Genomic DNA, 57,671 nt, shown 5'->3' with positions numbered 1-57,671 from the left:
TAAGTAAAAGGCGAGCGAGCTTCAATATCGTGCCCCAAGGAACGCATCCATTACCGACCCATCCGCCCCCATCCTGATCTTCGATTCGGGCGTTGGCGGCCTCAGTGTGCTGGCCGAAGTGCGCAAGGCGCTGCCACGGGCAAGGATAATCTATGTCGCGGACAGGGCGGCGCTCCCCTATGGCGACAAGAGCGAGGCGGAAATTGCCGCGCGTGTCTGCGGCCTGCTGGGCCGACTGGCCGAACGGTATCACCCGCGCCTGATCTGCATTGCCTGCAACACCGCCAGCACGATTGCACTGGGCATGGTGCGCGATGTGCTGGAAGTGCCGGTGGTGGGCACCGTGCCCGCGATCAAGCCCGCCGCCGAAATGACGCAGACCGGCGTGATCGGCCTGCTGGGCACCGCGGCGACCATCCGGCAGGCCTATGTCGATCGGCTGGAGGCGGAATTTGCTGCGGGCAAGCTGCTGCTGCGTCATGCCGCGCCCGAACTGGTGAGCGCGGCGGAGCAGAAACTGCGCGGGCATACCCCCGATCCTGCTGTCTTTACCCGCGCCGCCCAAGGCCTGCTCAGCCAGCCGCGCGGGGAAGAAATCGACACCGTGGTCCTCGCCTGCACCCATTTCCCACTGCTCGAACCCGAACTCTCCGCCGCCTTCGGCCCGAAAGTGCGATTTATTGACGGAGCGCAAGGTATTGCCCGGCGCGTGGCTTATCTGACACAGGGCCAGCCGTGGAATGGTCCTGCGGCTGGGCAGGATCAGGATTTTGCCATTGTTACAGGCGACGCAAGCGATAACCCGGCTCTTCTCAAAGCGTTCGCGCCCTACGGAATCGGCCGAATCCTGCCGCTTTGATGCGAGCCATTCGCAAACACAGCGCTTTAATTCGGGCGCGGATTTGACTAAGTCCGCCCCCATCACCAGCTGCGAGTCTGACAGCAGCGCAATGCGGATGAAGACGCTGAACTACGATCACATCTTCGACCAGGCGATCGACCGGCTGCACGCCGAAGGCCGCTATCGCGTGTTCATCGACATTTTGCGCAACAAGGGTGCATTCCCCAATGCGCGCTGCTTTGCCGGGCATAACGGGCCCAAACCCATCACCGTGTGGTGCAGCAACGATTACCTCGCCATGGGCCAGCATCCCAAGGTTGTGGCCGCCATGGAAGAGGCGCTCCACGATGTCGGCGCAGGCAGCGGCGGCACGCGCAATATCGGTGGCAACACGCATTACCATGTCGAGCTGGAAGCCGAACTGGCTGACCTGCACGGCAAGGAAGCCGCGCTGCTGTTCACCAGCGGCTATGTCTCGAACGATGCGACGCTGTCGACGCTCGCCAAGCTGCTGCCGGGCTGCGTGATCTTCTCGGATGAATTGAACCATGCCAGCATGATTGCCGGCATCCGCAATTCGGGCTGCGAAAAGCGCATCTGGCGGCACAACGATGTGGCCCATCTGGAAGAGCTGCTGGCCGCCGAAGACCCCGATTGCCCCAAGCTGATCGCATTCGAAAGCGTGTATTCGATGGATGGCGATGTCGCGCCGATCCACGCGATCTGCGACCTGGCGGAAAAATATAACGCTCTCACCTATATCGACGAAGTGCACGCGGTGGGTATGTATGGCGCGCGCGGCGGCGGCATTTCCGAACGCGACGGTGCAGCACACCGCATCGACCTGATCGAAGGCACGCTGGGCAAGGCGTTTGGCGTGATGGGTGGCTATGTCGCGGCCAGCCGCAAGGTGATCGACTGCATCCGATCCTATGCCCCCGGCTTCATTTTCACCACCTCGCTCAGCCCCGTTCTGGTGGCGGGCGTGCTCGCCTCGGTGCGCCACCTCAAGGCCTCCAGCGTGGAGCGGGAGGGCCAGCAGGCCGCCGCCGCCTATCTGAAGCGCGCCTTTGCCGATGCCGGCCTGCCGGTAATGGAAAGCACCACGCATATCGTGCCGCTGATGGTGGGCGATCCGGTGCGCGCCAAGAAGATCAGCGATATCCTGCTGGCCGAATACGGCGTCTATGTGCAGCCGATCAATTTCCCCACCGTGCCGCGCGGAACGGAACGGCTGCGCTTCACGCCCGGCCCGTCGCACACGGTGGAGATGATGGACGAGCTCACCGCCGCCCTCGTCGAAATCTGGGAACGGATGGATCTGGAACTGCGCCGCGCGGCCTGATTGCTCCCCCTGCACCAAAGCCCCGCCAAACTGACCTGCGTCAATTGAAGCGGGCGGGACTGCGGTTATGCTTCCTCTTGCTGCACAGGGTGGGCCTCGATGCAGCGGGGGAGAAATCAGATGTCCATTTCCATTTCACGCCTTGCCGTCTTGCCTTTTGCGCTTGCCATTCTGGCGGGTTGCCAGCAGGCGTCCGAAGCACCAGCGGCCGATACGGCGCAAGCCGGCCTCACCAGCCTGCCGGTCAGCATCAATGCCGCCATGGTCGGCATGATCGACCAGTCTGCCGATTATATCTGGGCCGTAGGCAACGGCGATCTGCCCAAGGATGATCACGATTGGGATCAGGTGCGCGGCGCGGTCTACGACATGATCATTGGCGGGCAGGTGTCCAAGGTGCCGGGCAATGGTGAGTTCGATGCACAGTGGACGGCGGAGGCGGAATGGATTCGCCACTCGGATGAGCTGACCAGGATCGGTCAGGATGCGCTGCCGCTGGTGGAGGCGCGCTCCACCGATCAGGAAGCCTGGCGCGCGATCGGCGATCGGCTTGTCCAGAATTGCCTCGCCTGCCACGAATTGTTCAAGCCCGAAGTGCCGAGCCAGGGCATCCTGCACGAATCCACCGTGCGCGAATCGCTGGGGCAGAGCATTTTCGACTGACGCCGCACACGCGATCGAGGCGGGGCCGGACACGCCGTACGGCCCCGCTTTACGATGCGGCGCGCTACTTCTGCGCCGGCCGGATCACCATGGTGTCAATGGCAGAGGTGCGCAGCAATTCGATAGCCTGACTGCCCAGCGTGGCATGGCGGAACCCGCTTTCGCCGTGGGAACCGAGCACGAGCAGATCGATACCCTTCTCCGCAATCACCTGGCCGATCGCCTTGGGCAAGGCGCCATAAGCCATATGCGTGGTGAGGCGCGCGGTGACGGGCATGGGCAGATTGGCCAGAAACGCGTCCAAGACCTTTGCCTCGGCCTCATAGACCTGATCCTTCACCTGCTCGGCCTTCTGCCATCCGGCAAAGGGCACGCGGTAGGCGTGAATGAGATGCAGTTCGGCTTCCGGAAAAAGCGCGGCGGCCCGCAGCAGCGCATCGCGCGAAATATCGGAAAAATCGCTCGCCACGCCAATCTTGCGATAAGGGGAATGCGGCCGCTGCTTCACCACCAGCACCGGCGCATCGCCATTGCGCAGGACATGGTCCACCGCGGTGCCCAGCACATAATCGCCGATCGAATGGAAACGCGCCACGCCCATGACGATCATCGCCGCGCGCCTGTCCTGCGCCAATGCGGCCAGCGCCACGCCGACCTTGCTGCCGTGGCAAAAGGCGAAATCCACCGCCGCATCGGGATCGGGCAGGCAACCCCGCACCATGGCGTGGAGCGCCTGACCCTCCACCTCCTTGGCTTGACCGGCGATCACATGACCCAGCACCACCGGGCGGCCCAACTGATGGCCAAGTTGCAGCGCCCGGTCCACCGCGCGGTCGTTGCGTGCGCCAAAATCGGTCGCCACCAGGATCGGTTCACTCATCGGAAAACTCCTGCCTTCACCCCCGGCGTGAACCTAGGGGTCAGGCAGGCGGCACGTAAAGGCTTTCCGGCACCCAGAGGCACCGAAAAGCCCTGAAGCCAGTTTATCGCAGGCTCACCACATTATCGCTGGCCGGGCGCACCCGGTCGCCGCGATAGAGGCTGGCCATCGGCTCGTCCTCCACCACGAAAGCGCGCGTTGCGCCAAAGCCGTTGAAGCGCGTGCTCATCGCGGCCCCGTATGCGCCCAGCATACCGATTTCGATGTAATCGCCCGCCTGGATATCCGCCGGCAGCAGGAAGGGGCCCTTCATGTAATCGGCATCGTCGCAAGTGGGGCCGTAAAAGGCGAATTCGGCTTCGGGCTGCGACAAATCGTCTTCCAGCGCGCGCACCGGAAAGCGCCAGTCGACATGGGCAGCATCGAACAGCGCGCCATAGGCGCCGTCATTGATATACAGCTCGTCGCCGCGCCGCTTTTCCACCTTCACGACGATGGAGGAATATTCGGCGCACAATGCGCGGCCCGGTTCCGCCCACAGTTCCGCCGAATAGGAAATCGGCAGCATTTCGAAATGGCGGTGGATCTGCGCGAAGTAATCTTCCAGCGGCGGCGGCTCCATGCCCGGATAGGAGGACGGGAAGCCCCCGCCCACATCCACGATGTCCACCGTCACCGCTGCCTCGGCAATCGCCGCGCGCACGCGTTCCAGCGCTTGAACATAGGCAAAGGGCGTCATCGCCTGGCTGCCGACATGGAAACAGATGCCCAGCGCGTCGCAATGCTGGCGGGTCGCCTGCAAAAGCGGGGCAGCATCGGCCAGATCCACGCCAAACTTGGCAGCCAACGACAGCTCCGAATGTTCGGAGGAGACTCGCAGGCGCACCAGCAATTGCAGATCAGCCGCAGCCTCCCCCGCTTCGTTGGTGGTGGCTTCCACGATCTTCGCCAGCTCCTCAGGAGTGTCGAGGCTGAAGGTTTTCACGCCGTGCTGGAAATAGGCCTCGCGGATGGCACCGGCGGTCTTGACCGGGTGCATGAAGCACAGCTTCGCCTGCGGCAAAGTCTCGCGCACCATGCGCACCTCGCCAATCGAAGCGACGTCGTAATGCGTGATGCCATTGTCCCACAGGATGCGGATGAGATCGGGCGAAGGGTTGGCCTTCACCGCATACATCGCCGTGCCGGGAAACTTCTGGGCAAAGAAGTACGCTGCCCGCGCCGCTGCGTGCGGGCGGTTGAGGATGACAGCGTCGTCCGGCGAAAGGGTGCGCGCTAACGCCCGTGCGTCTGGGAAATTGTGCAACTCAAGGGACCCCCAATTGGCCGCGAGGCCGGTTAGACAACAAAGCTGCCTTGCGGTTTGGAAGTCCCCATGGGGCAGCAGGAGGGCGGCATATAAGGGGATAGATTAACGATGCAAGAACGAAACGTGTCACATCTGCAATTCGTTTCGCATCGCGTTGTTATCGCGTCAAAACTTTACAGCAGGAACCGCGTCGACCACGCCCTGTTCGCTATCGTCCAGCCGGTGGAAATCCGCCTTGGCAAAGCCCAGCATACCCGCAAACAGCACCGCCGGAAACGACTCGATGCCGGTGTTGTAACGCGAGACTGCTGCATTCAGCGCGCGGCGCGCGGCGGCCAGCTTGTCCTCCACATCGGCCAGTTCCAGCTGCAATTGCTGGAAATTGGCGCTGGCCTTGAGGTCGGGATAGGCTTCCCCCAGTGCCAGGAGCTTGTCCAGCGCCACGCGCAATTGCGCCTCGTTCGCGGAATTGGGCGAGCCGGATGCCGCTGCGTTGCGCGCCTCGATCACCGCTTGCAGCGTGCCTGCCTCATGCGCGGCATAACCCTGCACCGTGCTAACCAGATTGGGGATCAGATCGTGTCGCTGTCGCAACTGTGCGTCGATATCGGCCACGCCCTGATTCACGTTTTGCCTGAGCGCCACCAGCCGGTTGTAGATGCCGATCAGCACCCCGCCCAGCACGACCAGCACAGCAATGCCGATAACCAGTTCCATGTGACCCCCGCTCTTTCCCCGCAGGCCTGCATTGTGCCATCAATGTCGGCAAGGCGCAAAGGGGCATTGGGGGGCAAGTGAATGATCGAGCGGCCGGATATCGACGCGCTGATGTCTGGCGAGCTGGGCGAATGGCTCACCGCACAGGCACAGGTTCGCGCGGCCGCGCGCGAGGAGAGCAACGGACGGTTGGTCAAGGCGGCCTTTGTGGTGCTGCCGCTGGCGGCGTTCCTGCTGTTCGGGCCGGGTTGGGATATCGAGGTGAAGATCTGGCTGATCGCCCTGGCGGGGATTGCATCGGGCGTGTGGATCTATGCTCCGAAGGCAAAGGCGATCCGGCAGACCAAGGAAGGGATCAATTCCGCACTCGCCGCCGCACTGGGCCTCACCTATTCGCACGACTGCGAACCGGGTGCGGGCTTTGATCGCGCAAAGCTGTTCAGGATGCTGCCGGGCTATAGCCGCGCCAAATTCGAGGACAAATGGTGGGGGCAGATCGGCACCCGTGCCTTCACCCTGCACGAGGCGCATCTGGAACAGAAGCGGCAAAGCGGGAAGAACAGCCATTATGTCACCGTGTTTCGCGGGCCGGTGATGACGATTGCGGCAGGCCGGAGATTCCACGGGGTGACGCTGGTGGAACGATCGGGCAAGCACAAGAAATTCGGTTTATTTGGCGAGAAGGACCGGCTGGAAATCTCCGGCCTCATTCTCGACAAGGCCGATATGGTGCATCCCGGTTTCGAGGACCAGTTCACCGTCTATTCCACCGATCAGGTGGAGGCCCGTTATCTTGTCCATCCCGGCTATGTCGAAAAGATGATCGCGCTGGAGGCCGCCTTTTCCGGCAGCAAGATCCGCACCCTGTTTCACGAAGGTGAGGTGACCGTGGTGCTGGAGGTCAGGAATATGTTCGAAAGCGGCCAGATGGACGCAGGCCGCGACCGGGAAATGGTTGCGGCCTGCGTGGCACAATTCATGGCGATGGCCGATCTGGCGGCGTCAGTGAGCGAGGCCGACCGACGCTAGACCGCCTCAATCCGCAAACAGCTTGGCCCACCGGCGCGGGGTGCGGGTGCGATCCTTTTGGCGGTGCCAGGCATCCGATGCCAGCAGCGGCATCACCGAACCGGCCTCGGCAAACACCATCTGTTCGATGCCGGTATTCACCTTGCCCCAGCTCGCCGCTTCCTGCAGCGTGGAGGACGAACACGCCCCGTCGCGCACATCGGCCACGGTGATCTGCACCGCGTATTTGTGCACCGCCACATCTTCATGGCCCAGGATTTCCGCGCACACGACGGTGTCCTGAATGAAGTTCTTGGGCACGCCGCCACCCACCATCAGCAGGCCGGATTCGCCCGCCTTAATCTTGATGTCGGTCAGTTCGCGGAAATCCGCGATCGCGTCGATCATCATGTAAGGCTTGCCTTCCTTCATGCGGTCGACCTGATGCTTGACCAGACCGAACCCGGCCGAGCTGTCGACAAAAGCCGGGCAGAAGATCGGCACATCATGCTCGTAAGCCAGCTTGACGAGGCTGTTTTCCTTCTTGCCGTGCTGGGCCAGATACTTGCCCATTTCGCGGATGAAGGCGCGGCTGGAATATGCCTTGGGCTCCAGCTCGTTGGCGATCTTGTTGATCGTGAAGTCGCAGTCCTGCAACTGCTCTTCATCGATATAGGTGTCGTAGATGCGGTCGATATACAGGCTGCGCAGCGTGTCATCATCGGGCACTTCCAGCGCCTGATAATGCTTGTGGCCCAACCCTTCGAAGAAATCCATGTCGACGATGGTGGCCCCGGTGGCGACCACGCAATCCACCATGTTGGAACGGATCAGTTCGGCATACAGATCCATGCAGCCGCCCGCGCTGGTGGAACCGGCGATAACGAGGAAGATCGTGCAGTCCTTGTCTTCCAGCATCTGGTTGTAGATGCGCGTGGCGCGCGCCAGATCGCGGCTGGTGAAGCTCATCTTGCCCATCGCATCGATGATGGGGCGGGCATCGAAGCTGGTGATGTCGATATGCTCGACCGTGGTGGACAGCAGCTCTGCCTTGCGGTTGCTGTTGCCAGAGACGCTTTTCGCTGTGTCACTCATCGTCATTCTCCAGTGCTTCAGGGCCGGGCCGTCGCCCCCGCGACGCGAGGGTTCCCGATAGAAGGGCGCGCCCGATAAGGGATGGCGCACCTTGCGTAAACAGGTAATTCGTACAGGCTTATGACGGCACAAACTCCCATGCGAAACCCCGATGCGGCAGGCGTGGCCCGCGCTGCGGCGAAAATGGCGCAAATCCTGGCCCCGACCCCGCTCTTGCCGGTGGAGCATGAGGGGCGCAGCTTCTGGCTGAAGGCGGAATGTCTGCAACCCGTGGGTGCGTTCAAGATCAGGGGTGCGTGGCACCGCTTGACCGACCTTTCGGACGAGCAGCGCGCCCGCGGGGTGGTGGCGGTATCCAGCGGCAATCACGCGCAAGGGGTGGCTTGGGCCGCGCGCCGGTTGGGCATAAAGGCCGCCATCGTCATGCCCGCCGATGCGCCGCGCCTGAAGCTGGAACGGACGCGCGAATTGGGCGCAGAGGTCATCACTTACGACCGGATGCGCGAAAACCGCGAAGACATTGCGCAGGCCTTGGCCACCGAACAGGGCGCAGCCTATGTCCACGCCTTTGCCGATCCGTGGGTGATCGAAGGGCAAGGCAGCGCCGGGATCGAGATCGCCGCGCAACTGGGCCGCCAGCCTTCGCGCCTGATCGTGTGCTGCGGCGGTGGCGGGTTGACCGCTGGTCTGGCGCTGGCCTGCCCCGATGCCGAGATAATCCCGGTGGAACCGGAAGGCTGGGACGATGTGGGCCGGTCGCTGGCCAGCGGCACCATCGAGTCGGTCGGCCCCAACCCGCCACCGACTGCCTGCGACGCCTTGCAGACCTTCGCCACCGCCCCAATCAACTTCGCCGTGCTGAAGCGCCGCTGCGCCTTTGGCCTGAGTGTGACCGAGGCCGAAATCCGCGTTGCGCAGCGTTTTGCCTTCGCGCGCCTCAGACTGGTGCTGGAACCGGGCGGCGCGGTCGCGCTGGCCGCCGTGCTGGCACACAAGGCAGAGGCCGACAGCGATACGGTGATCATTGCCAGCGGCGGCAATACCGATCCGGCCGATTTTGCGGCCGTGCTGCGTCCAGATTAGGTTTCAATTGACAATCTAATTTATCAAGGTCAGCCTGCACCTCTCAATTGCGAGGGATACAATCATGGGACATCAAATGCTTGCACCGGCCGCCATGCTGGTCGTTTGGTCGCTTGTCATGCTGATCTGGATGGCGAGCACGCGTCTGCCTGCCCTCGCCAAGCTCAAGCTGCCGCCCGAACGCCAACGCGGCGGACGCGGGGCTGATCTGGACGGCGTTCTGCCCGCCGAAATCCAGTGGAAGGCGCATAATTACAACCATCTGATGGAACAGCCGACCATCTTCTATGCCACGGTGCTGATCCTGGCGCTGGCAGGTTTCACGCAGACTGATGTGTGGCTGGCCTGGGCCTATGTCGCGCTGCGCGTGGTGCATTCGCTGTGGCAGGCGCTGGTCAACACAATTCCGGTGCGCATCACGCTGTTCACCATCAGCAGTTTCGTGCTGCTGGCGCTGGCGATCCGCGCGCTTCTGGTCACAATTGGCTAGGCAGAAATCCCGAGGGAGCGGTTGAGGCCGCCGTTTCTGCGGCGCTGTTACATCGCAGCCCCCGAAACGGAGCTGCACAATGGCCCACATCCTTGTGGTTGATGACGACGATCTGGTGGCCGAACTGGCGAGCGAGATACTGATATCCGCCGGCCATGCCTGCGGCTTTGTCTCCACGGCAGAAGAAGCGCGCAAGCTGCTGCAATGGCGGCGACCCGACCTGCTCCTGCTCGACGAGAACCTGCCGGGCGAACGCGGTTCAGGTTTCCTGCGCGCGCTGCGCCATTCGCCCGATTTCTACGATCTGCCGGTAATCATGTTCACCAGCGTGGATGGCGAGGCGGACGAGCGGCGTTCCTATCACGCAGGCGCGCAGGATTATATCCGCAAGCCCGTTCACCCCAAGGTGCTGGTCTGGCGCGTCAACACTATCCTGCGGTCGCGCAGCGAGCGGCCCAAGCACCGGCAGTTGGAACAATGGGCCGAGTTCCAGTTGCACCACCACCGCGAAGGGCAGGTGCGCAAGGTCTATCTCTGACCTGCGAGGCGCCCTTGCGCCGGGTTTGATCCAGCGCAACGACTCCGTGCAAGGCTTGCGGCAATTCCACCCCATCGCAATCTGGATGGAGCAGGATGATGCCGCCCTTTTCCCGACTGGCCGCTGAAGGCAAGCGCGCCATTCCCGGCACGATGGTGTTCGATGGGGACGCCGCGCAGGATGGCTACGCTCTCAACGCCATGTGTTATTCCTTCAACAGCGCGCAGAACCGGCAGGCCTTCGCCGCGGATGAAGAAGCCTATATGGAGCATTTCCATCTGACGCCGCAGCAGCGCGAGGCGGTGCGCCGCCGCGATGTGTTGGCGATGCTGGATGCGGGCGGGAATGTCTATTACCTCGCCAAGTTGGCCGGAATCCTTGGCCTCAACGTGCAGGATCTGGGCGCGCTGCAAACGGGCATGACGCTCGACGATTTCAAGGCCGCATTGCTTTCCCACGCGGTCACCGAAACGCGCGTGTCCCCGGCCCTCGCCAAGCGGAGGATTGCGGCATGAGCCAGATTTGCGGCGGCATTTTTACAAGCCACGTCCCCGGCATCGGCAAGGCAATCGCGCAGAATCTGCAGGACGATCCGTATTGGAAGCCGTTTTTCGACGGGTTCAAGCCGGTGCATCAATGGCTTGCAGCCGAACAGCCTGAGGTGGCGGTGGTGTTCTACAACGACCACGGCCTCAACTTCTTCCTCGACAAGATGCCCACCTTTGCCATCGGGGCAGCGCCGCAATACCGGCACGAGGATGAAGGCTGGGGCATTGCCTTTGGTCGCCCCTATGAAGGCGCGCCCGATTTGTCGTGGCACATCATCGAACAGGTGGTGGCGTCCGAATTCGATCCCGTGACCTGCCAGTCGATGGCGGTGGATCACGCGGTGGCTGTGCCGTTCGAGCTGTGCTGGCCGGGAGATGACGCTTTCCCGGTGAAGCTGGTGCCCATCGCCATCAACACCGTACAGCATCCCCTGCCCAGCCCCAGGCGCTGCTATGAACTGGGCAAGGCTGTGGGCCGCGCGATCGAAAGCTGGGGCGGACCTGAAAAGATTGTCATTTTCGGGACGGGCGGCCTGTCGCACCAGCTGGAAGGCGAACGGGCGGGCCATATCAATGTGGATTACGACAAGTTCTGCCTGCGCAATCTGGCCCCCGATCCCGAAGCCCTGTTGCAGCACGATACGCTGGACATTGTGGAACTGGCGGGCAGCCAGGGCGTGGAGATCCTCAACTGGATTGCCGCACGCGGGGCGCTGCGCGGTTCGGTGCGCGAACTCGCCAGCAATTACCACGTGCCCATTTCCAACACGGCGGCGGCCACGGTGCTGCTGGAAAACAGCGACAAGGTTCTCGCCTGAACCCCGCATCGTGATGGCGAGACGGCCGGGCAGGTTTCGCAACCTGTCCGGCCTTTCTGGTTACGGGCTCAGACGGCGGAACTGAACCGGCGCGGGCTGTGCTGGCGATAGGGATCGAAAGCCGCCGCGATGCTGCGCGCATAGGGCAGTGCGTGATGCGCAATCACCAGAATATTGCCGCTCTCGATGCGCGCCAGGCCCGGCTCCAGATAGGGGCGAAGGCCTTCGGCCGCGCTGCCGAGCAGATCAGCGGCCACGCGCGCGCGACCCCGGCAAAGCAGTTCCTCGATCACCGCGCCCCGGCGACGATCATCCACGCTGCGTTCCTTGCCCGGCCCGGTGGGCAACACGCCCTGGCTGAGCATCATGCGGTAACGGCCGGCATTCTTCTCGTTCTGCACCAGCAGATCGGGAAAGGAGGAGATGGCCGATGCGCCAAGACCGATCAGCACCGGGGCCTGATCATCGGTAAAGCCCTGGAAATTGCGCCGCAGCGTGCCCGCTTCCATTGCCTGCGCCAGCGGATCGCCGGGCAGCGCGAAGTGGTCAAAACCGACCGATGTATAGCCAGCCTCCACCAATTGCTGATGCCCCTCGCTCGCCATGGCAAAACGCAATGCGGGGCCCGGCAGCGCGCTATCGTCAATGCGGCGCTGCCGCGGCAGCAGATGCGGCACATGAGCATAACCGAACAGCGCGATGCGGTTTGCGCCAAATCCCGCCGCCTCGTCCAGCGTGTCCGCCAGATCGGCAAGGCTTTGCCCCGGCAGGCCATACATAAGATCGAAATTGAGCGAGGTGATCCCGCAATCGCGCAGCAAGTCCACCGCATCGGCAATCATCTGGCGGGGCTGCACCCGCCCGATGGCTTCCTGAAGATGCGGGGCGAAGGTCTGCACGCCCAGACTGGCATGGCTGGCGCCGATCGCGCCGAACACGCTCGCCCATTCGCGGCCCAGCGTGCGCGGATCCAGCTCGACCGAGATCAGCGGATCGTGCAGCGGGAAATTGAGCATCAGTTCATCAAAAAGCCGCACGAAATCGATGGGGGAAATGGCATTGGGGCTGCCCCCGCCAAACGCCACGCGTCGCACCCGCGTGCCTGCCGGCAATAGCTTTGCCACCAGCTGAATTTCGCGGTGCAGCGCTTCAAGATAGCTCGCCAGCCTGCCTGCGCGGTTGGCGGCGGCGGTATTGCAGCCGCAATACCAGCAAATCTTCTCGCAAAAGGGAATGTGGACATACAGCGAGATATCGCCGGTCGCCGTGCTGATCGCCTCGGCATGGCGCGCTGCGCCGATGTCCGGTGCGAATTCAGCCGCCGTGGGAAAGCTGGTGTAACGCGGAACTGGCGTTGCAAGCAGATCGGGATGATAGGGCCACATGGGCATTTGATGCCGCGTCGGGATGTGCGATTCATTGCCTTGGATCAATTGTCGCCATTTGTCGCGCGGCGCTTTTCCGAATTGCGGCATCCCTTGGCACAGCAAGGGGTCATGGCCGGGCCGGGCATGGGCGCATCCCCTCCTGCAAGTTGAATCGCGACCGCACCGCCACCGCACAGCGCCAGCATTATGCGCCCCGCGCCTTGTTCGAGTGGCAGCGGGCCGACCATCGCCGGCAGCAGCGCGATCAGTGCAGGGAATGTGCCCATGCTCATGCGGCGGGCCTGTCGTCGTCATCCATCAGGATACGGCTGGCCGCGCCATCGGGATCTTCGAACTGCCCGCTGCGCACCGCCCAGAAGAACGCCGCCAGCCCCATCAGGCCCAGCCCCAGCGCGATGGGGATCAGGATCAGCACCCCCGTCATCGTGCTGCCCGCATCAGCCGCAGCGAATTGGCCACCACGATCAGCGAGGACAGCGACATCGCCAGCGCCGCGATCAGCGGGGTGACATAACCGGCAATCGCCAGCGGCACCGCCAGCACGTTGTAACCGATAGCCAGCGCGAAGTTCTGCCGCACCACCGCCATGGTGCGCCGCGCGGCGCGGATGGCGCGCGGCAGGCTGGCAAGCGAGGGCTGCACGAACACCATATCGGCCGCCTGCATCCCCACATCGCTGGCGCTGCCCGGCGCCATGCTGGCATCCGCCGCGGCCAGGGCGGGGCCATCGTTCAGCCCATCCCCCACCATCAGGACCTTGTGTCCGGCGCGTTGCAGGCGGGCAATCGCGGCCTGCTTTTCGGCGGGCGAAGCACCGGCCTGCCCGGTCAGGCCGGTCTCGCGCGCCACCTGCGCCACGGCATCGGCATTGTCGCCAGACAGGATCGAGGCAGAAATGCCCAGCCGATTGAGATCGGCCAAGGCTGCCAACGCATCATCCCGCAGCCGGTCGGCAAAGGGGATGAGGCGCGTGGGTTTTCCGGCAATCGCCAGCGCCACGCCCATGCTGCTGGCGCTTTCCGGGCGGCGCAAGGCCACCGCCTTGCCATCCAGCATCCCGCGCAGACCCACGCCCGCCTCCTCGCGCACCGCTGCCACCACGGCAGGTTTCACGCCGCGCTGCATCAGCGCATCGGCCAAGGCACGGCTGAGCGGATGCCGGCTGTGCGAGGCGAGCGCCAATGCGACAGCGGCTTCCTCCTCGCTCATCGCATCGAGCGCCGCGGCATCGGGAACCGGTCGCCCCAGCGTGAGCGTCCCGGTCTTGTCGAGCAGCGCGCGATCCACGCTCGCCAGCCGTTCGATTGCCGAGCCATCCTTCACCATGATGCCGGCCTTCAGCAGCGATCCGCTGGCGACCACCTGCGCCACCGGCACCGCGAGGCCCAGGGCACACGGGCAGGTGATGATCAGCACCGCCACGCCGATCACCAGCGCCTGATAGAGCGATGCGCCCGCGATCAGCCAGCCGAGCACCGACAGCGCGGCCAGCGTGTGCACGGCGGGCGCGTAAAGGCGGCTGGCGCGATCGGCAATGCGGACATAACGGCTGCGGTTCTGGCTGCTTGCTTCCATCAGCCGGGCGATTTCGGCCAGTGCCGTGTTCTGCCCGGCATGGCTGACTTCGACATCCACCGGCGCGTCGAGATTGAGCGTGCCCGCCAGCACCTTGTCCCCCTGCACGCAGGCAATTGGCCGCGTTTCGCCGGTCAGCAGCGACTGGTCGAAGCGGCTCGCCCCGGTGCGGATATACCCGTCTGCCGCCAGCCTTTCCCCGGCGGCGACACGCATCACCATGCCGGGCTGCAACGCTTCGGCGGCAACCCATTCCAGCGCCCCGCCCTCGTTCACCACCAGCGCGCCCTGCGCCGCCTGGCTGAGCAGGGCATCGACCCCGGCGCGCGCGCGGTCGCGCATCATCGCGTCCAGCACCCGGCCCGCCAGCAGGATCGCCAGCAGCATCAGCGCCCCGTCGAACCAGGCGTGGCGTCCGCCGGTCATCGTCTCGTAAACGCTCAAGGCGCAGGCAATGATGACGCCGATGGAGATCGGCACATCCATATTGGTGCGCCCATGCTTCAGCGCGCCCCATGCCGAGCGGAAGAAGGGCTGGCCGGCATAAGCCACCGCTGGCAAGGCAATCGCGGCGGAAATCCAGTGGAACAGCTCGCGGGTTGACCCGTCCGCGCCTGACCAGATGCTGACCGACAGCAGCATCACATTCATCATCGCAAAGCCGGCCACGGCCAGCGGGCCGAGCAGCGGCTTCACGGCGGAAAAGGGCTTGGCGACCTCGCGCGGGCGGCGCTGCGCTTCAAAGCCGATGCGCGCCAGTTCGGCCACGATCTGCCCCTCATCCAGCGCCGGATCGTGCACCACGGTGACCATGCGCGAAGTCAGGTTGACACGCGCGCTTATGACCTGAGGCAAAGCGGCAAGCCCGCGCTCGATCTTGCTCATGCAGCCGGCGCAATGCGCGCCGGGAACGGCCAGAATACTGGTTTCCAGTTCGCTGGCAAAGGCGGGCTGCTTGCTCACCGCAGTTCCTCTTCGCTGCGCCAGATATGCCCGTCGCCCATGATCTGCAAACGCACGACCCAGCGCCCTTCCGCCAGCGCACTGGTCGAGACATACTCGCCCGGCGCGATGCGGGTGAAGCTGAGTTGTTCGCCCGCCTGCCCGCCAAGGGGGGGACGGGCGCTGCCGGTGATCGAGAGCGTTGCCGGCGCCCCGGTGATCCGCAGCAGCACGCGCCGGTCCGCGGACAGCGATTTGTCCACCTGCCAGCCCAGCTCTTCTTGCGCGCGCGCCTGCTCCAGCCAATCGTTGAAATCCTGGCTGGCGACATAGGAGTTTTCCACCACTACCCCGCCAAAGCTGCCGATGGCGATGCGCGCCATGGTGAAATTGACCGCGATGATGACGCCGAAAAAGGCCCCCATCACCGCCAGCATATGCCAGCCGGTGAAGCGGCGGGCGGGCGGGATTGCTGCGCGCATATCTGTCATCGTCATTCTCCTGCTGATCCGACAGGCGATTCAAAGCGTGTATCGGCGGTGTCCATCTCGCCCTGTTCGTCCAGCGCCACCAGACGGAAGGCAAAGTCCTGCGAGGCGGTGCCTTGCGGCGAGACAACGTAGAAGCGGATGGTTTCGGTCGCATCGGCAGGCACGGTGAAGCGCAGGGTGCGCGCGGCGCGTTCGGCAGGCATGGTATCGGTCCACATCCGGCCGCCTTCCAGCCCTTGCAGAGAGACTTCCATCTCACGCGGGCGGGTTTCCATGTTGCGAAGCTTGACGGTGAAATTGTTGCGCACGCTGCCATCGCGCATCACGGTGAAGGCCGGGTTGCGGTCGGGCGCGGCGGAAATGTCGGTGTGGCTGCGCGTGCCGAGCAGGAACAGCAGCCCTGCCCCGATGCTGCCCCAGATCAGGAAATAGGCGATCGTGCGCGGGCGGGCGAGATTGCGCCACGGCACGCGCGGCGCCGCCCCGGCAGCCTCGGCCTTGGCATCTTCCAGCGTGATGTAATCGATCAGACCGCGCGGACGGCCCACTTCCTTCATCACCCGGTCACAGGCATCGATGCACAGGCCGCAGGTGATGCAGGAAATATCCGGCCCCTTGCGGATGTCCCAGCCGGTGGGGCACACTGCGGCGCACATATTGCAATCCACGCAGTCGCCAAACGCCCCCGGATTCTTCTCCGCCTTCTTCACGCTGCCGCGCGGTTCGCCGCGCCAGTCCTTGTAGGTGACCATGAGCGAATGCTCGTCCATCAGCGCGCTCTGGATGCGCGGCCAGGGGCACATATAGATGCACACCTGTTCACGCATGAAGCCGCCCAGCACGAAGGTGGTCAGCGTCAGCACCGCGACGGTGATATAGGCAACGGGCGCAGCCTCGCCCGCCCAGAAATCGCGCACCAATGTGGGCGCATCGGCAAAATACATGATCCACGCGCCGCCGGTCCAGAAGGCGATGGCAAGGTAGATCGTCCACTTCGACAGGCGGCGCGCCACCTTGCCCCATGTCCAGGGCGCAGCGTCGAGCCGCATACGGGCGTTGCGATCGCCGTCAAAGAAGCGGTCAATATGCTGAAACAGATCGGTCCAGACGGTCTGCGGGCAGGCATAGCCGCACCACGCGCGCCCCACCGCGCTCGTCACCAGAAACAGGCCAATGCCCGCCATGATGAGGAGGCCGGCGACGAAATAGAATTCGTGCGGCCAGATCTCGATATCGAACATATAGAACCGGCGATTGGCGACATCGATCAGCACCGCCTGATCGGGCGCGTAAGGCCCCCGGTCCCAGCGCAGCCACGGCGTTCCGTAATAGATCGCCAAGGTGACCGCCATGATCAGCCATTTGAAGCGGCGGAACGGGCCGTCGATCCGTTTGGGATGGACGGCCCGCCGCGCTTCGTAATCACCCAGCGGGCTGTGATGGATGAGGGGGTTATTCTGCGCCACTGACCGCAGCCACCGGTGCCGCAGCCGGATCGGCCGCAGCTTCCACGAAATCCTCACCCCCGCCCAGCGAATGGACATAGGCAGCCAGCATCCGGATAGTAGCCGGATCAAGCCGGTCGCCCCAGCTTGGCATCACGCCGTGGCGCGGAGCAAAGATCTGCTGGCGGATCGCCTCGCGGCTGTTGCCATAAAGCCAGACCGCATCGTTCAGGCTGGGCGTGCCGAATTGCCGCAGCCCGCCGCCATCCGCACCATGGCACACCGCGCAATTATTGGCGTAAATCTCCGCCCCGGCGGCACTGGGATTGGCCCGGCCTGTCAGCGACAGCACATGATCGGTGACCTGGCTGATCTGGCTGCTGTCCAGAATGCCCGTCTGCCCGAAAGCCGGCATGAGGCTGGTGCGTGTGGCCGGATCGCCGGGGTGGCGGATGCCATGCAGCAGCGTGGTTTCGATAGCGGGCATATCGCCCCCCCACAGCCATTCGTCATCGGTCAGGTTGGGGAAGCCTTCAAACCCTGCCGCATTGGCGCCATGGCATTGCACGCAATGCACGCGGAACGCGGCCGCGCCGCCCGCCACGGCCTGCATCATCAGCTCGCCGTTCTGGGGCAGTTGTTCAATCGGGGTGGCAGCAATCGCTTCCAGCAGCGGCGCGCGGCGCGCCTGCTCGGCGGCCAGTTCGTCCGCCAGTTGCCCGCGGCTGGTCCAGCCCAGCACCCCTTCGGTGCCTTTCTCGATCAACGGCCATGCCGGATAGGCGATGACATAGGCCAGCGCCCAGAAAATGGTCAGGTAGAAGGTCCACAGCCACCAGCGCGGCAGCGGGTTGTTCAACTCCTCGATCCCGTCCCATTCGTGACCCACGGTTTCCACGCCGGTCGGTTCATCAATGCGGCGGCCCGGATGGGGAGCGGGATGTCCCTCATGTTCATTTGCCATCGTTCTGGTCCTCGAAAATCATGTTGGCCGCGCGGTCGTTGTGGTGCTTTGCGCCGGGCCGGAAAGGCCACAGGGCAAAGGCGATCCACATCAGAACCATCGCCAGCAGGCCCCAGCTGTCCGCCATGTGGCGCAGGAAATCGTAAGTTGAGTGCCAACTCATCGTCCGCGCTCCCCTGCCAGAACTTCCTGCGCGGCCGCCGCGTTCACATCCACCATCGTGCCCAGCACCTGAAGATAGGCGACCAGCGCGTCCATCTCGGTCACTTCGTCGGGATTGCCGTCAAAATCGCGCACCTGCGCGCCGGGATAGCGTTCCACCAGATCGCCGGGGGCAACATCGGGATCGGCCTGGCCAAGAATATCCTGCCGGGCCTGTTCGATATCGGCATCGGTATAGGGCACGCCCACCCGGCGCAGCGCCACCAGATGATCGCCAATGTTGCGGAAATCGAGCGGCTGGCTGGCAAGGAAGCCGTATTGCGGCATCACGCTTTCGGGCACCACGCTTTGCGGATTGGTCAGGTGCTGGACGTGCCAGGCATCCGAGTAACGCCCGCCCACGCGCGCCAGATCCGGCCCGGTGCGCTTCGATCCCCACTGGAAGGGATGGTCGTACATACTTTCCGCAGCCAGCGAATAATGGCCATAGCGTTCCACTTCGTCGCGGAAAGGACGGATCATCTGGCTGTGGCAGGTGTAGCACCCCTCGCGCACATAGATGTCGCGCCCGGCCTGTTCCAGAGGGGTGTAGGGACGCATCCCTTCCACCGGCTCGATCGTGTTGTCGATCCAGAACAGCGGAGCAATTTCCACGATCCCGCCGATCGCCACCGTCACCAAGGCCACCGCGCCCAGCAGGGTGACATTGCGTTCCAGCTTCTTGTGGCCGGAAAGCGCCTCTTTGTGTGTTACATCAGTCATTGATCGTCCCCCTTACTCGGCCGGTTGCGCGGTGGGCGAGACCGGCAGCGGGCGGTCGGTTTCGGGATTGTAGCGGGCGGTTTCCAGCGGCGCTTCGACACGCAAGCGGCCGGCAATGGTCATCCAGATGTTGTAGACCATGATCACCGCGCCAGCGATGTAGAGCAGGCCGCCAAAGGCGCGCGCCACATACATCGGCCACATGGCGCTGACCGTTTCGGCAAAGCTGTTCACCAGGTAGCCATCGGCCCCGTATTCGCGCCACATATAGCCCTGCATCATGCCGGCCACCCACATACTGGCGGCGTAGAACACGATCCCCAGCGTCGCGAGCCAGAAGTGCCAGTTCACCATGCGAAGCGAGTAGAGCCGCTGGCGGCCCCACAGGCGCGGCGCGAGGAAATACATGGCGGCAAAGGTGATCATGCCGTTCCATCCCAGCGCGCCCGAATGGACATGGCCAATCGTCCAGTCGGTATAGTGCGACATCGAATTGACCGCCTTGATGCTCAGCAGCGGGCCTTCAAAAGTGCTCATGCCGTAGAAGGCGAGCGCCCATACCATCATGCGGATGATCGGATCGGTGCGGATCTTGTCCCACGCGCCGTTCAGCGTCAGCAGGCCGTTGATCATGCCGCCCCAGCTGGGCATCCACAGCATGATCGAGAACACCATGCCCAGCGTCTGCGCCCAATCGGGCAGCGCAGTGTAATGCAGATGGTGCGGCCCCGCCCAGATGTAGAGGAAGATCAGCGACCAGAAGTGGATGATCGACAGGCGGTAGCTGAAAATGGGCCGTTCCGCCTGCTTGGGCACGAAGTAATACATCATCGCCAGAAAGCCTGCGGTCAGGAAAAAGCCCACCGCGTTATGGCCATACCACCACTGCACCAGCGCGCCCTGCACGCCGGCAAACAGCGGATAGGAACGGCTGCCCAGCAAATGCACGGGCATATCCAGATTGTTGACGATGTGCAGCATCGCCACAGTCAGGATGAAGGCGAGATAGAACCAATTGGCGACATAGATATGCGGTTCACGGCGCTTGATGATCGTGCCGACGAACACGATCAGATAGGCGACCCACACCGCGGTCAGCCACCAGTCGACATACCATTCCGGCTCGGCATATTCCTTGGACTGGGTGACCCCCAGAAGGTAGCCCGTGGCCGCCAGCACGATGAAAAGCTGGTATCCCCAGAACACGAAACGGGCGAGGCCGGGAAAGGCCAGCCGCGCGCGGCAGGTGCGCTGCACGACATAAAAGCTGGTGCAGATCAGCGCGTTACCACCAAAGGCAAAGATCACCGCGCTCGTGTGCAGCGGGCGCACACGGCCAAAGTTCAGGTAAGGCTCGAAATTGAGCGCGGGGAACGCCAGTTGCAAGGCGATGAACAGCCCGGCGGCAAAGCCGGCAATGCCCCAGAACAGCGTGGCGATGACGCCCCAGCGGATGGGCTCGTCGTCATAGACGCCCTCATCATGTGGTGCGCGCAGCCATGTCCCGGCCGTGTCCACCTTCGTTTTTGCCAAAGTCCACCACAGCGCGATTGCCACTGCGAATGCAACGATGGACATATGAATACCGAAGGCGGCATCGCGCGAAAGCGCGGCCGCCATGATCGCCAGAACCAGCAGCGCAAACCACATACCGGCGCGAGTCGTCAGAGTTTCCATTGACCATTTCCCCTTCGAATGGTCGGCCAATGGACGCGCACCCGCCGGCGGACATTGACTGGCGTCAAATCTATGATTTCACGGATGCGAACGCTTCAAAAAGGCGATTTGCGTTCAATCAATGTTCGGTTGCGCGGGCAGGTTCATGGGGCGCCATGCCGCGCAGAAGTCTGGCTGCAAGGGGCAGCCGCCGGCGGCATGACGGAGAAGAACAATGCGCCATATCATGCGCAACCCGATTTCCCCCGCTCTCGTGCTTGCTCTGGCAGCCATGCTCGGCACCTCCCCCGCCGCAGCGCAGGAAGCCGGTGACATTCAGGTCAAAGTGCTTGCCACCGCAGTGCTGCCCGATGGCAAGATCACCGATGCCCCGCTGCTGGGGCCGCTTCCTGCCACCACGCAGACCGCGGCGAATGACAATGTGGTGCCCACGGTGGCGATCGAATATTTCTTCTCGCCCAATATCTCGCTGGAAACGATCTGCTGTGTCACGCAGCACGATGTGGATGTGGTTGCCGGGCCGCTGGCGGGCGCGGAGGCAGTGTCGAACTCGCGCGTGATCCCGGCCACCTTCACGCTGAAATACCACCTCAATCCGGGCGGCATTTCGCCCTATGTCGGCGCTGGCCCGACCTATTTCATCTGGATCAACGATGCGCCCGGCGCGCAGACCATTCCGCTGGGCGTCACGCGCCAATCACTGAGCAACGAACTGGGCTTGGCGTTGCAGGCCGGTGTGGACGTGCCGGTGGGCGAGAACCTGCTCGTCAGCCTCGATGCCAAACGCTATTTCGTGGATACCACGGCGCGCTGGTTTGCGGGCAATACCAAGGTCATCGAGACTGAGCACAAGCTGGATCCCTGGGTGCTGAGCGCGGGCGTCGGCTTCCGCTTCTGAGCGGCTAATCCAGGAAATTGCAGGGGCGGGTCGGTTGTGGCTGGCCCGCCCTTTTTGCGTGCCGATTAGCCCGCCATCGCTTCCAGAGCGAGCCGATCGAGGATGCGGACCGAACGGCGGGTCGGCAAATCGAGCACCCCGTCCCGCTTCAGCCGCGTCATCTGGCGGCTGACCGTTTCGATGGTGACACCCAGAATATCGCCAATCTGCTGGCGCGAAAACGGCAATTCGAACTCATCCAGCGGGCCGTGATGCGGCGTGGTGCAGGTCGAATCGACCAGCCGGGCGGACATATCGAGGAGGAAGGTGGCAACCTTCTCCTCCGCGCTCTTGCGCGCCAGCAGCAGCATCCAGCTGCGCGTGCGGTCCAGTTCGGTCAGCGTGCGCTCCAGCAATTTGTGCTCCAGCGCGGGGTGATCAGCGGCGAACCGGTCGAAATCGCTGCGCGCAAAAATGCATACGCGCGCATCGGTCAGCGCGGTCACCGAATGGTTTGCCCTGGCGCCAAAGGGGCGGCCGATAAAATCGGAGGGATAGACCACGCCCACGATCTGTTCGCGCCCGTCCTCGGTCGAATTGGTAAGCTTGAGCATCCCCTCGATCACATTCGCGACGAGGAGAGAATCATCCCCCTCCCAGATCAGCGGATCGCCCGCGGCGAGCGCTTTGCGGCGGCCAATCGCGTTAAGCAGTTGGACTTCTTCGCCATCAAGAGCCGAACAAATGGCCCGGTTGCGCACAAGGCAGGTGTCACACGATCCCATGCGCCTACGCTTACCATGCGCACAGGACCGCGGCAATCCGCGCAATTCTGCGGTTTCTTGAGCATCGCGCCTGCCGCAGGCACGGCCCCGGCGGGCAGTATCAACAAGGTTCGTAGATTGACATTGCAGATATAACAATATCCTTATATGTAACCAAGTCATGGAAACCGAAACACTTTTCCGTGCCCTTGCCGACCCTACCCGCCTGCGCATCATGCGGCTGCTCGCGCATCTCGATTTGGCGGTGGGCGAACTGGCGCAGGTGCTGGGCCAAAGCCAGCCGCGCGTGTCGCGCCACATCGCCATTCTGTGCGCCAGCGGCCTTGCTGAACGACGGCGCGAGGGAAGCTGGATCTTCCTGCGCCATGCGGTTTCTCCCACGTCTCCGCTCGGCACCCACGCCGCCGTTGCCCGCCTGCTGGAGGCGTGCGAGGCGCAGGATGATGATTTCGCCGCCCGCTGCGCGGAGGATCGCCGCCACCTCGCCGCCATCCGTTCCGCACGCGAAGAACGCGCCGCGCAATATTTTGCCCGCCATGCCGGCGAATGGGATGCGATGCGCGCCATGCTGTGCCCGCCGAACAAGGTGGAAAACGCCCTGAAAGCCGCGCTGGGCACGGCAAGCCTGGGCCAACTGCTCGATATCGGCACGGGCACGGGGCGCATTGCCGATCTGCTGGCAAAGCAGGCCGACCATGTGGTGGGTTTTGACCGCAGTCCGGAAATGCTCGGCCTTGCCCGCGCGCGGTTGCAGGATCAGCCGGTCGAGCGATGGGAACTGGTGCAGGGGGATTTCTCCTCGCTCCCCTTCCCTGCCGCCAGTTTCGACACCATCACGCTGCATCAGGTGCTGCATTACGCGGCCAATCCGGCGCTGCCGCTGGCAGAGGCAGGTCGCGTCTGCCGGCCCGGCGGGCGCATCGCGATTGTCGATCTTGCCGCGCATGAGCGCGAGGAACTGCGCGAACGCCACGCGCATACGCGGCTGGGCTTTTCCGACGAACAGATGCTCGACTGGCTCAGTGCCAGCGGCTTTGCCGCAGAGGTTCCGATCGTGCTCCCCGGCCGAGGGCTGACGACCAAGATCTGGATCGCCACGCGTCAGCCCGCGGCAACCTGCGCACGCCCGGCCAGGATCGCATATGCCGGCAAGGAAGCGGCCCGTGATTAGCTTCGACCTTGACCGGGGCGGCGCAGGCCTTTCCTCGATCTATGCCCGCCCGCTGGGCGATATTGCGGTGTCGTTTGAATTCTTTCCGGCGCGCAACGCCAAGGCGGCGGCGGATCTGCAGGCGGCCGTTGCCCGCCTGGTGCCAGCGGGGCCGTCCTTCATGTCGGTTACCTATGGCGCGGGCGGCACCACGCGCGATTGTTCGCTCGCCACGGTGGAAGCGCTGCTGCGCGGTTTCTCCGTGCCGGTAGCTGCGCATCTGACCTGTGCGGGTGCAAGCCGCGCGGAAGTGGATGCGCAAGCGCGCCAGTTTCACGCTGCCGGCGTGCGGCACATCGTGGCGCTGCGCGGCGATGGGGCGGAACCCGGTGCGCCCTTCACGCCGCATCCCGACGGGTATCGCAACGCGGCGGAGCTGGTAGCGGGCCTCACCCGCATTGCTCCGTTCGAAATCTCGGTCGCCGCCTATCCCGAAGTGCATCCCGATGCGCTGAGCGCCGAAGCCGATCTCGACAATCTGAAGCGCAAGCTGGATGCCGGGGCCACCCGCGCATTGACGCAGTTTTTCTTCACCGCCGACGCCTTTCTGCGGTTCCGCGACCGGGCAGCGGCGGCGGGCATTACAGCCCCCATCGTTCCCGGAATCCTGCCGGTGACCAATTTTGCGCAGACCTGCAAATTCGCCAGGCAGTGCGGTGCCGAAGTCCCCGGCTGGATGGCGGACCTGTTTGCCGGGCTCGACCAGATGCCCGAAACGCGTCAGCTCGTCGCTGCCACGCTGGCCGCCGAATTGTGCAGCCAGCTTTACGCGGGCGGCGTGCGCGAGTTTCATTTCTACACGCTCAACCGCGCGGACATGACGGCGGCGCTGTGCCATCTGCTGGGCCGCCGGGCCGGAGCCGTGCTGGAGCAGGCGGCATGACCCCCCGCGAGGCTCTGCTGGCCGAAGCCGCGCGCCGGGTCCTGATCTTCGACGGCGCGTTCGGCACCGAGATTCAGGCGCGGCGTTTGCAGGCGGGCGATTTCGCCGGCGATCTGGCGCTGGCGCACGACCAGACGGGCAATAACGACATCCTCGCCCTGACCCGCCCCGATGTGATCGAGGCCATTACCACCGCCTATTTTGCGGCCGGATCGGATATCGTGTCCACCAACACCTTCTCCGCCAACCGCATCAGCCAGGCCGATTACGGAGCCGAAGGGCTGGTGGGGGATATCAACCTTGCTTCCGCACGAATCGCGCGCGCCGCCGCCGATCGCTTTGCCGCCGCCGATGGCCGCCGCCGTTTCGTGGCGGGCGCCATGGGGCCGACCAACAAGACGCTTTCGCTTTCGCCCCGCGTGGAAGACCCCGGTTATCGCGAGATAAGTTTTGACTATTTGGCAGAGGTTTACCGCGAACAGGCCGCAGCATTGGCCCAAGGCGGTGTCGACTTCATTCTGGTGGAAACCGTCTTTGACACGCTGAACGCCAAGGCGGCGATCTATGCCGTGCGCCAGTTGGCGCGCGAACTGGGCCGCGACATTCCGCTGATGCTGTCCATGACGCTGACCGACCTGTCGGGCCGCAATTTGTCGGGCCATACGGTGGACGCATTCTGGCACAGCGTGCGCCATGCACAGCCCCTGACCGTGGGCCTCAATTGTTCGTTCGGCGCGGAACAATTGCGGCCCCATGTGCAGCAACTTTCGCGGATCGCGGATTGCCTGCTGCTCGCTTACCCGAATGCAGGCCTGCCCAACGAACTGGGCCAATATGACGAAGCGCCCGAAACCACCGCCGCGCATTTGCGTGGTTGGGCGGTGGACGGCGCGGTGAACATTATTGGCGGCTGCTGCGGCTCCACCCCGGCGCACATCGCTGCGATGGCGGCGGCGGTCGAAGGCCTTGCTCCCCGCCCTGTTCCGCCAGCCAGCCGCCAGACCGCTCTCGCCGGGCTGGAACCGCTGGTGCTGGCCGCCTGAGCATGACGCAAACCGCCCTTCTGGAACGCCAAGCCGCCCCTGCTGCAACGGGCGCCCGCTTCATCAATGTGGGCGAACGCACCAATGTCACCGGATCGGCCGCCTTCAAGAAGCTGATCCTGGCGGGCGATTATGTGGCCGCGGTGGAAGTGGCGCGCCAGCAGGTCGAAAACGGCGCGCAGATCATCGATGTGAACATGGATGAAGGCCTGCTGGACGCGGTGGAGGCGATGACCACCTTCCTGCGCCTGATCGCCACCGAACCCGATATTGCCCGCGTGCCGGTGATGGTCGATTCCTCCCGCTGGGAGGTTATCGAGGCAGGGCTGAAATGGGTATCGGGCAAGCCCATCGCCAATTCGATCAGCCTGAAGGAAGGCGAAGCACCCTTTCTGGCGCAGGCGCGCATCTGCATGGATCTGGGCGCGGCGGTGGTGGTCATGGCCTTTGACGAGGCGGGCCAGGCCGACACCCGCGCGCGCAAGGTGGAGATATGCCAGCGCGCCTACGCCCTGCTAACGGGCATCGGCTTTCCGCCGCAGGACATCATCTTTGATCCCAACATCTTCGCCGTGGCGACGGGGATGGAGGAGCACGATCGCTACGCCCTCGATTTCATCGAGGCGGTGCGGGAAATCCGCGCCACCTGCCCGCACGTGCACTGTTCGGGCGGTTTGTCCAACCTCTCCTTCAGCTTTCGCGGCAACGAAACGGTGCGCCGCGCAATGCATTCGGTGTTCCTCTATCACGCGATCCCCGCTGGTCTCGACATGGCGATCGTGAATGCGGGCCAACTCGACATTTACGACCAGATCGACCCCGTTCTGCGCAATGCGTGCGAGGATGTGATCCTGATGCGCCCGCCGCCACAAGGCAGCGGTTTTGCCAGCGCGACCGAGCGGCTGATCCATCTGGCCGAAAGCTATCGCGGCAAGGATGCGGCGAAGGAAGCGGACGCCGCCGAATGGCGCGGCTGGGATGTGCGCAAACGGCTGGAATACGCCCTTGTGCGCGGGATTGACGCCTTTGTGGTGGAAGATACCGAGGAGGCCCGAAAAGGGGTCAAGCGCCCGATCGAAGTGATCGAAGGCCCGTTAATGGACGGGATGAACGTGGTGGGCGATCTGTTCGGATCGGGCCAGATGTTCCTGCCGCAAGTCGTCAAATCCGCCCGAGTGATGAAAAAGGCGGTCGCGCACCTCATCCCCTATATCGAGGCGGAGAAAGACGCCTCCACCCGCGCCAAGGGCCGCATCGTCATGGCGACGGTGAAAGGCGATGTGCACGACATCGGCAAGAACATCGTGGGCGTGGTTTTGCAGTGCAACGGCTACGAAGTGATCGACCTTGGCGTGATGGTGCCATGGGCCACGATCCTGGACACCGCGCGGGCCGAAAATGCGGATATGATCGGGCTTTCCGGCCTGATTACCCCCTCGCTCGATGAAATGGTGACCGTGGCCCAGGAAATGGAACGCGCGGGCCTTTCCATCCCGCTGCTGATCGGCGGGGCCACCACCAGCAAGGTGCATACCGCGCTGCGGATTGATCCGGCCTATTCCGGCCCCGTGCTGCACGTGCTCGATGCCAGCCGCGCGGTGGGCGTTGCCTCGCGGCTTCTGTCCGATACGCAGCGGACAGGCATTGTTGCTGAAACCAAGGCCGAATACGAAGCGGTGCGCAGCGCGCGTGGCGGCAAGGGCAAGTCCGATCTGCTGCCGATTGCCGATGCCCGCGCCAATGGCTTTGCCGCAGACCCTGCCGCCAAGGCGCCGCCGCCGCTGCATCCGGGCCGCCATGTCTTCCCGGCATGGGACTTGGCGGATTTGCGCGAATATATCGACTGGACGCCGTTTTTCCGCGCGTGGGAACTGGCGGGCGTCTTTCCCGCTATCCTTGATGACCCCGTGGTGGGGGAAAGCGCCCGTGCGCTGTTTGCCGATGCGCAGGCCATGCTGGAGCGGATCGTGGAGGAAAACTGGCTCGCGCCTCGCGGTGTATGCGAATTCTGGCCCTGCACGCGCCACGGGGATGACGTGCTGCTGGAGAACGGCACGCGCCTGCCCTTCCTGCGCCAGCAAGTAAGCAAGAGCCGGGACCGCGCCAATTTCTGCCTTGCCGATTTCATCGCGCCCGATGGCGACTGGATCGGCGGCTTTGCGGTGGGCATTCACGGGATCGAACCGAATCTGGAACGCTTCCGCGGCGCGCATGACGATTACAACGATATCCTGCTCAAAGCGCTGGCTGACCGGTTTGCCGAAGCCTTTGCCGAGCGGCTGCACCAGTATGTGCGCACGCAGCTGTGGGGTTATGCGCCGGACGAAGCGCTCAGCAATGCGCAGCTCATTGCCGAAAGCTATCACGGCATCCGCCCCGCCCCCGGCTATCCCGCCTGCCCTGATCACACGCTGAAAATCAGGCTGTTCGATCTGCTGGATGCACCCGCCACCACGGGGATTACGCTGACCGAGAGTCTCGCCATGCTGCCCGTATCGGCGGTGTCGGGGTTCTATTTCGCGCATCCGGACAGCCAGTATTTCGGCGTGGCACGCATCGGGGAGGATCAGCTGGCCGATTACGCCGCACGGGCGGGGATTCCGCTGGACGAGGCGCGCCGTTGGCTGCGGCCCAATCTGGATTGAGGGGCGCAACACACATGACGCAGACCGAACCCCTCACTCTTCCCCTCGATGCCTGGCACCGCAAACACGGCGCGCGCATGGTTCCCTTTGCGGGTTTTGCCATGCCGTTGCAATTTGCCGGGATCCTGGCCGAGCACGAATGGACGCGCACCAGCGCCAGCCTGTTCGATGTCAGCCATATGGGGCAGATCAGCGCATCGGGGGCGGGTGCAATTCCCCTGCTGGAATCGCTCTTGCCCACTGCTGTCGCCAATCTGGCACCGGGGCGCATCCGCTATGCGCTGCTGCTGAACGAAGCTGGCGGCATCATCGACGATCTTATGCTTACCCGGCGAGCGGAGGACTTCCTGCTGATCGTGAACGGGGCCACACGGCTTTCCGATCTGGCGTATATGCAAGGCGTTGCTGCGCCCGATGCGGCAGTGACGCTTGCCGAAGATCAGGCGCTGCTCGCGCTGCAGGGGCCATTGGCGGCCAAGGTGCTGGATGCGCTTGTGCCGGGTATCGCCGCGCTCTCCTTCATGACCGCCGCCGCTTTCGCATGGGAAGGCGCGCGCCTGTGGATCAGCCGGTCAGGCTATAGCGGCGAGGACGGTTTCGAGATCAGCCTGCCCGCTGCTGCTGCCACAGCGTTTGCCGATGCCCTGATCGCGGATGAGCGCTGCCGCCCGGCCGGCCTTGGCGCGCGCGATTCGCTGCGGCTGGAGGCCGGCCTGCCGCTTTACGGGCATGATCTGGACGAGAACACCGATCCGCTGAGCGCGGGCCTTGGCTTTGCCCTGTCACCGGCGCGCATGGCAGCGGGCGGTTTCAACGGCCATGCGGCGCTGGCGCGCCTTGCCGCCGCAGGCCCGACCAATCTGCGTGTGGGGCTCGCACTGGAAGGTCGCCTGCCCGCGCGGGAAGGGGCAGTGGTAATGCATGACGGGCATGAAGTCGGCCGCGTAACCTCCGGCGGCTTTTCACCCAGTCTGAGCCATCCGATCGCGCTCGCCTTCGTTCCGCCCGCTTTGGCGAAGGAGGGCACATCGCTGACCGTGCAAGTGCGCGGCAAGGATCTGCCCGCCCGTATCACCCCCCTGCCCTTCGTCCCCCATCGCTATGTCCGCAAAGGAAGTGTCTGAGATGTCGCTGCTGTATACCAAGGATCACGAATGGATCGCCGTGAATGGCGAGGAAGCCACGGTCGGGATTACCCATTATGCCCAGATGCAGCTGGGTGATATCGTGTTCGTGGAATTGCCCGCACCCGGCACCTCGCTGACAAAGGGTGACGATGCCGCCGTGGTGGAATCGGTCAAGGCCGCATCCGATGTCTACACCCCCGTCAGCGGCACGGTGGTGGCGGGCAATGCCGCGCTGGAGGATGACCCTTCGCTTGCCAATACCTCGCCCGAAGAGGACGGCTGGTTCTTCCGCATAAGCCTTTCCGATCCGGCAGAGCTGGACGGGCTGATGGACGAGGCCGCCTACCGCGCCTTTCTGGCCGAACGGAGCTGATGCGATGCGTTACCTGCCGCTGACTGATGTCGACCGGGGTGCGATGCTGGACGCGGTGGGCGCGCCATCCATCGCCGCGCTGTTTGCCGATGTGCATCCCGATCACCTGCAGCACGCACCGATCGCAGGTCTGCCGCTGCACCAGAGCGAGATGGAGGTGGAACGGCACATGGCCCGGCTGGCGGGGCAGAACCGCGCCGCGGGTGCGGGTCCGTTCTTCCTTGGTGCAGGTGCCTATCGCCACCATATCCCGGCCAGCGTCGATCACCTGATCCAGCGGGGGGAGTTCCTGACGTCCTACACCCCCTATCAGCCCGAAATCGCGCAGGGCACGTTGCAAATGCTGTTCGAATTCCAGACTCAGGTGGCGCGTCTGTTCGGCTGCGCGGTGGCGAATGCCTCGCTGTATGATGGCTCCACCGCGTGTTGGGAAGCGATCCAGATGGCGGGGCGGATCACACGGCGCAAGGGGGCGATCCTGTCATCCGGCCTGCATCCGCATTACGCCGCGCTGGTGCAATCCATGGCGCGCTTTACGGGCGATGGCATCGCGCATCAGCCCCCGGTTTTGACAGCGGAGACAGATTTTGCCGATCTGGCCGCGCAGATCACGCCCGAAACATCCTGCGTCGTGGTGCAATATCCCGATATCCTCGGCCGCGTGTCGGACATGGCCGCGCTGGCAGAAACGGTGCATGCGGCAGGCGCGCTGCTGATCGCGGTGGTGACAGAGCCGGTGGCGCTGGGCGCACTCACCAGCCCCGGCGAAATGGGCGCGGATATCGTGGTGGGCGAAGGGCAGGCGCTGGGCACCGGCCTGCAATTTGGCGGGCCGTATCTGGGCCTGTTCGCCATCCGTGATGCGCGCCATGTGCGCCAGATGCCCGGCCGTTTATGCGGCGAAACGGTGGATACGAGGGGACGCCGCAGCTTCGTGCTGACGCTGTCGGCGCGCGAACAGCATATCCGGCGCGAGAAGGCGACCAGCAATATCTGCACCAATTCGGGGCTATGCGCGCTGGCCTTCTCCATCCACCTTACACTGCTGGGCGAGAAAGGCCTGCGTGCTTTGGCGGCCGAAAATCACCGCATGGCCTGCCTTGCCGCCGATAGGCTCGCCGCGCTGCCGGGTGTGGAGGTACTGAACAGCGCCTTTTTCAACGAGTTTACCGTGCTGCTGCCCGGCGATGCACGGCTGGCGGTGCGCCAGCTGGCCCATCGCGGCATACTGGCGGGCGTGTCGCTGGGGCGGCTCTACCCCGATCAGCAACAGCTTGCCCATGCGCTGCTGGTGACGGTGACCGAGACCGCCAGCGAAGATGATATCGACGCCCTTGTCGCGGGCCTGAAGGAGCTTTGGCCATGAACCTCAACCCCGCCGGCTGGCGTCCCCGGTTTCCCGATGCCGATGCCGATCCCAACGCCGCTTCGGGCGAAGAACCTGCCACCTTCACCGGCAATCGCGGCCTGCAACTGGAAGAGGCGCTAATCTTCGACATTGGCAGCGGCGATACCTGCGGCGTCGATTTGCCCCAGCCTGCCGCCAATGCGCCTGTCCGTCTGGGCGGGCTGGAGAGGCGCTCCGCGATTGGCCTGCCCGGCCTGTCGGAACCCGAAACGGTGCGCCATTACACGCGCCTCAGCCGCCAGAATTACGGGATTGATCTGGGCCTGTTTCCGCTTGGTTCGTGCACCATGAAGCACAATCCGCGCCTGAACGAGAAGATCGCCCGCCTGCCCGGCTTTGCCGATATTCACCCGCTCCAGCCCGAAAGCACAATTCAGGGCGCGCTGGCAGTGATGGAGGAATTGAGCGCGTGGCTCATTGCACTCACCGGGATGCACGGCGTGGCGCTGTCGCCCAAGGCGGGCGCGCATGGCGAATTGTGCGGCGTGCTGTGCATCCGCGCCGCGCTGGAGGCGCGCGGAGACCTGCGCGAAGTGATGCTGGTGCCCGAAAGCGCCCATGGCACCAACCCCGCCACCGCCGCCTTCGCCGGATACCGCGTCGAATCAATTCCCGCCGCAGCCGATGGCCGGATCGATCTGGCTGCATTGCAGGCCCGTCTGGGGCCGGATGTGGCGGGCGTGATGATCACCAATCCCAATACCTGCGGCCTGTATGAACGCGATCTGCACGCCATTGCCGATGCGGTCCATGCAGCGGGCGGCTTCGTTTATTGCGACGGGGCCAATTTCAACGCCATCGTCGGCCGCGTGCGGCCCGGCGATCTGGGCGTCGATGCAATGCATATCAATCTGCACAAGACCTTCTCCACCCCCCACGGCGGCGGCGGGCCGGGTTCTGGGCCGGTGGTGCTGTCCGAAGCGCTCGCCCCCTTTGCCCCGCTGCCCTGCGTCACCCGCCGCGCCGATGGCTCGCTGATGCTGGTGGAGGAGGAAAGCGCCGCCGATCACCTGCCGCAATCGCTTGGCCGGATGAGCGCGTTTCACGGGCAGATGGGTATGTTCACCCGTGCGCTGACCTATATTCTCAGCCACGGGGCAGACGGGCTGTTCGCGGCATCAGGCGATGCCGTTCTCAATGCCAATTATGTCCTGCGCAGTCTGGAGGATGTGCTCGACGCACCTTTTGCCGGCAGTGGCCCCTGTATGCACGAGGCGCTGTTCAGCGATGCGGGTCTGGCGCCCGGCGTCTCCACGCTCGACATAGCCAAGGCGCTGATCGACGAAGGCTTCCACCCGATGACTGTCTATTTCCCGCTGGTGGTGCACGGCGCCATGCTGGTGGAACCGACCGAGACCGAGAGCAAAGCCGCGCTCGACCAGTTCATCGCCGCGCTGCGATCGGTGGCCTTGCGCGCCAAAGCGGGCGACCCGTCGCTCTGCAACGCCCCGCATTTTGCGCCGCGCACCCGCCTTGACGAAACGCAGGCTGCGCGAAAGCCCGTGCTGGTGCATCCGGGGACGCAGGCTCCCTGACCGGCAGCGCTGGCAATCAGCCGAGGCCCGCCCAGTCGAACCATTCGCCATAAGGGTGGCACCGCGCGACAACCCGGCTTTCGGGATCGCCGCCGGTCCACTGCGTCACATGGAGTTCGACTTGCGTGCGATCGGTCGTCCATTCGAGGCCGACCCGCACAAGCGGTCGATCGGGCGCGGCGCGCTGGCCCGCTTCGGACAGCGCGGCATCCACCATCTCCCGTTCCTGTGTGGACATATATTGCACGACCATTGAATGAAACACCACGCGGCGCATCTGCGGAGGCTGCACACGCGCGAGCTGCCGGGGGAGCCATTCACTCGCCGTCCCCCGATCGACGCGCGGCGGCAGGCGCCGCGCCAGTTCCAGCGCCGCCGCCAGCCGCGCACTGCGTTCTTTTTCGCCCGGCCAGATATAGGCGTGCAGCCGCTCGCAATCCTGCGCATTGCCGATATCCAGGGGGTTGGGGTCGACCCCGATTGACCGCGCGATGGCGAAGGGCACCTGCGGAACCGCACGCCCGATCCAGCGCGGGGCAATCTGCACAGGGCTCGCGTCCGGCCCGCAATGCGCCGCGCCCATCTGGCAGTGATAGCGGGATAGGTTGAGGTTGAGCCCGGCGCTCGCTCCCAGTTCCAGCAGTTCCACCGGCATGGCCGCGCGGGCATTGAGTTCCATCAGGACGCCCGCAAGGCCCGCCACGCGGGCGACCTCGTTGGTCTGGGTCGGCCCGGCCATCCATTCCAGCAGATCCTGCGCCCGGTTGTTCAGCGCATCGCGCAATGCCAGATCGAGCATTTGGGCTGCGGGCAAATCGCCATGAGCCGCCGCGCGGTAAATGCGCTGCAATGCGGGATCGCGGCCCGATCGGGCCAAGGCGTGCAGCCCTGCATTGAGCCGGAAGATGACCCCTGCACCCGCCATGTCGCCCGGCCATTCATCCATCCTGTCACGCATAAGCGGCGCATCGGGCAGAACGCGCGCGGCGCTTTCAAACACGGATGCCACCATCAGCTTGCCAAAGGAACGCGCCTTTTCCGCCTCGATCAGCAATTGCTGCTCGGCCCTTCCCGGCTTGGCGACATGGTCCGCAATCGGCACGGCAAGGGACGACATAAACATGAGAGCGGACGTTTCTTCTGTCAGATGATCGGGCTGTGACAGCCCCGCGCGGGCCGCCGTTTGCCGAGCAATATCCGCGCAAGGTCAACGCTCCGCTGGCGCGGCCTAGGGGTAATTCCGGAGGAACCCGAATGTGGAAACGCCAGCGCAACCGCTCCTCCGCATTCATACGGACTGCGCGCAAAGGGGGTGTTTTATTGCCCCGATCCTAGAGCGCCCCTCGAACTCAAGCCCAATCAAGGGAAAAATGAGGGTCCACCATGCGTAAATTCTCAGTGTTAATCGCTACCCTGCTTGCCACCACCACCCACCAGGTCGCCTATGCCGCCGAGACGGCCAGCGATGCCACCTCAGCCGAAGAACAGGCTGCCGCCCCTGCCACTCACAGCGCCGCTCACAGCGCCGCTCACAGCACCCCTGACGCACCGGCTGCCAAGGCATTCAGCACCGGGGTCGCCCGTGGCCGCGACCTGCTCGACACAGCAATTTCCGCCAGTGTTATCGACGAAGCCGATCTGCCCAAGCTGTCGGTCAGCTCGATCGCGGGCATCATGCAGAATATCCCCGGCATCCGCGCCGAAACCTCGGATGTGGACGGCTTCTCCGCCATCACCGTGCGCGGCCTGCCGCTGTCGGCTGATGGATCCAAGTTCCTGCAATTGCAGGAGGACGGCCTGCCCGTGCTGGAATTCGGCGATCTGCACTTTGCCTCGGTCGACCAGTTCCTGCGCGCCGATCTCACCTTGTCGCAGGTGCAGGCGATCCGCGGCGGTTCGGCATCGACCTTTGCGTCCAATTCCCCCGGCGGCGTGGTCAATTTCATTTCGCGCACAGGCGAAGTCGAGGGCGGCCTGTTGCAGGTGTCGAGCGGCGTCGGCCACGATCTCAAGCGCGTCGATTTCGCCTATGGCAGTCCGCTGGGCGAAGGCTGGCGTTTCCATGTCGGCGGCTTCTACCGGTAGGGCGAAGGCCCGCGCAATATCGGCTTCAACGCTTTTCGCGGCGGCCAGTTCAGGGCCAATGTGACGCGCGAATTCGATAGCGGCTATGTCCGCCTCTATGCCAAGTACATGGATGACCGGCAGCCCAATTACTCGCTGTTCCCGATCACCATTTCGGGCACCAATGATGCGCCGGTGATCGGCGATCTGCCGGGCAATTCGTTGCAGAACGATGCCTATGAATCCGCGCTGACGGTGCGGTATCTGGGCGTTGACCAGAACAACAACCCGACCACCTTCGATGCCCGCAACGGCCTGCGCGGCATTACCCGTTCGGTCGGGCTGGAGGCGCAGTTCGATGTCGCCGGCTTTACCGTCACCAACCGGTTCCGTTATGCCGACATCAGCGGCGAGTATAACGAGAGCATCCCGATGGTAACCGCGCCCGCGCCCGCGATTGCCGGCCTGTTCGGCGGCCCCGGCGCGACGCTGCGATATGCCGGTGGCCCCAATGCCGGACAGGCGATCAATGATGCCCGCCTGCTCGCCTATTCGATCCGCATCAACGCCACGCTCAGTTCGCTCGATAACGTCACCAACGACTTGCGCGCCAGCCGCGTGTGGGATGTGGGCGAAGGCCGCCTGACGACCACGGCGGGCGTCTATAACGCCGCGCAGTCGGTCGATATGTACTGGAATTTTGCCAATTCGATCAATGATCTGGTAGGTGCTGGGCGTAACGCGCCGGTCAATTTGTTCGATGCCGAAGGCACGCCGCTTACCGATGCGGGTATGCACGCCTATGGCTTCGGCTTTGCGGTTGCGCTGCCGACCTATCACGACCGCTACGACCTGCAGTATGACATCGTCGCCCCCTATGGCTCGGTCAATTACCAGATCGGCCGTCTGGCAGTTGGCGCCAGCATCCGCTGGGACCGCGGCAATGTGACGGGCAATGTTCTGGCGGCCAGCTATGGCGGCGGGCGTGTGGGTCAAACCGCGTTCGACCTGAACCGCGATGGCACCGTGTCGGTGGCGGAAACCAAGATCGCCATCCTGCCGCTGGGCCAGCCTGCCCTGGTTGACTACAATTACGACTACCTCTCCTATTCGGGCGGCATCAATTACCGCTTTGCCGAGCCGTTCTCCGCCTTTGTCCGCTACAGCCGTGGCGGCCGCGCCAATGCCGAGCGTATTCTGGGTGCAGGCTCGCTCAACCCTGCAACCGGCGCGCTGACCGATCCTTCGACCGCGTTCAGCCTGGTCAAGCAGGCGGAAGGCGGCGTGAAGTTCCGCCAGAACGGCCTCACCGCCTATGTGACCGGCTTCTGGGCTTCGTCGGGTGAGCGCAACTTCCAGATCGGCGCGGATGCCAACGGACAGGTGATCGTGATCCCGGTGGATCGCACATACAATGCCAAGGGCATCGAGTTCGAAGGCGAAGTTCGGCGCGGCCCCTTCGCGCTGACGCTGGGCGCCACCTGGACGCAGGCGCGCATCAGCAATGATGTTGCGAACCCGGCACTCAACGGCAACCGGCCGCGCCATATCCCTACGCTTTCCTTCCAGGCCCGGCCGGAAGTCAATCTGGGCAATTTCACGCTGGGCACCGTGATCAACGGGACCACCAGCAGCTTTGCACAGGACAGCAATATCCTGAAGCAGCCCGGATATGTGCTGGTCAGTCCGTTTGTCCAATTCCGGCCTGCCGAACGCCTGACGCTGGGGGTGAATGCCTTCAACGTGTTCGACAAGCTGGCGATCGTGCAACTGGCATCCAGCGCCATTCCGCCGTCGGGCATCATCAATGCGCAGGCGATGAACGGACGCACCGTGTCCGCTTCGCTGCGTTACGACTTCTGATGCACCGCTCCTGACCCCCTGCCGGCCCGCCGCGTCTCCCGGCGGGCCGGCCCCTTCCCTGCTTGATCAAGGAAACCTGCTGCCGTGTTCGACCGCCTGAACATTCCGCGCCGCCTTGGCCTCTCCTTCGTTGCCCTCAATGTCACGGCAGCGTTGATGATGGTCGTGTTCGGCATCAGCCTTGCCATGATTGCCAGCGTCACGGCGCGCAATTCCGAGAGCCAGGCGATCCTTGCCGATGTGCTGACGCTGGAAACCGCGCTGCTGCGCCAGAACAGCCAGATGCGCGGATATCTGGTGACGGGCGACGACAGCTACCTCAAATCCTATTACGAGGGACGCGACGATTACGACCAGACATCGGCCGCGCTGGAAGAGCGACTGACCGATCCCGCCTTGCAGGAACTGGTGCGCACATCGCGGGCCGAGACGCTAAAATGGCGCGAGAACTGGGGCGATCGCTATATCGCCGTGGTGCGCGCCGGTCAGCGCGATGCCGCGCAGGAAGCCATTCGCCGCGCGGGCACCGCGGTGCTGGTCAGCGATGCGGTGCTGCCCTTGCGCGAAGTGCGCGACGCGCAGACCGCCGCGATCGAGGCCGAGACACAGCGCCTGATGAATGCCAAGCGGTTCGCCTGGATTGCGCTGGCGGTGGGCGGCGCGATGCTGCTCGGCATGGCGCTGTTCCTGTCGCGCAAGCTGTCGCGCTCGATCGCCACACCGATCACCGACCTGACCCGCACCATGTCGGAGCTGGCCGCTGGGCGGCACGACATTGCCGTTCCCGGCACGGATCGGCATGACGAGCTGGGCGCGATGGCGCAGGCGGTGCTCGTGTTCCGCGATGCCGCGCAGCAGCGCGAACGCGAAGTGGCCGAGCGCGAGCAGGCGATGGCCCGCATCGGGGCCAATCTCCACGCGGTTGCCCAGTCCGATCTGACCGTGCGCCTCACCGACCTGCCGCCTGCCTTCAAGGGCCTGGCCGACGATTTCAACGAAGCGCTGGAACGCCTGTGCGAGGCGATGGGCCTTGTCCAGAACAGCATCCAGACGATCAACCTCACCTCCAGCGAGATCCAGCAGGCCACCACCGACCTTTCTGTCCGCAGCGAGCAGCAGGCCGCCAGCCTGCAAAGCTCCTCCGCGACGATGGGCGAACTCACCTCCCAGATAGAGGACTATGCCAAGATCGCCTCCGATGTCAGCGACTCGATGGTCGAGGCGCGCGGCGAGGCCGAGAACGGCGGCGAGATCGTGGGCAAGGCGATCGAGGCGATGGACAATGTCGCCCGCGCCAGCGCCGAGATTTCGGACATTACCTCGCTGATCGACGGGATCGCCTTCCAGACCAACCTCCTTGCCCTGAACGCAGGGGTCGAAGCGGCCCGCGCCGGGGAAGCGGGCAAAGGCTTTGCCGTGGTCGCATCCGAAGTGCGTGCGCTGGCCCTGCGCGCCACCGAAGCCGCCAACGCAATCAAGCAGCGTGTCGAGGCGGTGACCAGCCATGTGCAGGCGGGCGTGGCGCTGGTGCATGATACCGGCGCGGCGCTGGAAACGATCATCTCCCGCGTGGGGGCGGTGACCACCTCGATCTCCTCGATTGCCGAGACCGCCAGCGAACAGAGCGTGGCGCTGCGCCAGATCAACCAGGCCATCGGCGGAGTTGACCAGATGACGCAGCAGAACGCCGCGATGGTGGAACAGACGCACGCCGCCACGCGCAACCTGTCGCAGGAGGCAGGGCAGCTCGCATCCGCCTTCTCCAGCTTCAAGATCAGCCAGGCGAGCACGCCGCAGAGCTTCCCGGCACCCTTGCGTGTTGCGGCGGTCAGCCCCGTGCCGCAAAGCCCCCCGCCGCCCCGCAAGGCGGCCAAGCCTGCGCCCGTGCCCAAGTTGGTCGGCAATCTGGCGGTGGAGGATGACTGGTCGGAGTTCTGATGCACGGCGGCGTGGCGGCAGATGGCAGATGCCAGCCGCCCCCTGCCCCGCCGCATTTTGCGCCGGGCTTGACACGCTGGACTCTGCGTCCACTTCGCAACAAGGCATACCTATCTGGTATTATTATGCAATTTCGCCAAATTGCGGTTGGCGCGTAGGGAGAAAAAAGAAAATCATCTTATCCTGCCGCGCAAGGAAATTTCCAACAGCAGCGGAATAGCGGCAAAAAGGCGGACGAGGAGAAAGAGCCGCAATGCTCATGCCGCCGGGCCGGGCGTGTAGGAAAGAGGCGCGGCGCGGCGCGGCGTCAGAACTGCGCGATGATCTCCACGCGTCTTTGCGACTGGCCGGGAATGCCGTCCGCATCGGGATGGTCGGTCACGCCTGCGCCGGCCACCGCGTGGGTTTCGATGGGCATTCCGGGGAACAGGCGGCTGAGCGACAGGGCGATCTTGTCGGCCCGCAACTGCGCAAGCTCGGCGCGCTCGGCAATAAGGGTGCCCGATACGTCCTCCGGCGCGGATGCCGCAAAGCCGGTGACCACCAGCCGCCGCGGTTCGGCCGCGCGGATCCAGTGCGCGGCCTGATCCAGCAGGTAATCGCTGTACTGGTAAACCACGAAGTCCTGATCGAAGGCGAAGAACAGCGTGAAGGTGCGATCCCGCCGCTCGTCCTCGCTCACCACCGGGGCCACCGCACGCGGGTTGATGTTGCGCGGGGGCAATTCGAAACGGCGCCCCGGATAGCCTTCGGCGGGCAGCATATGGCGCACGCAAGGCATATCGAGCACCGAAGTGCGCACCGGATCGAGCGAGGGCGCGCCGCACAAGCTTCCCTCGTCGCCCGCCACCGTGCCTTCCACCAGAACGGCGTGGTTCCAATCGGGTTTGTGCGGTGACATGGTGACATCCCAGCGCACGCCCGTGGCGGGATCGGTGGCGAGCCAGCAGCCCGATTTCAGCCCCGCATCGGTGTCACGGTAAACCGGGCAGGCGATAAAGCGAACCGCATCGCCCGCTTCGCTTGCCTGCGCCGCTGCCAGCGGCAGGCCTGCCAGCGCAAGCACGAGGGCGGGATTGCGCAGCGCCCTCACAAGGCACCCATCAGGTTGATGAGATCCTGCCTTTCCTGTTCGGTATAGCCGATATTGTAGCGGCGGTCGTAATAGTCGATCACATCGCGCAGGGTGCGCGCCGATCCGTTGGCAAAATAGGGCGCACGGGCGGAAAGGCCCCGCAGCGATTGCAGCGTGATCTTGCCCACATCGGCGCAGCGCCCCGTGGTCAGCGCAAAGCCGGGGTCATGCGTCAGGATAACCCGGCCATAATGCGGATGCGGCGCCCCCTTGCAGGTGATGCGGAACAGCGGAAAATCGGGCATGGGATCGGCAAAGGGCAGCGTGGTGGTGCCAAGGTCGACCTGCCCCGGTGCGACATCGTTCCCCATGCGCGTCATGTTGTGGCAGAACACACAGGTGTTGCGCACCGGGTTGCCGAAGCCGATGGGCGAATTGATTCCCGCGCTGTCGCTGATCAGGAAAGTGCGTTCGCGAAACAGCCGCGCCCCGCGCGCGACCGAGCGGCGCCATTCCAGTTCCTGCGGCGAAAGCCGTGCGGCCTCCTCGGGCGCGATTGTCTCCCACGCGGTGAATTCGCTGAACACAGGCACGCCGATCGAACCCAGCGCGCCGGGCTGGCTGTCACGCAGCGTGCCCGGCCCGCCCAAAGCGCCCAGGCTGTCGAGCTGCACAGCGCCCGGCCCGGCTTGTTGCGCGGTGAACAGGCGCAGTTCGAAATCGCGGATGCGGGCAATGGCATCGGGCGAAAGCTCGCCCATCAATTGCATATGGCTGCGCGCGGCATCTTCCATCTGCAGCCGCAGATTGACCGTGCGGTTATCCGACATCAGGTTGCCCGCCAGATAGCTGCCATCATCCGGATCGCGCGGCAGCGTCAGCCCCTGCTTAGGATCATAGGCGAAACCCGCGGCAATCAGATACTTCATGTTCGCCACGGGGCGCGGCCGGCGATAGACCGAAATGCGCCCGTTATGCGGCCCGTATTCCGCGCCGCTGTTGCAGCCATGCGGATCGCGCACCACCTCGATCTCGAAATCGGGAGTAACCGGCTGGCCGTTGAAATGGGTCACTGGCCAGGGCCGTTCTATGCGGAACACGCCGTGGTTCAGCAACATCGAATGCGATGCAGCCTCCCCCTGCGGCAGAGTGGGGCAATTCGACCCGTCGATGGCCGCGAATATCGGATCGCGCCCGCCGGTTACGCGCCAGCGTTCCTGCACGGTTTCCACCGACAGGCTCATCGCGTCGGCAGGCTGGTGGCAGGAAATGCAGGCGCGGCCATTGGTGCCCAGCGGCTCAAAAAAGGGATGGCCCGCCGTTTGCACCGGCCCATCCGTCAGCAGGGTGCGCAGCACGCCGCCCGCATTCGCGTAATCGAGCACTTCGGGCCAGACGCGCTGCTCCCCCGGCCCCCACCAGCGTTCGTCCGCCGCCTCCGCTCCGGCAGAGGCCGAAACCGCCAGCGCCCCGCACAGCGCCCCCGCCGCCAGCAGCAGCGGCGCCAGACCGGATCGGGGCACTCTGCGTTCGGGTCGCGTCAACTCAGCCCCCGATATCGACCTTCAGACGCAGGCCAAAGGTGCGCGGCGCGCCATAGATGATGCCGCCATCGGCGCTGGAGCTGTTCTGGATCTGCGAGGCAATATAGGTTTCGTCGAACAGATTGTTGGCAAAGGCTTCCAGCTTGTAGCGATCCCCCAGATCGAAGGTGACGCGCGCATCGAACAGGTCGCGGCCCGGCACGATGGTGTTCACCGACGGGAACGGCGTGGCGAGCTGGCTGGACAGATGCGACCACTGGACGCGCGGCGTGATGTCCACATCCCCCAGCGCGAAAGTGTATTGCATCCCGGCATTGATCGTCCATTTGGGCGAAAACGGCAGCGTTGCACCTTCCGCAACGAAGCGCAGATTGGTGGGGCAGCCCGCATCGGTGCCGGGGGCATTGGTGTCCGAAATACAGGCCGAATTGGAGAATTGGGCGTCCAGATAGCCAATCCCCAGATTGGCCTGGAAGCCGCCGAACTGGGCAAGCGCCTCAAGCTCGCCACCGACCGCCTCGCCGGCAAGCGCGTTCTGCGTCACGGGCAGTCCGCCGACAAGGCTGGAAAGCTGGATGTCCTGATAATTGGACAGGAACACCGCGCCGTTCAGACGCAGGTGGCGGTCAAGGATCTCGGTCTTGAAGCCAGCCTCGTAAACGGTGTTCTGTTCGGGCAGGAAATCGGGCGTGTTGGGCGTCAGGTTGACGCCGCCGGCCTTGTAGCCGCGCGAGACCGAAGCGTAGAGCATCCCGTTATTGTCGAAATGGTAATTGAGACCGATCTTGCCGGTCAATTGTTCGGATGTCGCCGCGCTGGTGAACGGCAAGGGGATCGGCGGGCCGGGAACCGCAAAGCGCGTGTAGACCTGCTTGTCCCAGCTGTAGCGACCGCCCACCAGCACTTCGACCTGCTCGTTCAGGAAGTAGTTGACCTGACCGAACAGCGAATAGGACGTGTTGGTCGCCTCGGTGATGATGTCGCTGCTGGAGGACACAAAATCGCGCGTGTTGCGGTTGTCGCGCAGCAACGTGACGGGAACATCCTCTTCCAGCATGAAGGCGCCCACAACCCATTGCAGCGGGCTTTCGCCGGTGGAGAGCAGGTTGAATTCGGCAATGAAGGTCTCGAAAACCGTGTTGCCCAGGCTCACGCGGCCCGGATACAGGCGGGTGTTGGTGCTGTTGGTGGGCAGATTGGCCGGAACGCCAACCGCCGTGGCGGTGCGGTCGCCATCGGTCTGGTCCTTGGTGTAGCCATCCTGGAATGATACCAGCGCACGCGCGGCAACGCTGCTGGAAACTTCGAAATTGACCTCGGCCGACAGGCGATAGCCCGCCTGATTCAGGAACGAGACCGCATCTTCCTGAATCTCGAACGGATCGGTGCTCACGGTATCGCCACGCCGCTTCACCGCATTGTTGTCGCTGCGCATATCGAAATATTCGCCGCGCAGATTAATAGTCGCGGTGTCATCGGCGGTGCGCAGGAGCAGATTGCCGCGCACGGCATCCAGATTCATGTTGCCCGGCTGGCTCTGCGCGTTTGCGGCGATGTTCTTTGTGAAACTGTCGCGCTCGTCATGCACATAGGCGGCGCGGAAAGCGATGTTCTCACCCCCCAGATTGGCGGTCAGCACCGCGCGGTAGCGGTCGTAATTGCCGACGGTGAAATCCCCGCTGGCCGCCATCGTGTTGAATTGCGGAGCGGGCGTGCGGACATAGATCGCACCCCCGGTGGAATTCTGCCCGGTCAGCGTGCCCTGCGGCCCGCGCAGCACTTCGATCGTGCCGATGTCATAGAAGCTGTGGCCGATGAACTGCTCGTGCGGGATCAGCTGCCCGTCGATGTAATAGGCGACCCCCGGGTTGGAGGTGGGAGCCGACTGCGCAATCCCGACGCCGCGGATATTGATGAAGGTCGAGCGGTTGAAGGTATTGATGGCGATGGACGGGGCAACCTGCTGCACATCGTTGAGATTGACCACGCCGCGCTGCGCCAGCTGTTCCCCGCTCAGGACAGTGGCCGAAATCGGCACGTCCTGCAGGTTCTGCTCGCGCCGTTCGGCGGTAACGATGATGGCGTCGAGCCCGGCATCGGTCGATGCCGACGCAACCGCCTGCGCCATCGCCGGAACAGATGCACCGCACAGCAATGCCGCCAGAGCGCAGGAACCAAACTTACGATATGTCATGCCGTCCCCCAGATCTTGACCTTGTATGCCGATCAATCGACTTGCGACCCTAACGACGAAAGACCTTCATGCAAGGGCTTTCACACTCTTTCCGCCAGAATCCGGCTCCGATTGCCTCCTTGATATTGAATTATAATGCTATTTTTGTATTGCAAGGCCTTGCATTGATTGGGCCAAACCAAGGCTCCCCACCACCCCGTTTTCCGGCCCGAATTGCCATGGTTTGCCGATTGGCAATCTGTGGCAGGCGGCGGCCTGATGAAGACGATATCCAAGCAGATCTTGCTCGCCGTGCTGGCCTTGGCAGTCCTTGCCGTGGCTGCCTACGGGTTTCTGGCCCCGCGGGACAAGGAAGTCGCCACCTTCGTCATGCAAGCCGCGCCCGCCCCGCGCCTGCTGGCGGTGAACGGGCGCATCCGCCCGCGTTTGCAGGTGGATATCCGCCCCGCGCTTGGCGGCGAGCTGGTTGCCCTGCCATTTGATGTGGGGGGCCGCGTCGCCGCCGGGCAGGTGCTGGCGCGGATCGACGATGCCCCCGAAACCGCCGCGATTGCCGAGGCCGAGGCATCGGTGCAGGCGCAGGAGGCACCGCTTGCCCAGGCGCGCAAGTGGTGTTGCAAAAGGATCTGAGCCGCCGCGACCAGATCGCCATCTGGCAGCCCATTGTGCCGATTATCGCGGCGCAGCGCGGCGTCACCGCCGTCTCGCCGCAGATTCGCAGGTCCGCTTATGTCGAACAGGAACAGGCGCTGGCACCCGTAGGCGTCATTGGCGTCATGCCGGGCAAGCTGTCCGGCATTGCCGATATCTATGCCGCGATTACCGATGGCAGCAGCAATCTGCCCACCGATGGCGTGCTGAAGGTCAGCCGCCTGGCGGAAGATCTACGGGAATCCAACGGGGCCGCAACAACATTTCCCAATTCGACAATACCGCATCGGCGATCTGGCTTTCTTCGCTCGACCTGGGAGACGGTGGCACCCATCCGATGGGCGGATTTCGGACGGCATCGCTCAACTGGACGAGCGGCAGCATACCGAGATGCTGACCCTGCTCGAATTCCGTCCGGCTGGCGTCGTCACATGGGACGAAGAGCGCGGCTGTTCGCTGAATTGAACTATTCTTGGCCGCGTCTTGACCAGTGAGATAGCAAGAAGGCATGATGCCGCAACCTTTTCCACGAACGGAAGGTCAGACACATAGTAAGCTGGTCTCAATTCGCGCATTTGACACAAAAACAATGCGGCGCCTCTTTTGGAGGCGCCGCATGAAATCGGCACTGTCTTTGGGTTGCCGAGCCCACACGAAGAGACTTTTGCTTGCGAAAAGCAGCCCCTTCTCGTTCTGCTAGATGTCCTTGGTAGCATTCTTGATTGAGGAGTTCAAGCACATGGCCTCAGAGCTCGTTTTCGGCTTCGACATCGGAACCACCTCAATCGGATCTGCCGTGGTCAGGTTGGACGCAGGGGCCGCGACTGGCGAGATCCTGCACCTCGGCGTTCGTGTCTTTCCCGAGGCACGCGACCCCAAGAATATCCCCCTGAACCAGGAACGGCGCAAGCGGCGCATGGCCCGGCGCCAGCTTCGGCGGCGGCGGCACCGACGGCAGGCACTCAACCAACTCCTAAGTGAAATGGGCCTGCTGCCCCCCTTCAGCAAGGCCAGGGATTCGTCCTGGGCTGCCGCCATGACGCAAGATCCATGGGAGCTTCGATCACGCGCCCTTAATGAAGCCTTGTCTCCGCACGAACTGGGTCGCGCGCTCTACCAGCTTGCCAAGCGTCGGCATTTTAGGGGCCGCGATCTTCAAGATGTCGATCCCGAAGCGACAGAAAGTGTAGCCGATACCGATCCCGAGGAGCAGAAGGCCGCCTCGCAACGGGAAAAGGATCGAAATGCCCTCAAGCAGTCGGGCAAGTTACTCGGCGCTTTCCTCGCGCAGATCCCGGAGCGCAGCGAACGGCGACGCGGTCACCATTTCGCCCGCGAGGATGTCGCTGCCGAATTTCGCGCAATCATCGCCGCCCAGGCAGAACACCACGCTGCCTTGCGCAATCCCGATTTCATGGCTGCCCTGGAACAGACGGTCTTCGATCAACGTCCGGTCTTCTGGCGCAGGGCCACGCTAGGCCAGTGCCGGTTCATCCCCGAAGGCGAACCCGCCGCCTCGGCATCGTGGATCGCCCAGGAAAAGCGCATGCTGGAAAAGGTCAACAACCTGCGCATCGAAACAGGCAATGGCCGCCCACTGGACGACGACGAGCGCGCTGCCGTCCTCGATCTCCTGCGCAGGCAGGACAGCGCCACCTGGAACGGCATCCGCCGACACCTCAAGCTCTACTGGCGCAAGCACGACCTGCCCGAAAAGCCGACCTTCAACCTTGAGCGCGGCGGCGAAAAGGGCCTGGTTGCCAACCGCCTGGAAAACCGGCTCGCCGCCATCTTGGGAGAACGCTGGAAGGACGATCCGGCCCTGCGTGATCGCCTGCGCAGGGAAATCCATGCCCGCCTCCATGCCGCGGACTATGGCCAGGTCGGCAGCCGCATCGTGATCCGCCGCGAGGCGGAGCGCCGCCTGGAACGGGCGCGGGCGCGCGATGACCTCAAGGCGGATTTCTCCCTCTCCGACGCTCAGGCAGATGCCCTCGCCGCCCTCAGCTTTGCGCCAGGCTGGGAACCCTTTTCCGAATCCGCCTTGTGGAAGTTCTTGCCGCGCCTCCAGGAGGGCGCGTTGTTTGGCGCCTTGCTGGCCAGCCCGGATGAGGAAGGCTGGCGACAGGCGACCTTCCCCAATCGTGCACAGCCCACCGGCAGTTGGTTTGATCGACTGCCAACACCCGGAGACCCGAAGAGACGGCCTCACGGTTCGAAAGAGGAGATCGACCGCCAGAAATCCGTCCGCAACCCCACCGTCCTGCGTGTGCAGAACGAGCTGCGCAAGGTCGTCAACAACCTGATCGCGGCTTACGGACGGCCCGATCGCATTCGGGTGGAAGTCGCACGCGAGGTTGGCCGGTCGGCCCGGCAGCGGGCCGAAGACCAGAAGCGCAATCAGGCCCGCGAAAAAGTCCGCAAGGAGGCGGTGGACGACCTTCGATCCAAAGATATCGCCGAACCTTCGCGCGATCAGATCGAGAAATGGCTGCTGTGGAAGGAATGCCGCCACATCTGCCCCTACACCGGCGACATGATCGGCTTTGCCGACCTGTTCGGCACCGCACCCCTGTTCGATGTGGAACACATCTGGCCGCGCTGGCTCTCGCTTGACGACAGCTTCGCCAACAAGACGCTGTGCCGCCGCGATGTGAATGCGAAAAAGTCGAACCGCACCCCGCTCGAGCTCTACGAGGGCGATCCCGCTGCGCTCGAACAGGTGGTCTCGCGGGTGCGGAACTTCGACCTTCGCTATGGCCCCGGCTGGCGCAAGGCGCGCCGATTCCTCGAACCGGTGCCGCAGGATTTCGCCGCCCGGCAGCTGACCGACACCGGCTATGCCGCCCGGCAGGCAGTCAGCTTCCTGCAGATGCTGTTCCCCGATCTGGGACAGGCAAGCGAGGTTCGCGTCGCCACCCTGTCGGGCAGGGTCACTTCCCGGCTGCGCCACAACTGGGACTTGAACCACATTCTGTCCGATTCCGGCGAAAAGACCCGTGCGGATCATCGCCATCATGCCATCGACGCGTTGGTCGTGGCGCTCGCCCATCCCGGCTACACACAGCGACTTTCCCGCTGGTTCCAGGCCAGAGATGCGGCAACGCCTCAGATAGAACCGGCCCTCGAGCCGCCCTTCCCCGATGTGCGCGCCCAGGCCGCAAGCAAGGTGGAACAGATCGTCGTCTCCCACCGGGTGCGCCGCAAGGTATCGGGGCCGCTGCACAAGGACACCACCTGCGGCGATGTCGGCCCGGCTCAAGGCAGCGGCGGCATTGCCTACCGCTGGTTCGTGACACGCAAGCCGGTGGAGGCACTGTCCAAGGCGCTACTGGCAGATGACGATGCCTGGCCCGATGCCCATGTCCGCGAACGGGTTCGCGCGTGGGTGGAGGCCCATGGCGGCGATCCCAAAAAGGCTTTCGTGGACGGCTACCCCACCGTTTCCGATGGCGGCGCACCCATCCGCAAGGTCCGCATCAGGTTTAAACAGCAGGCCAGACTGATGGCGAAGCTGAAAAGCGGCTATGCCGATCTTGGCAACAACCATCATATGGCCATCTTCCGCAAACCTGACGGGCAGATCGAAACCGAGATCGTCAGCCTGTTCGAAGCGGCTGACAGGCTCCGGCGCAAGCAGCCGGTCTATTCAAGGCCTGGGCAAGGTTCAGAGCTGGTCATGACGCTGGCCCAAGGCGACACGCTGTTTTTCCCGGAAGGAAAGCTGGCCGGCCTGTGGATCGTCCAGGGCGTATGGTCAGCCGGCCCGATCGTGCTCTGGCGCGCCGAAGACACCACAGGCGCGTCCGTCTTCCGGCCAACGGCATCATCCATCCTGAAATCGGGTGGTCGTAAGGTCTCGGTCGATCCCATCGGCCGTATCCGTCCGGCGCGGGATTGATGCTGAAGAAGACGATCGAGATCGCAACCCCCGGCACGCGCTTGTCGGTCGCCCATCGCCAACTGGTGATCGATCGGCCCGAACAGCCCAGAGCCAGCGTGCCGATCGAGGATCTCGGCGTTCTCGTGGTGGACGATGCCCGTGCCAGTTATACTCAGGCCGTTTTCATCGAATGCCTCGCGGCAGGGGCCACAATCATGGTGACTGGCCGCGATCACCTGCCCGCAGGCATGATGCTACCGATGGAAGGGCACCATGTTCTGACCGAACGGCACCGGGCGCAGGCGCAGGCAAGCGCCCCCTTGTCCAAGCGTCTGTGGCAGGCACTGGTTGCCGCCAAGCTGCGTCAGCAGGGGCGCCTGCTGACCCTTACCCAGGGTGAGGACTGGGGCCTGGCTGCCATGGCTGACCGGGTTCGATCAGGTGATCCCGAAAATCTCGAGGCCCAAGGCGCGCAACGTTATTGGCCAAAGCTGTTTGGGCGCGATTTCCGCCGCGATCGCGAGGCGGAAGGCATCAACGCACTGCTCAACTATGGCTATGCCGTGATACGCGCTGCCTGTGCACGCGCCCTGGTGGCATCGGGTCTTATTCCATCCCTGGGCGTGTGGCATCGCAACCGCTCCAACCCCTTCTGCCTTGCCGATGATCTGCTCGAACCCTGGCGCCCGATCGTGGACTGGAAAGTGCACGGGATCGTATCTGGCGGGGATGACGAGCCGAGCCTTGCCGACCGCGCGACGCGAGCGGCCCTGCTTTCCATCTTCAACGAAACGGTGCTTGTGGGCGGCAGGCAATGGCCGGTCCTGCTGGGGATCGGGCAGTCCGCCGCCAGCCTGGCCAAGGCACTGACGCAAAACGACCGCGCGGCCCTGATCGTGCCGGAAAGCCTGCCGCTCGACCTTGGCCTTCCTGCCGATGGCACGGCCTGAACCGTCGCCGCGCCAGCCGGTCCAGCCCTGGGGGTGGCGGAGTATGTGGGTTATTGCCATGTTCGATCTGCCGGTGGACACAAAGGCCGCCCGGCGCGCCTATGCCCGCTTCCGCAAGGATCTGCTGGAAGATGGCTTCACCATGATGCAGTTTTCCGTCTACATTCGCCATTGCGCATCAATCGACAATGCCGAATTGCATACGGCTCGCATGGGTGCCCGGGTGCCCGAAAAAGGAGAAGTCCGATTCCTGACGATGACCGACAGTCAATTCAGCCGGATCCGGGTCTTCGTGGGCAAAAAACGCGAAAACACCACTCCGGCCCCGGCCCAACTTCAACTTTTTTGAGGGCGATATACGAAAAGCCCTCGCGATTCCATATGGTTACGCGAGGGCTGTTCTAGCAGAACGAGAAAGGGCTGCAATCCGCAGCGAAACTCGAAGGGCCACTCTTAACCGGGTGGTTCTAGCAGAACGAGAAAGGGCTGCAATCCGCAGCCCAACGATGCCGACAGTGACGGCGCCATGGGTTCTAGCAGAACGAGAAAGGGCTGCAATCCGCAGCATCAACAGGGCGCGCATCTGCTCGCGCGGGGTTCTAGCAGAACGAGAAAGGGCTGCAATCCGCAGCCCCGGATACCTGTATAATGTGCAGACTATCGGTTCTAGCAGAACGAGAAAGGGCTGCAATCCGCAGCAATGTGACGGTGCGCACAGAAGGGACAAGCGTTCTAGCAGAACGAGAAAGGGCTGCAATCCGCAGCAGACGTGCTTGCGCCAACCGCCTGTGCTTCGTTCTAGCAGAACGAGAAAGGGCTGCAATCCGCAGCCCAGCGATGCCGACAGTGACGGCGCCATGGCGTTCTAGCAGAACGAGAAAGGGCTGCAATCCGCAGCGATACAGCGCGGCGGATCAGCAACGCTTACGTTCTAGCAGAACGAGAAAGGGCTGCAATCCGCAGCCTCCAGCCTTGCGACCATCGGCGCGATATTGTTCTAGCAGAACGAGAAAGGGCTGCAATCCGCAGCGACTTCTTGGAAGCCGTGTGAGCCTCTTCCGTTCTAGCAGAACGAGAAAGGGCTGCAATCCGCAGCGTGTCCATGCACTCCGAAAGCCACTCCTCGGTTCTAGCAGAACGAGAAAGGGCTGCAATCCGCAGCTTGCTTGGGTGGAGGAAGCGCAGACAGTCAGTTCTAGCAGAACGAGAAAGGGCTGCAATCCGCAGCGACGGCCTGGCGCTGTCCAATATGCCTCGCGTTCTAGCAGAACGAGAAAGGGCTGCAATCCGCAGCACGCGGAGAAGCTCTACAATCTCGAACGGCGTTCTAGCAGAACGAGAAAGGGCTGCAATCCGCAGCGTAAAGGCGCGCACTCCCGAGGAAGTCAGTGTTCTAGCAGAACGAGAAAGGGCTGCAATCCGCAGCATAACGTGGTAATCCTGCATGATCTGCGCCGGTTCTAGCAGAACGAGAAAGGGCTGCAATCCGCAGCGCCTGCGCGCCAACATCGATCCCCGGACGCGTTCTAGCAGAACGAGAAAGGGCTGCAATCCGCAGCGGCAAAGGTTGACGGGGTGCGCGCTTGGGTGTTCTAGCAGAACGAGAAAGGGCTGCAATCCGCAGCACGGCGGGCGAAGGCGGAAAGACAGCGGCGGTTCTAGCAGAACGAGAAAGGGCTGCAATCCGCAGCACCGGACGGTGAATGGCCGTGACGTTCCCTGTTCTAGCAGAACGAGAAAGGGCTGCAATCCGCAGCGCGGCGAAGTGGACGATCTGAACCTCGCGGGTTCTAGCAGAACGAGAAAGGGCTGCAATCCGCAGCTGCGCGGGCTTGGTGGCAGGCCATTGCCGCGTTCTAGCAGAACGAGAAAGGGCTGCAATCCGCAGCGAAATGCCAGATCACAAGTGGGCAGAAATTGTTCTAGCAGAACGAGAAAGGGCTGCAATCCGCAGCGACAAGCGTCGCACCAGTTCAGGACATTCCGTTCTAGCAGAACGAGAAAGGGCTGCAATCCGCAGCATCCAGCTAACCGTGCGTTCGGCGCGAAGGGTTCTAGCAGAACGAGAAAGGGCTGCAATCCGCAGCGCGAGCGGCTGCGCCAGGCGCTCTACGAGGGTTCTAGCAGAACGAGAAAGGGCTGCAATCCGCAGCATGGCGGGGCTATTTCAACCGTTGAAATTGGTTCTAGCAGAACGAGAAAGGGCTGCAATCCGCAGCCGAAATGGTGATCTTGAAGCTGGGCAGGAAGTTCTAGCAGAACGAGAAAGGGCTGCAATCCGCAGCGTGCCCCAGTTGCTCGACTTGTCGCCATAAGTTCTAGCAGAACGAGAAAGGGCTGCAATCCGCAGCAAAAAGCTGACATATGAGCAAGCTACAGGAGTTCTAGCAGAACGAGAAAGGGCTGCAATCCGCAGCGGCCGTGCGAGAGCGGGTTCACTTTTTCTGGTTCTAGCAGAACGAGAAAGGGCTGCAATCCGCAGCTGGCGCACGCGCAGCATGTCGCCGGTGCAAGTTCTAGCAGAACGAGAAAGGGCTGCAATCCGCAGCGCCGAGAGGAGAACCTTCGGACGCGCCACAGTTCTAGCAGAACGAGAAAGGGCTGCAATCCGCAGCGGGGGCGTTAGCCCCCTGACGCATAGCAAGGTTCTAGCAGAACGAGAAAGGGCTGCAATCCGCAGCACACCCACAATCTCGAAATCCGCCGCCTCGGTTCTAGCAGAACGAGAAAGGGCTGCAATCCGCAGCACACACGACATGCGCGCTCGCCTCAGCCTGTTCTAGCAGAACGAGAAAGGGCTGCAATCCGCAGCCGGTAATGTCCGGACGACCAAGGCACCTTGGTTCTAGCAGAACGAGAAAGGGCTGCAATCCGCAGCCAAAAGGCCGTTGCCGTTCGGAGTGCGCCCGTTCTAGCAGAACGAGAAAGGGCTGCAATCCGCAGCCATGAGGCCATCATCACACCCGCACCGGCAGTTCTAGCAGAACGAGAAAGGGCTGCAATCCGCAGCGCAAGCGATTTCCTGCATGGTGCCTTGGCCGTTCTAGCAGAACGAGAAAGGGCTGCAATCCGCAGCAGACACAACCTTCGGTGGCCGATGTGCTGGGTTCTAGCAGAACGAGAAAGGGCTGCAATCCGCAGCTTGACACGCCAGCGCCACAGGCGGCGGCTTGTTCTAGCAGAACGAGAAAGGGCTGCAATCCGCAGCTGGCTTCCGCGCAGCGACGCGCGGCGCGCGGTTCTAGCAGAACGAGAAAACCGCCCCGGGAACGTCCCATGCAGCGATTTGGGTCCCCCTTTTTAGGGTCGCACCGTGCTGGTGGATCACGGGCATGATGTTGAGATAAAGGCCCGCCGCTGCTGATCCCAGCAGCTCAACGCCGCGATTGAAGAACAGATAAACAGTGCAAATGCCCACCGCCAGAAAGCGAACGCGGCCGGCGGCAGGATATCGCGCACCGCGCGCCCGACAATCGAATTGCCTGCCCAGAACAGCGCCGTGAAGGTAAGAAGCAAATAGGGCCGCGACCAGAACCAGTCCGCCACCCGTGATCCAAACAATGCCATCGCGGGCCGTTACCGGTTTCGCGGTGGCAGCGATACGGGCAAAAGGCACTTGCCCCGCGGTTTGGTAGTGCTGGAGATTCCAGAAGTTCACAATTTAGGGAAGGATATGGATGGTAGCGGAGGAGGGACTGGTACAGTCAATGTAAACTACTGATCTTGTGATATTTTTATCCTTACCCTTCTGTTAATACCCCCAACGGTACCCCCAACTGAGTTGTATCCACAGCCAAGAGACGAGGACCTTTTTGAAGGCGCTTGCTGCACCTGATCACCCGGTGAAGTGGCGCCCTTGCACCCTCATTCTTGTCATCGGGGCACGTCTGATTCTATTATTCTATGCTGGCATCTCGGCACGGTTCCGACACTTTCATTGACTCAAGGTTTCTAGAGCGATGACCGGAATAGGCTTGCTTGCGGATGTCCTACTTCCAGCTCAATCGTCGCGATAGACGCCCGGCCGCGTCTCGCATGGCGCTTAGTCGCGGCGGATGGCCGCTGATGGGTGGGGAGCGGATTGGCGGGTTTACCGGCCACCAAGGTCAATCCGCGTCGTGAGACGCGCCGCAGCCACCACCCTCAATCAACTAAGCGGACTGTTGTCAGGTTGAGCCCGATCGCGCCGATCAGGATCAGCGCCATGAACCCGGTTTGCGCCAGCGTCAGGTTCTGCCGGAACACGATCCAACCAATGGCAGCGATGGCGACGATGGCCAGACCTGACCACACCGCATATGCCACTCCCATCGGGATCCGGGTCATGGCGAAAGCTAGCAGCCAAAAGCACACGTTGTAGCCCGCCATTGCGGCAATGCCGTACCCTCCTTGGGCCGTGAGTGGCGGCTATAATGCGTTCGCTTGCCGAAAACCGCAGTTTTGAAACCGATCCCATTGCGGAGGCCTAGAGATACATCATCATCCTCGTGATGAGAGCATACGGCATCTTTCCGTTGATCGAGACATGGCGAACCTCCCGCTTGAGCTTTTCGGTCGGTTAAGGAATCACGGCCGAAAGTCATGAATGGCTTTATCGGTGCGCATCGTTGAGCGAGTGGTAAGCCGCTATGCGGGCGACCTCATCGGCTGAACCGAGGATCACGCCAATTCGCTGATGGAGTTTGGTCGGTTCCACATCGAGAATGCGCGCTGTACCCGTCGTAGCCGAGCCTCCGGCTTGTTCGATAAGCATGGCCATAGGATTGGCCTCATATAGCAGGCGAAGCTTGCCGCCGCTTGCGGTATGGCGGGTGTCGGCCGGATAGAGGAAAACACCGCCACGCACGAGAATCCGGTGAACGTCGGCAACCATCGACGCGGTCCAACGCATGTTGAAGTCTATTCCGCGCGGCCCGGTCTCGCCCCTAAGGCAATCGTCGATGTATCGGCGCACGGGTTCGTTCCAATGACGCTCGTTTGAGGCGTTTATGGCGAATTCATTCGTCTGTTTTGGCACCCGCATATTGGGATGGGTCATGATCCACGAACCCATCTCGCGATCCAGCGTAAACCCGAACACACCTTGACCGAGTGTAAGCACAAGCAGGGTTTGAGGCCCATAAATGGCGTAGCCGGCCGCTACCTGCTGATTGCCCGGCTGAAGAAAATCCCTTTCGCCGATCTCACGCCCCGACGCGTCATCAGGTGCCCTTAGCACCGAAAAAATCGTGCCGACCGATAGATCAACATCAACGTTGCTTGATCCGTCTATGGGATCAAAGAGCAATAAATACTCGCCCTTCGGATAGCGGTTCGGAACAGGGTGGATCGCTTCCATTTCTTCGGAAGCAAGTGCAGCGAGGTGCCCCCCCCATTCATTCGCCTCAACGAACATCTCATTGGCGATAACGTCGAGCTTCTTCTGAACTTCACCTTGGATATTCTCGGTCTCAAGGCTTCCCAGAACATCGCCCAGCTCACCCTTGCTGATGACATGGCCGATGCTTTTGCAGGCGCGGGCAACAAGCTCTACCAGTAGTCTAAGTTCCGGCCCGATAATCTGTTCAGACCTTTGCTGCTCGATCAGGAACTGGGTTAGCGTCTTTCTTCTCATGTGATTTGCATAGCAGTGAAGCACTGCTCGTGGCCAGCGTGGCGGCCTATTTTCAGTGCGGATGCATCAACCGTTGAACAGCGGAATTACTGCTGACGCTGCGCAGTTCGCACAGTTCTTTATCGCGCAATATCAAATGGGATCAGCCTCCGTTTGTCGATCCCCTTGGGCGGAATTATTCGATAATTGGATTCAAATTAGTGGCCGACATACGGCCATCTGGACCAGTCACCAGATCAAAGGCCCAACGTTGGCCTTTAACGATCCCATCGCGCCCAGCAGCTTGCACCTCGGAGATGTGCACGAACACCTTGGGCTGCTTGTCGTCGCGTGAGATGAACCCCCACCCGCCATCAGGGCCAACAAATTTGACGGTACCTGTCGTCATTGCGCTCTCAACCTTCATTTGCACATGCGATGCAAGTTGTGACCGATGGACTGTTCTCGAGGCGAGCCGGAGCAATGTCCTCGCCGCATTTGAGGCAGTAGCCGTATTCGCCATCCTCGATGCGCTGGAGGGCGGTATCGATGGCGCCGCGTTCGGATTTGCGCCTGCGTGCCTGTGCCAAAGCCATTTCTTGAAGCTGCATGGCATCGATGCGAGAGAGCCTGCCCACACTGTCTTGATCCAGCGTCACCGGCGCGCGGCCTCCAGAAGATATGCGATCTTCCGCCAGCAGCTCCTCGCGCCGGGCGAGGAGCTTTGCACGTATGGCCTCAAGATCGAGCGCCATGCTATCGCACCAGCAGCACCGGCGCGTGGACGGTGCGGATCATTTCGGTGGTGGTGCTGCCGACGATCAGGTTACGGATCGGCGAATGGCCGTAGGCCCCCATCAACAGCAGCGGATTGTCAACCGATGCGACGACGCGGGGAATGACCTTTTCCGCCTTGCCCGGGTCGAACACGGTGGTGACCGGATGATCTGAAGCAAAAACCGCTTCGGCGTCCTTCAGCGCAGCCACCTTGGCCTCGCCCGATGCTTCAGCCATGACGATGGTCACGGGAAGACCGGCAAACAGCGGCGAATTGGCAAGGCGTTCGAGCGCGCGCTTGGCCGCCGGACTGGCATCGTAGGCGAAGACGACGTGATCGGGTTCGGCAAAGGTGCGCGAGACGATCATGACAGGCTTGATGCTGGCGCGGACCACGCGTTCGATCATCGACCCAATGTGGTCGGTGGCATATTCATGGTCGGTCCCGCGCCGTCCCACAATGACAAGTCGCGCGTTCTCCTCGCGTTCGAGGATCGTCTCGATCACGCCGCCGTGGCGGTGCAGGGTGGTGACGTCGCTGACCCCGGCATCGCGCACGATATGTTCGCCCGCTGCCAGCAGGACGCGACCCTTCTCGATCTCGGCGCGGCTGCTCTGTTCCGACAGCCGCACCAGTTCTTCCATCAGCTCGCTTTTGACGCCGAGGCCGATCGCGCCCGACAGATCGCGCCGCGCAGCCACGGCGTCCTGGCGCTGCACGACGTGGAGCAGTTCCACCGGCATTTCCAACCGCGTGGCCGCCCAGGCGGCATATTGGCATACACCCGGCGCATGGGCCGAAGCGTCGATTGCGGCGAGAATGAATTCCATTTTTGTCTCTCCCATCAGTGTGCCCCCAATAATGCCTCGGCGCCGGGCTTATCATGCACGGCATAGCGTTCGATCAATTGCGCACTTTCCGGGTTGAGCCCGACCACCTCGACACTGGTGCCTTCGCGCCGGAACTTCAGGATCGCCTTGTCGAGCGTGCCGACCGCCGAGATGTCCCAGAATTGCGCGTTCGACACATCGATTACGACATGGTCGAGCACTTCCTTGAAATCGAAGGCTTCGACGAAGCTTTCCGAGGAGGCGAAGAACACCTGACCCGACACCTGATAGTGCCGTGTCATGCCATCAGCCGAAAGCTCTGACTGCACGGTGAAGATCCGCTTGACCTTGCTGGCGAAGAACAGACCCGAGAGGATCACACCGGCCAGCACGCCTTGCGCCAGATCGTGGGTCCACACCACAATCACCACAGTCGCGACCATCACCACGGTCGATTGCCACGGGAAATGGCGGATGTCCTTGAGCGATTGCCAAGAAAACGTCCCGATCGAGACCATGATCATCACCGCAACCAGCGCCGCCATGGGGATTGCAGCCACAATCGGGCCGAGCACCACAATGAGAAACAGTAGAACAATCCCCGACATGAAGGTCGAGAGGCGAGTCAGGCCGCCTGACTTCACGTTGATCACCGACTGTCCAATCATCGCGCAGCCGCCCATACCGCCAAGGAAGCCGGTGAAGAAATTGGCGATGCCCTGTCCCTTCATCTCGCGCTGCTTGTCTGAAGAGGAATCGGTCAAATCGTCAACGATTTGCGCGGTCATCATCGATTCCAGCAGGCCGACGGCCGCCATCGTCAGCGAGTATGGCAGGATGATCTGAAGCGTCTCCAGCGTGAATGGAACGTCCGGGATCAACCAGGCCGGAAGCGACGATGGCAGTTCGCCCATGTCACCCACAGTGCGAACATCAAAGCCGGTATAGTAAACGAGAGCGGTCAAAATGACGATCGCCACCAACGGTGAAGGCACCGCTTTGGTCAGGTAAGGAAACAGGTAAATGATCGCGAGTCCGCCAGCCACCAAGGCGTAGGTCAGCATCGGAACGCCTGTCAGTTCGGGCAGCTGCGCCATGAAGATCAGGATCGCCAGTGCGTTGACGAAGCCGGTGATCACCGAGCGCGACACATATTGCATCAGCACGTTCAATCGCAGGAAGCCTGCAATCAGCTGGATCACGCCCATCAGAATTGTGGCCGCAAACAGGTAGTCCACGCCGTGGTCTGCGATTAGCGGCAAAACCAACACGGCAATCGCAGCGGTAGACGCAGAGATCATTCCCTGCCGCCCACCAACAAATGCGATGATCACCGCAATCGAGAACGAGGCATAAAGGCCTACAGTTGGATCGACACCGGCGATAATAGCGAAGCCGATCGCTTCTGGGATCAGTGCCAGCGCAACAACGATGCCGGCGAGGATGTCTCCTCGAGGGTTTGATAACCACTCTTGCTTGATTGTCTGAAGCTTTGGCATGGGGTTACCTTCCGGAATTAGACGAGAGACAGACGGCGGCGTTCTGCCAGCGAACGATCTGCATCGGGGCGAATGGACTTCCGATCGTGATCGGAGATGTAATCGCGCGTCAGAGGTACTGCGTTCACGCGCTTTGCCAGTTGAATCTGGAAGTTCATGTGGCCTTGACTGCGAAATGCTGA

At 63.1% G+C, this 57,671-nt stretch carries 53 protein-coding genes and 1 CRISPR repeat array (1 of these 54 running past the window's edge); of the genes, 26 read left to right on the top strand and 27 right to left on the bottom strand.

Annotated features, from left to right (window positions below):
* The first annotated feature begins 49 nt into the window (after positions 1–49).
* From murI to WFP44_RS02585, 3 genes are all read left to right on the top strand, one after another.
* A complete protein-coding gene (gene murI / locus WFP44_RS02595; protein ID WP_336925031.1) occupies positions 50–859 on the top strand; it encodes a glutamate racemase in 810 nt (269 codons plus the stop codon).
* A 106-nt stretch (positions 860–965) separates the two neighbouring features.
* Positions 966–2,186, top strand: coding sequence for a 5-aminolevulinate synthase (gene hemA / locus WFP44_RS02590; RefSeq protein WP_336925030.1), 1,221 nt, complete (start codon positions 966–968; stop codon positions 2,184–2,186).
* A 120-nt stretch (positions 2,187–2,306) separates the two neighbouring features.
* A complete protein-coding gene (locus tag WFP44_RS02585) occupies positions 2,307–2,849 on the top strand; it encodes a hypothetical protein (RefSeq protein WP_336924793.1) in 543 nt (180 codons plus the stop codon).
* 64 nt (positions 2,850–2,913) lie between these two features.
* Here the strand turns inward: WFP44_RS02585 and WFP44_RS02580 are convergent, their stop codons facing one another.
* From WFP44_RS02580 to WFP44_RS02570, 3 genes are all read right to left on the bottom strand, one after another.
* Entirely contained in the window at positions 2,914–3,729 is an 816-nt protein-coding gene (locus WFP44_RS02580) for a universal stress protein (RefSeq protein ID WP_336924792.1), read from the bottom strand.
* A gap of 103 nt (positions 3,730–3,832) precedes the next feature.
* On the bottom strand, positions 3,833–5,035 hold the full coding sequence (locus tag WFP44_RS02575) for a type III PLP-dependent enzyme (protein WP_336924791.1): 1,203 nt from the start codon (positions 5,033–5,035) through the stop codon (positions 3,833–3,835).
* A gap of 168 nt (positions 5,036–5,203) precedes the next feature.
* Positions 5,204–5,755: a LemA family protein gene (locus WFP44_RS02570; protein ID WP_336924790.1), complete on the bottom strand. Its 552-nt coding sequence runs from the start codon at positions 5,753–5,755 to the stop codon at positions 5,204–5,206.
* An 81-nt stretch (positions 5,756–5,836) separates the two neighbouring features.
* Between WFP44_RS02570 and WFP44_RS02565 the strand changes: the two genes are divergently transcribed.
* Positions 5,837–6,784 carry a DUF3137 domain-containing protein gene (locus WFP44_RS02565; protein WP_336924789.1) on the top strand — a complete coding sequence of 316 codons (948 nt, stop codon included), beginning with the start codon at positions 5,837–5,839 and terminating at the stop codon, positions 6,782–6,784.
* 6 nt (positions 6,785–6,790) lie between these two features.
* Here the strand turns inward: WFP44_RS02565 and WFP44_RS02560 are convergent, their stop codons facing one another.
* On the bottom strand, positions 6,791–7,858 hold the full coding sequence (locus WFP44_RS02560) for a 1,9-bis(guanidino)-5-aza-nonane synthase (protein WP_336924788.1): 1,068 nt from the start codon (positions 7,856–7,858) through the stop codon (positions 6,791–6,793).
* A 120-nt stretch (positions 7,859–7,978) separates the two neighbouring features.
* Here WFP44_RS02560 and WFP44_RS02555 point away from each other — a divergent pair, with 120 nt between their 5' ends.
* The 5 genes from WFP44_RS02555 (at position 7,979) to WFP44_RS02535 (ending at position 11,335) form a co-directional block, all read left to right on the top strand.
* Positions 7,979–8,941 carry a threonine ammonia-lyase gene (locus WFP44_RS02555; protein WP_336924787.1) on the top strand — a complete coding sequence of 321 codons (963 nt, stop codon included), beginning with the start codon at positions 7,979–7,981 and terminating at the stop codon, positions 8,939–8,941.
* 64 nt (positions 8,942–9,005) lie between these two features.
* Entirely contained in the window at positions 9,006–9,431 is a 426-nt protein-coding gene (locus tag WFP44_RS02550) for an MAPEG family protein (RefSeq protein WP_336924786.1), read from the top strand.
* 79 nt (positions 9,432–9,510) lie between these two features.
* Complete coding sequence (locus WFP44_RS02545; protein WP_336924785.1) at positions 9,511–9,969, top strand: response regulator; 459 nt, start codon at positions 9,511–9,513, stop codon at positions 9,967–9,969.
* A gap of 95 nt (positions 9,970–10,064) precedes the next feature.
* Positions 10,065–10,484, top strand: a complete 420-nt coding sequence (locus WFP44_RS02540) for a protocatechuate 4,5-dioxygenase subunit alpha (protein WP_336924784.1) — start codon at positions 10,065–10,067, stop codon at positions 10,482–10,484.
* On the top strand, positions 10,481–11,335 hold the full coding sequence (locus WFP44_RS02535; protein ID WP_336924783.1) for a class III extradiol dioxygenase family protein: 855 nt from the start codon (positions 10,481–10,483) through the stop codon (positions 11,333–11,335). Before WFP44_RS02540 ends, WFP44_RS02535 begins: the two co-directional genes overlap by 4 nt.
* Positions 11,336–11,403: 68 nt before the next feature.
* Here the strand turns inward: WFP44_RS02535 and WFP44_RS02530 are convergent, their stop codons facing one another.
* The 10 genes from WFP44_RS02530 to ccoN are packed head-to-tail and all read right to left on the bottom strand — an operon-like array spanning position 11,404 to position 20,741.
* Entirely contained in the window at positions 11,404–12,720 is a 1,317-nt protein-coding gene (locus WFP44_RS02530; RefSeq protein WP_336924782.1) for a radical SAM protein, read from the bottom strand.
* A gap of 44 nt (positions 12,721–12,764) precedes the next feature.
* Entirely contained in the window at positions 12,765–12,995 is a 231-nt protein-coding gene (locus tag WFP44_RS02525; protein WP_336924780.1) for a hypothetical protein, read from the bottom strand.
* Positions 12,992–13,147, bottom strand: a complete 156-nt coding sequence (gene ccoS, locus WFP44_RS02520) for a cbb3-type cytochrome oxidase assembly protein CcoS (RefSeq protein ID WP_336924779.1) — start codon at positions 13,145–13,147, stop codon at positions 12,992–12,994. The genes WFP44_RS02525 and ccoS overlap by 4 nt, the downstream gene beginning before the upstream one ends.
* On the bottom strand, positions 13,144–15,261 hold the full coding sequence (locus WFP44_RS02515; protein ID WP_336924778.1) for a heavy metal translocating P-type ATPase: 2,118 nt from the start codon (positions 15,259–15,261) through the stop codon (positions 13,144–13,146). The genes ccoS and WFP44_RS02515 overlap by 4 nt, the downstream gene beginning before the upstream one ends.
* Positions 15,258–15,731, bottom strand: coding sequence for a FixH family protein (locus tag WFP44_RS02510; protein ID WP_336924777.1), 474 nt, complete (start codon positions 15,729–15,731; stop codon positions 15,258–15,260). Before WFP44_RS02510 ends, WFP44_RS02515 begins: the two co-directional genes overlap by 4 nt.
* 2 nt (positions 15,732–15,733) lie before the next feature.
* On the bottom strand, positions 15,734–17,197 hold the full coding sequence (gene ccoG, locus WFP44_RS02505; protein ID WP_336924776.1) for a cytochrome c oxidase accessory protein CcoG: 1,464 nt from the start codon (positions 17,195–17,197) through the stop codon (positions 15,734–15,736).
* On the bottom strand, positions 17,184–18,140 hold the full coding sequence (gene ccoP / locus WFP44_RS02500) for a cytochrome-c oxidase, cbb3-type subunit III (protein WP_336924775.1): 957 nt from the start codon (positions 18,138–18,140) through the stop codon (positions 17,184–17,186). The genes ccoG and ccoP overlap by 14 nt, the downstream gene beginning before the upstream one ends.
* On the bottom strand, positions 18,130–18,303 hold the full coding sequence (locus WFP44_RS02495) for a cbb3-type cytochrome c oxidase subunit 3 (protein WP_336924774.1): 174 nt from the start codon (positions 18,301–18,303) through the stop codon (positions 18,130–18,132). Before WFP44_RS02495 ends, ccoP begins: the two co-directional genes overlap by 11 nt.
* The gene (ccoO, locus tag WFP44_RS02490) at positions 18,300–19,064 is read right to left on the bottom strand and encodes a cytochrome-c oxidase, cbb3-type subunit II (RefSeq protein WP_336924773.1); all 765 of its coding nucleotides are present in this window, start codon (positions 19,062–19,064) and stop codon (positions 18,300–18,302) included. The genes WFP44_RS02495 and ccoO overlap by 4 nt, the downstream gene beginning before the upstream one ends.
* A gap of 12 nt (positions 19,065–19,076) precedes the next feature.
* On the bottom strand, positions 19,077–20,741 hold the full coding sequence (gene ccoN, locus WFP44_RS02485; RefSeq protein ID WP_336924772.1) for a cytochrome-c oxidase, cbb3-type subunit I: 1,665 nt from the start codon (positions 20,739–20,741) through the stop codon (positions 19,077–19,079).
* A gap of 214 nt (positions 20,742–20,955) precedes the next feature.
* Between ccoN and WFP44_RS02480 the strand changes: the two genes are divergently transcribed.
* Positions 20,956–21,639 carry an OmpW/AlkL family protein gene (locus WFP44_RS02480; RefSeq protein WP_336924770.1) on the top strand — a complete coding sequence of 228 codons (684 nt, stop codon included), beginning with the start codon at positions 20,956–20,958 and terminating at the stop codon, positions 21,637–21,639.
* A 65-nt stretch (positions 21,640–21,704) separates the two neighbouring features.
* Here WFP44_RS02480 and WFP44_RS02475 read toward each other — a convergent pair whose 3' ends face one another.
* Positions 21,705–22,403, bottom strand: coding sequence for a Crp/Fnr family transcriptional regulator (locus WFP44_RS02475; RefSeq protein ID WP_336924768.1), 699 nt, complete (start codon positions 22,401–22,403; stop codon positions 21,705–21,707).
* A gap of 160 nt (positions 22,404–22,563) precedes the next feature.
* On the opposite strand from WFP44_RS02475, the gene WFP44_RS02470 reads away from it, so the two are divergent.
* Genes WFP44_RS02470 through gcvPB form a run of 8 tightly spaced genes read left to right on the top strand, consistent with a single transcriptional unit; the run spans position 22,564 to position 32,627 of the window.
* Entirely contained in the window at positions 22,564–23,574 is a 1,011-nt protein-coding gene (locus WFP44_RS02470) for an ArsR/SmtB family transcription factor (RefSeq protein ID WP_336924767.1), read from the top strand.
* Positions 23,567–24,496, top strand: coding sequence for a methylenetetrahydrofolate reductase [NAD(P)H] (gene metF / locus WFP44_RS02465; RefSeq protein ID WP_336924766.1), 930 nt, complete (start codon positions 23,567–23,569; stop codon positions 24,494–24,496). Before WFP44_RS02470 ends, metF begins: the two co-directional genes overlap by 8 nt.
* Positions 24,493–25,539 carry a homocysteine S-methyltransferase family protein gene (locus WFP44_RS02460; RefSeq protein ID WP_336924765.1) on the top strand — a complete coding sequence of 349 codons (1,047 nt, stop codon included), beginning with the start codon at positions 24,493–24,495 and terminating at the stop codon, positions 25,537–25,539. Before metF ends, WFP44_RS02460 begins: the two co-directional genes overlap by 4 nt.
* A gap of 2 nt (positions 25,540–25,541) precedes the next feature.
* Positions 25,542–28,184 carry a methionine synthase gene (gene metH, locus WFP44_RS02455; RefSeq protein ID WP_336924764.1) on the top strand — a complete coding sequence of 881 codons (2,643 nt, stop codon included), beginning with the start codon at positions 25,542–25,544 and terminating at the stop codon, positions 28,182–28,184.
* Between the two features lie 14 nt (positions 28,185–28,198).
* Positions 28,199–29,308 (top strand): glycine cleavage system aminomethyltransferase GcvT, encoded by a 1,110-nt coding sequence (gene gcvT, locus WFP44_RS02450; protein WP_336924763.1) that lies wholly within the window; start codon positions 28,199–28,201, stop codon positions 29,306–29,308.
* A gap of 1 nt (position 29,309) precedes the next feature.
* On the top strand, positions 29,310–29,684 hold the full coding sequence (gene gcvH / locus WFP44_RS02445; RefSeq protein WP_336924762.1) for a glycine cleavage system protein GcvH: 375 nt from the start codon (positions 29,310–29,312) through the stop codon (positions 29,682–29,684).
* Positions 29,685–29,688: 4 nt separating this feature from the next.
* Positions 29,689–31,050 (top strand): aminomethyl-transferring glycine dehydrogenase subunit GcvPA, encoded by a 1,362-nt coding sequence (gcvPA, locus tag WFP44_RS02440; RefSeq protein ID WP_336924761.1) that lies wholly within the window; start codon positions 29,689–29,691, stop codon positions 31,048–31,050.
* Positions 31,047–32,627, top strand: a complete 1,581-nt coding sequence (gene gcvPB, locus WFP44_RS02435) for an aminomethyl-transferring glycine dehydrogenase subunit GcvPB (RefSeq protein WP_336924760.1) — start codon at positions 31,047–31,049, stop codon at positions 32,625–32,627. The genes gcvPA and gcvPB overlap by 4 nt, the downstream gene beginning before the upstream one ends.
* Before the next feature lie 16 nt (positions 32,628–32,643).
* Here the strand turns inward: gcvPB and WFP44_RS02430 are convergent, their stop codons facing one another.
* The gene (locus WFP44_RS02430; RefSeq protein ID WP_336924759.1) at positions 32,644–33,750 is read right to left on the bottom strand and encodes a DUF2332 domain-containing protein; all 1,107 of its coding nucleotides are present in this window, start codon (positions 33,748–33,750) and stop codon (positions 32,644–32,646) included.
* 260 nt (positions 33,751–34,010) lie between these two features.
* Here WFP44_RS02430 and WFP44_RS02425 point away from each other — a divergent pair, with 260 nt between their 5' ends.
* The 3 genes from WFP44_RS02425 to WFP44_RS02415 all read left to right on the top strand — a co-directional run bounded on the left by WFP44_RS02425 (position 34,011) and on the right by WFP44_RS02415 (position 38,492).
* Positions 34,011–34,712, top strand: coding sequence for a TonB-dependent receptor plug domain-containing protein (locus tag WFP44_RS02425; RefSeq protein WP_336924758.1), 702 nt, complete (start codon positions 34,011–34,013; stop codon positions 34,710–34,712).
* 60 nt (positions 34,713–34,772) lie between these two features.
* Positions 34,773–36,554 (top strand): TonB-dependent receptor domain-containing protein, encoded by a 1,782-nt coding sequence (locus WFP44_RS02420; RefSeq protein ID WP_336924757.1) that lies wholly within the window; start codon positions 34,773–34,775, stop codon positions 36,552–36,554.
* Positions 36,555–36,638: 84 nt separating this feature from the next.
* Positions 36,639–38,492, top strand: coding sequence for a methyl-accepting chemotaxis protein (locus tag WFP44_RS02415; RefSeq protein WP_336924756.1), 1,854 nt, complete (start codon positions 36,639–36,641; stop codon positions 38,490–38,492).
* 307 nt (positions 38,493–38,799) lie between these two features.
* On the opposite strand, the gene WFP44_RS02410 is transcribed toward WFP44_RS02415, so the two are convergent.
* Genes WFP44_RS02410 through WFP44_RS02400 form a run of 3 tightly spaced genes read right to left on the bottom strand, consistent with a single transcriptional unit; the run spans position 38,800 to position 43,305 of the window.
* Positions 38,800–39,585, bottom strand: a complete 786-nt coding sequence (locus WFP44_RS02410) for a hypothetical protein (RefSeq protein WP_336924754.1) — start codon at positions 39,583–39,585, stop codon at positions 38,800–38,802.
* Complete coding sequence (locus WFP44_RS02405) at positions 39,582–41,090, bottom strand: hypothetical protein (protein ID WP_336924753.1); 1,509 nt, start codon at positions 41,088–41,090, stop codon at positions 39,582–39,584. The genes WFP44_RS02410 and WFP44_RS02405 overlap by 4 nt, the downstream gene beginning before the upstream one ends.
* Before the next feature lie 22 nt (positions 41,091–41,112).
* On the bottom strand, positions 41,113–43,305 hold the full coding sequence (locus WFP44_RS02400) for a TonB-dependent receptor (RefSeq protein ID WP_336924751.1): 2,193 nt from the start codon (positions 43,303–43,305) through the stop codon (positions 41,113–41,115).
* Between the two features lie 258 nt (positions 43,306–43,563).
* Here WFP44_RS02400 and WFP44_RS02395 point away from each other — a divergent pair, with 258 nt between their 5' ends.
* The 5 genes from WFP44_RS02395 (at position 43,564) to cas2 (ending at position 49,138) form a co-directional block, all read left to right on the top strand.
* Positions 43,564–43,935, top strand: coding sequence for an efflux RND transporter periplasmic adaptor subunit (locus tag WFP44_RS02395; protein ID WP_336924750.1), 372 nt, complete (start codon positions 43,564–43,566; stop codon positions 43,933–43,935).
* On the top strand, positions 43,920–44,450 hold the full coding sequence (locus WFP44_RS02390; protein ID WP_336924749.1) for a hypothetical protein: 531 nt from the start codon (positions 43,920–43,922) through the stop codon (positions 44,448–44,450). The genes WFP44_RS02395 and WFP44_RS02390 overlap by 16 nt, the downstream gene beginning before the upstream one ends.
* A 206-nt stretch (positions 44,451–44,656) precedes the next feature.
* On the top strand, positions 44,657–47,857 hold the full coding sequence (gene cas9, locus WFP44_RS02385) for a type II CRISPR RNA-guided endonuclease Cas9 (protein WP_336924748.1): 3,201 nt from the start codon (positions 44,657–44,659) through the stop codon (positions 47,855–47,857).
* Entirely contained in the window at positions 47,857–48,789 is a 933-nt protein-coding gene (cas1, locus tag WFP44_RS02380; RefSeq protein ID WP_336924747.1) for a type II CRISPR-associated endonuclease Cas1, read from the top strand. Before cas9 ends, cas1 begins: the two co-directional genes overlap by 1 nt.
* On the top strand, positions 48,776–49,138 hold the full coding sequence (gene cas2, locus WFP44_RS02375; RefSeq protein WP_336924746.1) for a CRISPR-associated endonuclease Cas2: 363 nt from the start codon (positions 48,776–48,778) through the stop codon (positions 49,136–49,138). The genes cas1 and cas2 overlap by 14 nt, the downstream gene beginning before the upstream one ends.
* Before the next feature lie 49 nt (positions 49,139–49,187).
* Positions 49,188–51,997: a CRISPR direct-repeat array (repeat unit 36 nt; unit sequence GTTCTAGCAGAACGAGAAAGGGCTGCAATCCGCAGC).
* A gap of 116 nt (positions 51,998–52,113) precedes the next feature.
* Here cas2 and WFP44_RS02370 read toward each other — a convergent pair.
* From WFP44_RS02370 to WFP44_RS02335, 8 genes are all read right to left on the bottom strand, one after another.
* Positions 52,114–52,335: a hypothetical protein gene (locus WFP44_RS02370; RefSeq protein WP_336924745.1), complete on the bottom strand. Its 222-nt coding sequence runs from the start codon at positions 52,333–52,335 to the stop codon at positions 52,114–52,116.
* A 597-nt stretch (positions 52,336–52,932) separates the two neighbouring features.
* Complete coding sequence (locus WFP44_RS02365) at positions 52,933–53,157, bottom strand: DMT family transporter (protein WP_336924744.1); 225 nt, start codon at positions 53,155–53,157, stop codon at positions 52,933–52,935.
* 223 nt (positions 53,158–53,380) lie between these two features.
* Entirely contained in the window at positions 53,381–54,403 is a 1,023-nt protein-coding gene (locus WFP44_RS02360; RefSeq protein WP_336924743.1) for a class 1 fructose-bisphosphatase, read from the bottom strand.
* A 175-nt stretch (positions 54,404–54,578) separates the two neighbouring features.
* On the bottom strand, positions 54,579–54,791 hold the full coding sequence (locus WFP44_RS02355) for a cold-shock protein (RefSeq protein WP_336924742.1): 213 nt from the start codon (positions 54,789–54,791) through the stop codon (positions 54,579–54,581).
* A 7-nt stretch (positions 54,792–54,798) separates the two neighbouring features.
* Positions 54,799–55,137 (bottom strand): TraR/DksA family transcriptional regulator, encoded by a 339-nt coding sequence (locus tag WFP44_RS02350; protein WP_336924741.1) that lies wholly within the window; start codon positions 55,135–55,137, stop codon positions 54,799–54,801.
* A 1-nt stretch (position 55,138) separates the two neighbouring features.
* A complete protein-coding gene (locus tag WFP44_RS02345) occupies positions 55,139–55,990 on the bottom strand; it encodes a universal stress protein (RefSeq protein WP_336924740.1) in 852 nt (283 codons plus the stop codon).
* Between the two features lie 14 nt (positions 55,991–56,004).
* Positions 56,005–57,489 carry a SulP family inorganic anion transporter gene (locus tag WFP44_RS02340; protein ID WP_336924739.1) on the bottom strand — a complete coding sequence of 495 codons (1,485 nt, stop codon included), beginning with the start codon at positions 57,487–57,489 and terminating at the stop codon, positions 56,005–56,007.
* A gap of 17 nt (positions 57,490–57,506) precedes the next feature.
* Positions 57,507–57,671, bottom strand: partial view of a cyclopropane-fatty-acyl-phospholipid synthase family protein gene (locus WFP44_RS02335; protein ID WP_336924738.1) — the final stretch only. 1,134 nt of this gene lie beyond the right edge of the window; only the last 165 of its 1,299 coding nucleotides appear in the window; the start codon falls outside the window, past its right edge — the gene reads right to left on this strand; the stop codon is at positions 57,507–57,509.

Origin of the sequence: Alteraurantiacibacter palmitatis (assembly GCF_037154115.1) — a bacterium.
Lineage (GTDB): Bacteria > Pseudomonadota > Alphaproteobacteria > Sphingomonadales > Sphingomonadaceae > Alteraurantiacibacter > Alteraurantiacibacter palmitatis.
The sequence above is the reverse complement of the archived record's forward strand: the minus strand, read 5'-3'. Positions and strand labels throughout refer to the sequence as shown.

Coding starts and splice junctions, on each gene's coding strand:
- WFP44_RS02585 (WP_336924793.1), top strand. CDS start 2,307: ATGTCCATTTCCATTTCACGCCTTGCCGTCTTGCCTTTTGCGCTTGCC.
- WFP44_RS02580 (WP_336924792.1), bottom strand. CDS start 3,729: ATGAGTGAACCGATCCTGGTGGCGACCGATTTTGGCGCACGCAACGAC.
- WFP44_RS02570 (WP_336924790.1), bottom strand. CDS start 5,755: ATGGAACTGGTTATCGGCATTGCTGTGCTGGTCGTGCTGGGCGGGGTG.
- WFP44_RS02565 (WP_336924789.1), top strand. CDS start 5,837: ATGATCGAGCGGCCGGATATCGACGCGCTGATGTCTGGCGAGCTGGGC.
- WFP44_RS02560 (WP_336924788.1), bottom strand. CDS start 7,858: ATGAGTGACACAGCGAAAAGCGTCTCTGGCAACAGCAACCGCAAGGCA.
- WFP44_RS02555 (WP_336924787.1), top strand. CDS start 7,979: ATGACGGCACAAACTCCCATGCGAAACCCCGATGCGGCAGGCGTGGCC.
- WFP44_RS02550 (WP_336924786.1), top strand. CDS start 9,006: ATGGGACATCAAATGCTTGCACCGGCCGCCATGCTGGTCGTTTGGTCG.
- WFP44_RS02545 (WP_336924785.1), top strand. CDS start 9,511: ATGGCCCACATCCTTGTGGTTGATGACGACGATCTGGTGGCCGAACTG.
- WFP44_RS02540 (WP_336924784.1), top strand. CDS start 10,065: ATGATGCCGCCCTTTTCCCGACTGGCCGCTGAAGGCAAGCGCGCCATT.
- WFP44_RS02535 (WP_336924783.1), top strand. CDS start 10,481: ATGAGCCAGATTTGCGGCGGCATTTTTACAAGCCACGTCCCCGGCATC.
- WFP44_RS02530 (WP_336924782.1), bottom strand. CDS start 12,720: ATGTGGCCCTATCATCCCGATCTGCTTGCAACGCCAGTTCCGCGTTAC.
- WFP44_RS02525 (WP_336924780.1), bottom strand. CDS start 12,995: ATGAGCATGGGCACATTCCCTGCACTGATCGCGCTGCTGCCGGCGATG.
- ccoS (WP_336924779.1), bottom strand. CDS start 13,147: ATGACGGGGGTGCTGATCCTGATCCCCATCGCGCTGGGGCTGGGCCTG.
- WFP44_RS02510 (WP_336924777.1), bottom strand. CDS start 15,731: ATGACAGATATGCGCGCAGCAATCCCGCCCGCCCGCCGCTTCACCGGC.
- ccoP (WP_336924775.1), bottom strand. CDS start 18,140: ATGGCAAATGAACATGAGGGACATCCCGCTCCCCATCCGGGCCGCCGC.
- WFP44_RS02495 (WP_336924774.1), bottom strand. CDS start 18,303: ATGAGTTGGCACTCAACTTACGATTTCCTGCGCCACATGGCGGACAGC.
- ccoO (WP_336924773.1), bottom strand. CDS start 19,064: ATGACTGATGTAACACACAAAGAGGCGCTTTCCGGCCACAAGAAGCTG.
- ccoN (WP_336924772.1), bottom strand. CDS start 20,741: ATGGAAACTCTGACGACTCGCGCCGGTATGTGGTTTGCGCTGCTGGTT.
- WFP44_RS02480 (WP_336924770.1), top strand. CDS start 20,956: ATGCGCCATATCATGCGCAACCCGATTTCCCCCGCTCTCGTGCTTGCT.
- WFP44_RS02475 (WP_336924768.1), bottom strand. CDS start 22,403: ATGGGATCGTGTGACACCTGCCTTGTGCGCAACCGGGCCATTTGTTCG.
- WFP44_RS02470 (WP_336924767.1), top strand. CDS start 22,564: ATGGAAACCGAAACACTTTTCCGTGCCCTTGCCGACCCTACCCGCCTG.
- WFP44_RS02460 (WP_336924765.1), top strand. CDS start 24,493: ATGACCCCCCGCGAGGCTCTGCTGGCCGAAGCCGCGCGCCGGGTCCTG.
- metH (WP_336924764.1), top strand. CDS start 25,542: ATGACGCAAACCGCCCTTCTGGAACGCCAAGCCGCCCCTGCTGCAACG.
- gcvT (WP_336924763.1), top strand. CDS start 28,199: ATGACGCAGACCGAACCCCTCACTCTTCCCCTCGATGCCTGGCACCGC.
- gcvH (WP_336924762.1), top strand. CDS start 29,310: ATGTCGCTGCTGTATACCAAGGATCACGAATGGATCGCCGTGAATGGC.
- gcvPA (WP_336924761.1), top strand. CDS start 29,689: ATGCGTTACCTGCCGCTGACTGATGTCGACCGGGGTGCGATGCTGGAC.
- gcvPB (WP_336924760.1), top strand. CDS start 31,047: ATGAACCTCAACCCCGCCGGCTGGCGTCCCCGGTTTCCCGATGCCGAT.
- WFP44_RS02430 (WP_336924759.1), bottom strand. CDS start 33,750: ATGTTTATGTCGTCCCTTGCCGTGCCGATTGCGGACCATGTCGCCAAG.
- WFP44_RS02425 (WP_336924758.1), top strand. CDS start 34,011: ATGCGTAAATTCTCAGTGTTAATCGCTACCCTGCTTGCCACCACCACC.
- WFP44_RS02400 (WP_336924751.1), bottom strand. CDS start 43,305: ATGACATATCGTAAGTTTGGTTCCTGCGCTCTGGCGGCATTGCTGTGC.
- WFP44_RS02395 (WP_336924750.1), top strand. CDS start 43,564: ATGAAGACGATATCCAAGCAGATCTTGCTCGCCGTGCTGGCCTTGGCA.
- cas9 (WP_336924748.1), top strand. CDS start 44,657: ATGTCCTTGGTAGCATTCTTGATTGAGGAGTTCAAGCACATGGCCTCA.
- cas1 (WP_336924747.1), top strand. CDS start 47,857: ATGCTGAAGAAGACGATCGAGATCGCAACCCCCGGCACGCGCTTGTCG.
- cas2 (WP_336924746.1), top strand. CDS start 48,776: ATGGCACGGCCTGAACCGTCGCCGCGCCAGCCGGTCCAGCCCTGGGGG.
- WFP44_RS02365 (WP_336924744.1), bottom strand. CDS start 53,157: ATGGCGGGCTACAACGTGTGCTTTTGGCTGCTAGCTTTCGCCATGACC.
- WFP44_RS02360 (WP_336924743.1), bottom strand. CDS start 54,403: ATGAGAAGAAAGACGCTAACCCAGTTCCTGATCGAGCAGCAAAGGTCT.
- WFP44_RS02355 (WP_336924742.1), bottom strand. CDS start 54,791: ATGACGACAGGTACCGTCAAATTTGTTGGCCCTGATGGCGGGTGGGGG.
- WFP44_RS02350 (WP_336924741.1), bottom strand. CDS start 55,137: ATGGCGCTCGATCTTGAGGCCATACGTGCAAAGCTCCTCGCCCGGCGC.
- WFP44_RS02345 (WP_336924740.1), bottom strand. CDS start 55,990: ATGGAATTCATTCTCGCCGCAATCGACGCTTCGGCCCATGCGCCGGGT.
- WFP44_RS02340 (WP_336924739.1), bottom strand. CDS start 57,489: ATGCCAAAGCTTCAGACAATCAAGCAAGAGTGGTTATCAAACCCTCGA.